Source organism: Streptomyces sp. NPDC029122, assembly GCF_055569445.1.
Genome location: NZ_JBVHWK010000022.1, coordinates 13,946 through 69,974 on the forward strand (window position 1 = coordinate 13,946; position 56,029 = coordinate 69,974).

The window sequence follows — 56,029 nt, forward strand, 5'->3', positions numbered from 1 at the left end:
GGATGGGTGGGCGAAGACGGAGCGTAACCCCCACGGGAACAACAGAGGCCCCCGCCCCCCCCCCCCCCCCCCCCCCCCCGTTCCGCGTCCCGGGCGGGCGGTTCAGACGTCGAGGCGCCGCTCCAGCAGGACCACCCCGTACACCCGCCCGTCCTTGGCCTGCTTCGAGGGGAACTCGCCGACCACCCGGTAGCCCGCACTCCGGTAGTACGCCAGCAGCCTCGGGTTGCTCGACACGCAGTCCAGGCGCGCCCGCTCCCGGCCCGTCCGGGCGATCCGGTGCTCGGCGTGCTCCAGGATCCGCATCCCCGCCCCGGCCGGCGCGGCCTTCCGCTCCACCATCAGCCGGTGCACGTATCCCGCCACGGGGGGCTGTACGCCCCAGGCCTCCTCGTCGGACCACCAGAGCTCGTAGGCGCCCACGACGCGCCCGTCGGCGTCCTCGGCGAGCCAGACCTCACCGTCGCGCATGCGCGCGCGGAAGTGTTCGGCGTCCTTCTCTCCCGGCTTCCACTGGTCGATCCCCCGCCCGAGCATCCACCGGGCGGCCTGGTCGTACAGCTTCACCAGCGTGCCGGCGTCCTTCTCCGCGGCCGCACGGAACAACATCCCGTCGTCAATGATCACGCCTGGCATTATCGCCAGCGGCGTTCACTCGCCCCGGCGGGGTCCCGGCACCAGCGCCGCCAGCCGCCCGACCAGCTCCCCGAAGGGCCCGTCGGCCGGCTCGTCCGCCAGGATCCGTACGAGGATCCCCGCCATCTCCGCGTCGTACGCGGCGCTCACCGCCGCCAGCGCGGCGAAGTCGTGCACCAGCTGGAGTTCCAGTTCGCCCCGGGGGATGCGGCGCCCGTCCAGCCACAGCAGCGCCGTGGACTCGGCCAGCGAAACCCAGGACCGCACGACGAGCTCCAGCCGGGCCGGCGGGTCCTGTACGCCGATGTGGACGAGGATCTGCTCGTACGCGGCCTGCCGCACCTCGTCGATCATCGCGTTGGCCCGGCTGCTGCCCGCCGCCGGACCGCCGCGCAGCAACGCCGAGAAGCCGGGCCCGTGTTCGTCGACGAACGCGAAGTACCGCCCCATCACCCGCAGCAGCCGCAGCCCCAGCGGGCCCTCCTGCGGTTCGACGAAACGCTGCGCCAGCTCGTCGGCGGCCCGCCGCAGGGCGGCCTCGTACAGGCTGAGCTTGCCCGGGAAGTAGTGGTAGACGAGCGGGCGGGATATCCCGGCGGCCGCCGCGATCTCGTCGATCGACACGTCGTCGGGGGAGCGGTGGCTGAACAGCTCCAGGGCCACCCCGATCAGCTGTTGCCGCCGCTCCTCGACACCCATCCTGCGTCGCACCCCGGTTGTCATGCCGACACCCTACTTCCCGTGCGGGGGTGGGCCGTACGGGTGAGGACCCCGCCGCTACAGGTCCAGCACGAGCCGGTCCGAGGCCGCGCGGGAGACGCACAGCAGCATCGAGCCGGCGCGCTCCCCGTCGGTGAGGAGTTCGTCGCGGTGGTCCACCCGGCCCGCCAGGACCCGGTGCCGGCAGGTTCCGCAGAAGCCCTGCCCGCAGGAGTACGGGGTGTCGGGCAGGACCCGGCGCACCGCCGCGAGCGTGGACTCGTCGGGGGCGACCTCGACGGTGCCGCCCGTGCGGGCGAGTTCCACCGTGAAGGGCTTCGCCGCGGCCGGGGCCGCCGCCGCGAAGCGCTCCAGCCGGACCGCGCCCGGATCCGGGACGGCCGCGGTGACGGCCCGCATCAGGGGTTCCGGGCCGCAGCAGTAGACCAGGGTGCCGGGCCGGATCCCGGCCAGCGGGCCCAGGTCGGGCAGGCCCGCCTCGTCCTCGGCGGTGACCGTCACCCGTTCCCCGTAGGCGGCGAGTTCGGGCAGGAACGGCATCGAGGCGCGCGAGCGGCCGCCGTACAGCAGGGTCCAGTCGGCGCCGGCGGCGGTCGCCGCGCGGAGCATCGGCAGGACCGGGGTGATGCCGATGCCGCCCGCGACGAAGGCGTACGAGTCCGCGGGCTCCAGCTCGAACCGGTTGCGCGGCGGCCGCAGTCGCAGCCGGGTGCCCTCCACCAGCCGGTCGTGCACCTCGCGCGAGCCGCCGCGGCCGTCCTCGACGAGCCGGACGGCGATCGTCCAGCGCCCCGCCTCGGCGGGGTCCCCGCACAGCGAGTACTGGCGCACCAGCCCCGACGGCAGGGTCAGGTCCACGTGCGCGCCCGGGGTCCAGGACGGCAGTTCCTCCGACTCCAGCACCAGCCGCAGCACCCCCTCGGCGGGCTCGGTGCGCGAGACGACCACGGCGTGCAGTGCCCGGCGCGGGGAGTATCCCGACACCGGGTTCTCCAGCGCGGGCAGGGGCCACAGGGGGGAGCGGCCGATCCGCTGGAGCAGCGCGCGCCGGGCCAGGACGGCGGCCCCCGCCACCGCCGTGACGGCCAGGGCCCGCCTCACGGCCGCACTCCGCCGTTGGCGCCGGGCGAGGAGGCCAGGTAGGCCTGCGCCTGGGCGGTCGAGCCTTCCTGCGAGGGGTGGTACGTACGGGAGAGGTAGGTCGGGATGGAGCGGGCCATCGCCCCCGCCGAGGGGAGGACGCCCTTGCGGCCGGCCCGCAGGAACTGCCCGTAGGAGGCCTTGGCGCCCGGCAGGTGGGGGTCGTTCTCCATGAAGAAGCGGGCGCCGCGCTGCCAGAGGAAGAGCAGGGCGGCGAAGCCGGTGGCCCAGGTCCGCACCCGGCGGCGGTAGTTGCCGTCGAGGTGCATGAAGAGGTCGAAGGCGACCGACCGGTGCTCGACCTCCTCCGCGCCGTGCCAGCGCAGCAGGTCCAGCATCATCGGGTCGGCGCCGCGCCGGTCCAGTTCCTTCGCGTTGAGCACCCAGTCGCCCAGGAACGCGGTGTAGTGCTCTATCGCGGCGATCATCGCGACCCGTTCCTTGAGCCACCACGTGCGCGCCCGGCCCGGGGGCAGGGTCCGGTCGCCGAGGAGCTTCTCGAAGAGCCAGTCCACCTGGGCGGTGTAGGGGGTCGGGTCGAGGCCGAGGCGCCTCAGGTGGGGGAGGACGTCGTCGTGCGCGGCGGCGTGCATCGCCTCCTGCCCGATGAAGCCGATGACGTCCGCCCGCAGCCGCTCGTCCTCGATGTGGGGGAGGGCCTGCTTGTAGACGTGTACGAACCAGCGCTCGCCGGCGGGCAGCAGCAGGTGCAGCACGTTGATGGTGTGCCCGGCGAAGGGCTCGCCGGGCAGCCAGTGCAGCGGGGTGTCCTCCCAGGAGAAGGAGACGTTGCGGGGCGCGAGGTCCGTGTGTTCCGACGCCACGGGGGCGGGGGCTGGGGCGGGCGGCCTATTAGACATGGCGTCAATGTACTGATGGGTACCCGTCAGGAAAACCCCTCTGCGTCCCCGGATCGCCCCGCCCGGTACGCCCCCGGGGCGGGTCATCCGCCCCCGGTGTCCTCGGCCTCCCAGCGCAGCAGATCGCCGGGCTGGCACTCCAGCACCTCGCACAGCGCGGCGAGCGTCGCGAAGCGCACCGCCTTGGCGCGGCCGTTCTTGAGCACCGCCAGATTGGCGGGAGTGATCCCCACCCGGTCCGCGAGCTCGCCCACGGACATCTTCCGCCGGGCCAGCATGACGTCGATGTCCACGGTGATCGGCATCAGATCACCTCGTCCAGCTCGGCCCGCAGCCGTGAGGCCTCGACGTCGCGCGCGACGGCCTGGGCGAGCAGCATCCGCAGCACGAGCACGATGAGCGCCACCCCCAGGATGGCCACCCCGACCCCGCCCATGATGACGGTGACGCCCGGGTCCTCCCGCTGGCCGGGTGCGTTGAGGGCCGTGACCGCGAACCAGAGGAGGGCGGCCGCCGCGATCGCGCCGATCACGGCGTCCACGTACCGGAAGGCGGCGTCGGAGAACACCGTCCCGCGGCGCACCATCGTCACCAGCCGCCCGACGCAGACCAGCGCGACCTGGGCCGCCACCATGCCCAGGATCGTGATCACCCGCAGCGGGGTCAGCGGGAGCGACCCGTCCTCCGGATCGGAGGCCAGCGCCCAGACCATCGACACCTGGACGAACACGGTGCCGGTGAGCACCACCGCGAGCACGGCGCGCAGCGCACCCACCGTCAGCTTTCCCACGGCATGTCCTTCCATCGAGTCACGATGGAAACCTATCGAGATTCGATAGGTCCGGCAAGGGGTGGCCGGAGAACCGGGCGGCGAGGCCCGCGCGGGACCGTGACGACGCTCTAGCGGAGCACCCCCGCCTTGCTGCCGTCCGTGAGCTTGCCCGACAGGTCCACCTGCGCGCCCTCCGGCGCCTTCAGGGCCAGCCGGTTGCCGTTCGTACTGCCGCTCACGCCGGCGCCCGAGGCCGACAGCGAGGTGAACTGCGCGCTGCCCGCCGCCAGTACGTACCACTGCCCCGCCCGGGACTTCCACAGCACGCCCGCCAGCACCCGCGGCTCCCGGGGCCCGCACGCCGGGGACCCCTCCGCCTTGGCCGCCTGGGCCGCCAGCGGTGCCCCCGGCGCCAGGAACTGGGCCTGCACCCGGTCCGCCGTGCCCTGCCAGGTCTCGGCCCGGGTGCACAGCCAGGTGGCCGTCCCGTCGCCCTCGGGCAGCGGCTGCTTCGCGTACGTCCAGGCGTTGACGGAGCGCACCCCGTGCGAGCGCACCGACGGCAGCAGGCACGCCGTCTTCGACCACTCGCCGAGCTCCGCCGCCTCCGTCACGTCCCGCGCGGCGCCCGGCGCGCCCGAGGTGAGCCGGGCCGCGGTCAGTTCGCCCAGGTCGGTCACCAGCCGGGTGGCGCCGTCGCCGGTCAGCGACAGCGCGCTCCAGCTGGTGCAGTCGCCGTTCGGGGCGGGACCCAGCACCGGCGGCGTGACCCCGTCCGGGGTGAGCTTCAGCGGGGCCGCCTGCTCCCCGGGCTTGAGCAGGTCGCGCAGGGCCGCGCCGGTCACCCAGGGGGCCGTCAGATAGCGGACGTTGCCGTCGACCCGGCTCAGGACCAGGGCGGTCGCGGTGTCCGCCGTCGCCCCGTCGGCCCGGGCGAAGTCGAGGGCGGCGCCCGCCGTCCCGTTGCGCGGCTCCGCGTACCGCACCACGCGCAGCCCGTCGTACAGCAGGACCACCACGGCCTGGTCGACCGTGCCCGCGAACAGCAGCTGCGCCGGTCCCATCGGCGGCCCCGACGGGGTGCCCGGGGTCGCCGAGACCACCACCTCCCCTCCGGGCCGGGCCCACACCGCGAGCGCCCGGCGCAGCAGCTCCGCGTCCTGGGCGCGGTCGCCGCGCGCCGGCCAGGCGGAGTAGTCCGTACGGGAGGACGTACGCCACACCGTGGGCGCGACCCGCACCAGCTGCGCCGGATCCAGGGCCTGTTCCGCCGCGGCGTTGCGCGCGTACAGCGGGGCGGAGGGGCCGTCCGAGCCCCAGCCCCCGCCCGGCAGCGCCAGCAGCGCCCCGCACACCGCGAGCGCGGCCGCGGCCGCCAGCCCGGCCCGCGCGAACCGCCGCCGCCGCAGCAGGTCGGTGGGCCGGGCCTGGAGCACGCACGGGTCGAACTCGGGGGAGGCGAACAGCCCGTCGTGCGCCGGGTCCCCGGACTCCGCGACCGCCGCCGCCGGGTCGGCGACCCCGGCCTCCGCGAGCACCCGGAGCACGTCCGGCTCGGCCAGCCCCTCCAGCGCCCGCAGCACGCAGGCGGCGCGGCCCGGCCCGTTCAGGGTGGCCAGCCACTGGTCCAGGGCCAGCTCCTCGGCCCCGCCCGCGCGCGGGAACAGCCGCAGCCCCCAGACCTGGGGCAGCAGCGCGGGCAGCTGCCCGCGCAGCGGGAGCGCCTTGAAGGTCAGCGGGATCCCCGCCTCCAGGGCGGAACGCAGCACGCGCAGCCGGACGTACGCGTAACCGGACTCGGGCCCGCCCAGCCCGCCGCGCTGCGCCGGCACCCCGCCCTGCACGGCTGCCGGGTCGGAGCCGCGCCGGCCGCGCGGCAGCGCCCGCTGGGTCAGCGAATGGGCGGTGAGCACCCGCCGGTTGCGGCCGAGCGAGGGCGGCAGCACCAGGTAGGCGAGCCGCACCAGCCGCGGATAGTGCTCGACGATCGCGGCCTCGGCCTGCTCGACGTCGGGGGTCAGGGGTCGGGTGGCGGTATCCGGCGCAGTCACGTTCAGCAGAACGAGCGAATCATCGGATGGTCACCCACCCTCGCTTGCCCGTTCGAGTGAATTCCGCGCTCCGAGGTGTACGAGGTTCCGCACCCGGAGCGGCTCAGGCCGTCAGCCTGGCGCGCAGCGCCGCGACCGTCTCCTCGGACACCCCGAGACCCTCGTGCACGTACTTCTCCATCGAGCCGTAGCGGACGCGGATCTCGTCCAGGCCGGCCTCCAGGTAGGAGGGGAACACCCCGATCAGCGCCAGCGCGATGTCCGGGTCGCCGCCCGCGGCGGTGAAGCCCTCGATCAGCGGCGCGAAGGCCTGCTTGACCGCCGGGTTCACCGACAGGTACTCGGCCATCAGGGTGTCCTCGTCGGCGCCGAGCAGCGCGAGGATCAGCGTCGCGCCCCAGCCCGTACGGTCCTTGCCCGCGGTGCAGTGGAAGAGCAGCGGGCCCGCGTCGGGGTCGGCGGCCTCGGTGAGCAGCGTGCGGTACGCGGTGTGGGCGGAGCCGGTGCTGACGAAGGAGCGGTACACGGTCCCGAACAGGGCCCGTGCCTTGCCGCCGCCCAGGTGCTCCTCGGCCACGATCGGGTCGGCGAGGAGGTCCTTGAGCTGGGTGGCGGCGGGCATCCGGTGGTCGCTCATCTTGTCGGCCAGCACGTCGCGCACCAGCAGCCGGATCCCGTCGGGTATCCGGTCGGGGTGGTCCGCCCGCTCGGCGTCGCTGCGCAGGTCGATGACGGTCCGCAGCCCCAGCGCCGCCACCGCCGGGTCGGCGTCGAGGTCGAGCCGGTCCAGTGCGCCCGAACGCAGGACGAGGCCGGGGCGGACGGTGCGGCCGCCGGCCAGCGGGGTGCCCCCGAGGTCGCGGAGGTTGGCGACGGTGGTGGAGGGGGTGGCGGTCATCGTGGCGGCTCCAGCGGGGTGGCTTGCTCGGGAAAGTGGCGTGCGCGGGACGGAGTGCTCGGGGAGGGTGGCGTGCGCGGAGGGGAGCGGGGGTGGCCGGCTCGGGGGGTGGCGTGTGCGCGTGCCGTCACGCCGCCCCTCCCGATCGGGACAATTGGGTCAGATGTGAGCGATTTTCCGATGTTTCGAACCGGAAAGACAATCGAAGGCGACCGACAGGCCTATCCCCAGGCCGAGCGCCACCAGGTGGCCCGCGTCGGTGAAGGTCCGCCCGCGCCGCAGCACCGGCTGCGCGGCGACCGCCAGCAGGCCCGCCCGGGCGCTGTTGCGCACCGCCCCGCGCGGCAGCGCCGAGGTCAGGGCGCCGAGGACGGCGTTGAAGCCGTAGCTCGTGCCCACGTCCAGGGCCCGGCGGGTCTGCCGGTCCGCGGTGCGGCGCAGGGCCCCGTAGACCAGGAGCGTCGCCGTGGCGTGCCCGAAGAGGAAGACGGCGGCCGTCCACCACGCCCCGTACGCGTACTCCGCGTAGCCCAGCACCGCGACCAGCAGCAGGGCGTACGGCAGCGGCATGGGTTCCTCGACCACGCAGGCGCTGCTCAGCAGCGTCTCCCAGCGGCCGGCGTCGAGGTTGTCGACGTTCGTCGAGCAGCCGCGCAGTACCCGTTCCCGCTCGACCGGATCCAGCCGTTCGAGGGCGTGGGCCCCGAGCTGGACCGCGCCCGCGTAGACCGCTCCCAGCGGCACTGACCATGACCATGGCGATGGATTCACCGGTCCATGATCGGGTACGGCCCTCCCTCGCGCGGCGGCGGGCCCCGTGAGACCATGACCGGAACATGACTGGATCCCCCTCCCGTGCGCCGATGCGCGGCACGCGGGCCGCGATGTTCGCGGCCGTGTGCGTGGCATTGGGTGCGATGGGGCATTCGTATATGTCCGGGATGGATGTCCCCTTCGGTAGTCTTCTGGTCGCCTTCGCCCTGACCGGGGCCCTCGCCTGGGCCGCCGCCGGACGACGCTGCGGCCCGGCCGGAATCACCGCCGCGCTGCTCGCCGTACAGGGCGTCCTCCACCTCGCCTTCACCGCCGGCCAGGCCCCGGGCCACCGGCACACCGCCCCCGCGCCGGAGCCGGCCGCCGTGCCCGAGCCGATGCCCGGTCACCACCACGTGCCCGGCATGCCGATGGACGCCCCCCTGGGCGGCGCCACGGCCACCGCCGGCACGGACCCGGTGGCGGGCGCGGCCGACCTCCCCGGCATGGGTGACATGGCCGGCATGGGTGACATGGCCGGGCACGGCGGCCTCGGGATGATCGCCGCGCACGTCCTCGCCGGGCTCTTCTGCGCCGCCTGGCTCGCCTGGGGCGAGGCCGCCGTCTTCCGGCTCGCCGGGGCCCTCGGCGCCACCGCGCTGCTGGCCGCCCGGCCGGTCGCCCGCGCGCTCGCGCTGCTGCGGACCCGGGTGGCCCCCGTACCGGTCCCGCCCGCGCACCACCCCCCGTACGAACGCCCGCGCCGGCTGCGCGGAGCCGTACACGCCCACACCGCGGTCCGCCGCGGCCCGCCCGGGTGGCGAGACACCCGCACCACGGCCCCGAGGCCGTGCCGCCAGAGCCCCGCCCGGCCGACGGCCCCCGCCGCGTACGCCCACCGCGTCGCCGCGAGCCGCCGGTGCGCCCCTTCGCGCGCGCACGCACCGGGCACCACCGGCCCCGCCCGCAGGGCGGCCGGAGGCCTTCCGGCGGCACCCGTCCCGCACCCCGCGCGCGCCTGACCGTCGCGTTCCCGGGCGGCGGACGAGACCTGGGGCCGGTCCCCCGTTTCGCCGAACCCCAGGACCGACATGTCCCTTGACGAGCTTCAAGAACACCCCGCGCAGGACTCCGGAACACCGGCCGGACCCGCCCGCCGCACCGCCGGCGGCTGGGCCGCACTGCGGCCGCTGCTGCTGCGCGTGCACTTCTACGCGGGGCTGCTGATAGCCCCGTTCCTCTTCCTCGCGGCCGCCACCGGCCTGCTGTACGCGGGCTCCTGGCAGGCCGAGCGCATCCTCTACTCCCACGAGCTGACCGTCGACAGCGTCGGCGAGCGGGCCGTGCCGCTCAGCACCCAGGTGAAGGCCGCCCAGAGCGCCGCACCCCAGGGCAAGGTGCTCGGCGTGTGGCCCGCGCCCGAGGACGACGCGACCACCCGCGTGATCATGGAGAACCCGGGCCTGGCCGAGGGCGAGACCCTCACCGTCTTCGTCGACCCCTACACCGCCGACGTGCGCGGACAGCTGACCACCTCCGGTGACGCGCTGCCCCTGCGGGCCTGGCTGAGCGAGTTCCACGCGAGCCTCCAGCTCGGGGAGTTCGGCCGCAACTACAGCGAACTCGCCGCCAGCTGGCTCTGGGTGGTCGCGCTCGGCGGCCTCGCCCTGTGGATCGGGCGCCGCCGCGGCCGCAAGGCCGACCTCGTCCTGCCCGACCGCAAGGCCACCGGCCGCCGCAAGACCCTCTCCTGGCACGGAACCGTCGGCCTGTGGGCCGCCGTCGGACTCGTCGGCCTCTCCGTGACCGGCCTGACCTGGTCGAACTACGCCGGTGAGAACATCGGACAGCTCCAGGACCGGCTCGGCGGCGCCACCCCCGCCGTCGCGGCCAAGCTCCAGCCCGGCGCGGCCGCGGGCGCCGACGGCGGCGACGAACACGCCGGGCACGTCATGACCGACGACATGGAGATGCCCCCGCCGGCCCCCGTCACCGACGTCGGCATCGACAGGGCCGTGGCCGCCGCCCGCGCCGCCGGCGTCACCGAGAGCCTGCGCGTGACCCTGCCCGCCAAGGGCAAGGGCTACGTCGTCAAGGAGAACGACAAGACGCTCCCGGTACACCTGGACTCGGTCGCCGTCGACCCCGCCGACGGCCGGATCATGGACGACCTGCGCTTCGCCGACTACCCGCTCCTCGCCCAGCTCACCCGCTTCGGCATCGACCTGCACATGGGCCTGACCTTCGGCATCGCCAACCAGCTCGCGCTGGCCGCGCTCGCCGTGGCGGTGATGTTCCTGGTCGTGTGGGGCTACCGCATGTGGTGGATGCGCCGCCCCACCAAGGAGAGCCGGCTCTCGGTGGGCCGGGCCCAGCCGCGCGGCGCCTGGCGCAGGCTGCCGGTGACCGTGCTGCTGCCGTCCGCCTGCGCGACGGCGGTCGTCGGCTGGTTCGTCCCGCTGCTGGGGATCAGCCTGCTGGCCTTCCTCGTGATCGACCTGGCCGCCGGGTTCGTCGCGCGCCGGCGCGGGGCGCGGACCGTATAAGCGGGGCGCGGAGACAGGTGGGCCCGTACGCGCTGTCCCGCGTGCGGGCCCACCGTCGTCCCGGGTGTCAGGGCGTGTACTTGTAGCCCACGCGGCGGACGGTCTGGATCGCCCCGCGGTGCGCCGCGCCCAGCTTGCGGCGCAGCCGGGCGATGTGGACGTCGACCGTGCGGCCGTCACCGACGTGCCCGTAGCCCCACACCGTGGTCACCAGCTGGTCCCGGCTGTGCACCCGGTGCGGGTGGGCCACCAGGTGGGCGAGCAGCTCGAACTCCAGGTAGGTCAAGTCCAGCTGCTCGCCGTCGACCTCGGCCGTGCGCTGCGCGGCGTCGATCCGCACGAGCGCGTCGCCGTCGGCCGGCGGGGACGCGGGCGCGGGGCGGGCGGAGTGCGGGACCGGTCCGGCGGCCGCTCCGGTGACGGGCGCGGGGACGGACTGCGGGGCGAAGGCGATCGGCTGCTGGTCGGCCGGTACGAGGACCAGGTAGCCGACCATCGGCGGCTGGCCCGGCAGCGCGGGAACGGCGTGCTGGGGCGCGGGCAGCCAGGTGGCGCCGGGCGGGAGCAGGTCCACGACCCGGGCCACCTCGTCCCGGTCCACGGCCCGCAGCCGGTGGCGCGGAGCGGAGAAGGGCAGGGGGGCGGAGGTCGCAGCGGAGGCGGCAGGAGCGAAGGAACGGGTGCTCGTCATGAGTGGTCAGCTCTTTCACGCGGAGGGGTCGGCAGAAGACGTACGTGTGCATGTGCACGTAGTCGTTGCGTACCGCGCAGACCGAAGGCCCCGGGCGGGTCTGGTGAGAGGTCCCGGAAGCTTTAGAGGGCCGGCGCGTTCTCGGCGCGGCAACACACCCGGTCGAAGTCGTGGTCCTGACGGGACGGCCAGAACGGCTCCAGGTCGCTGCGACCTGTCGGGGAGTACGGATGGCTGGCCATGGGCGCCATTGAAGCAGAAACGGGGGCCCGGGGCATGCCTCATCTCACTTGGTGGATCGATATCTCACATATTGTCGTCAACTCTTCGTCGGTCCGCCACATTCCCGACAAACCGTCAGCCGGACAGCCGCTTCCGCCAGTCGAGCCCGGTCACCCGTATCGCATCGTGGGCCGAACCGTCCCACTCCCACGACAGCCCCACGCCGTCCAGCGCCGCGGCCACCTCCCGGCCCACGGAGACGGTCAGCTCCTCGCCGGGGGCGAAACCCCCGTAGAGCAGGTACAGGTCCCCGCCCTCGGCCGCCCCCTCGGTGCACTGAGCGTGGAAGAAGACGAACCCGCGCGCGTCCTCCTCGCCGGCGGCCCGGATCTCCCCCAAACCGCAGGAGCGGCAGCAGGCGAAGTTCTCACGCGCGGTGATCCCGCCCGCGTCGAGGGCCCTGAAGGCCCGGGCCAGCCGCTCCGGATCGGTCTCACCCGCCCACCCGGCCTGCTCGGCGACCCGCTCCCGCCAGAGCCGGTCCACCAGTTGCGCGGCCTGCGCCCGGGACACCGGCCGGTCGTCGCCCTTCACCAAGTACTCCTCGGCGTTCTCCGTCAGGGCCGCCCGGTCGTCGTACCCGCAGCGCAGCCAGCCGCGCACGGCCCCGGTCAGCTCCTCCTCGACCTCCGGGTCCAGCGGCACCACCTCCTCCGCCGGGAAGTCCAGCCGCTCCCAGGCCGGTCCGCGGTCCCAGCCCGCCTCCCCGGCCGCCCAGCGGAGCATCACCTCCACCACCTCGTCCGCCGTCTCGACGAACGCCTGGAAGTGCCGGTCGGGAGTGCCCGCGCGGTGCTCCAGCTGGTAGTCGCCGCCGGTCTCGTGCCAGACCTGGACGTAGACGTCCGGATCGTCCGGGACCCGGTTCACGACGAGGAAGCGGTCACCCGCCCCGCCTATGCGGGCCACGAGCGCGGACAGCGGCTCGCGGCTCCCGGAGCCGGAGAGGTCGTGGAAGCCGCCCGGCTCGGTGTGGACTCTGACCGGCTGGATCGTGATGGGGTGCGTGGGATGCATACGGACACCGTGACAGCCGCCACTGACAACGACGGCGGCGCCCGCCCCCGGGAGAGGAGGCGGGCGCCACCGTGAGCGCTGAGCGGCCGCGGTTGGGCCGAGGCCGTCTTTGGGCCGCGGCGGCCGGGCCGTCTTCAGGCCGCGGTCAGACGAGGCCGTCCTTCTCCAGGCCCGTGCAGCAGGTGTCCGTGATCAGGCGGGTCACCACGTACGGGTCCACGTTCGCGTTCGGACGGCGGTCCTCGATGTAGCCCTTGCCGTCCTTCTCCACCTGCCACGGGATGCGGACCGACGCGCCGCGGTCGGAGACGCCGTAGCTGAACTCGTTCCACGGGGCCGTCTCGTGCAGCCCCGTCAGACGCTCGTCGATGCCCGCGCCGTAGTTCTTGACGTGGTCCAGCGGCTTGCTGCCCTCGCCCAGCGCCTCGCACGCCGAGATGATCGCGCGGTAGTCCTCGCGCATCGCCTTCGTGGAGAAGTTGGTGTGCGCGCCGGCGCCGTTCCAGTCGCCCTTCACCGGCTTCGGGTTCAGCGTCGCCGACACGTTGAAGTCCTCGGCCGTGCGGTACAGCAGCCAGCGCGCGATCCACAGCTGGTCCGAGACCTCCAGCGGGCCGAGCGGGCCGACCTGGAACTCCCACTGGCCGGGCATGACCTCGGCGTTGATGCCGGAGATCTCCAGGCCCGCCGCCAGGCAGTGGTCCAGGTGCTTCTCGACGACGTCACGGCCGAAGATCTCGTCCGCGCCGACGCCGCAGTAGTAGCCGCCCTGCGCCGCCGGGAAGCCGCCCGCCGGGAAGCCCAGCGGGCGGATGCCGTCGAAGAAGGTGTACTCCTGCTCGATGCCGAAGATGGGCGCCTGGCCGGCGAACTTCTCCGCGACCGGCCGCAGCAGCGCACGGGTGTTCGACGCGTGCGGGGTCATGTCGATGTCGAGGACCTCGCACAGCACGAGGATGTCGTTCCCGCCGCGGATCGGGTCCGGGCAGGAGAAGACCGGCTGGAGGACCCGGTCCGAGGCGTGGCCCTCGGCCTGGTTCGTGCTCGAACCGTCGAAGCCCCAGATCGGCAGCTCCGCGACGTCGGCGGGGGCGCCGCCCGTCAGGATCTTCGTCTTGGAGCGGAGCTTCGCCGTCGGCTCGGTGCCGTCGATCCAGATGTATTCAGCCTTGTAGCTCACGGGACCATCCTGACTCTGCGGGTGCTGCGGATCGCTGCGGTGTTGACGGCAGCGTGCCCCGTGGCGATTTCTCATCGGTTGCCCAGGTGTGAACCCCGTGTTACCGGCGTTTACGCCGCAGGTCGGGTGGCTTGTTCGGGTCGGTGCCTGTACATCCGTCCGAGTGGGGCACACTAAGCGGGTGAGCATTTCGTACGATTTGAACTCCTACGGTGACGGCCCGGGCGACGGCCCCGCGCGCCCCCGTCCCCGCGTCGGCCTGCTCGGTACCGGCCCCTGGGCCCGCCGCACCCACGCCCCCGCCCTCGCCGCGCACACCGGCTCCGAATTCGCCGGAGTCTGGGGCCGGCGCTCCGAAGCCGCGGCCGAGCTGGCCCAGGCGTACGGGGTGAAGGTGTACGAAGACCCCCACGCGCTGTTCGCCGACTGCGACGTCGCCGCCTTCGCCCTCCCGCCGGACGTACAGGCCCCGCTCGCCGTGCGCGCGGCCGCCGCCGGCTGCCACCTGCTGCTCGACAAGCCCGTGGCCACCACGGTGGAGGACGCCCGCGCCGTCGCCGACGCCGCCGCGGCGCACGGCGTCGCCTCCGTCGTCTTCCTCACCCTCCGCTTCGCCGAGCCCACGGCCGGGTGGGTCCTCGAACAGGCCGGACGCACCGGGTGGTTCACCGCCTCCGCGCACTGGCTCGGCGCGGTCTTCCCGCCGGCCGGCGAACCCAGCGCGTACGCCGACTCGCCCTGGCGCAAGACCAAGGGCGGGCTGTGGGACGTCGGCCCGCACGCCCTGTCCGTCCTCATCCCGGTCCTGGGCGAGGTCACCGCCGTCTCCGCCACCCGGGGCCCGTCGGACCTGGTCCAACTGGCCCTGCGGCACGCCTCCGGGGCCGTCAGCACCGCCGTACTCAGCCTGAGCGCGCCGCACGCGGCCGCCGGGGTGGGGCTGGAACTGCGCGGGGCCGAGGGCGTCTTCGCGCTGCCGGACTGGAGCGACGTACCGGGCGCCTACGGGCGCGCCCTGGACGCGCTGCTCGACGCCGCCCGCACGGGGGTGCCGGACCCGCGCGGGGCGGAGTTCGGGGCCCGGCTGACGTGGATCCTGGCCGAGGCGGAGAGGCAGCTGGCTACTTGAGGAGGGCGTTGGCCACGATGATGGCCAGCCCGATCGCGGCGTCGGCCAGGCCGATGAGCAGCGCCGAGGCGATCCGGTAGCCGACCCGGATCGCGACGAAGGCCCCCCAGGCGAACAGCAGCGCGGTGTTCAGCCCGAGCCCGGCGGCCGTCACCCCGTACGGCTCCCAGTGCGCGACCCCCGCGAGCAGGAGCAGCAGGACGGCGGGGAGGGTGGCCGCGATCATCGGCCACTCGCTCCACAGGGCCCGGCCCAGCAACCGCCACCGGTGCGCGGCGGAGCCGGCCCGGTGGTCGGCCATGTGGTGCGCGTACCCGTGCGCGAGCGCGGCGGTGACGGCGGTGACCAGGACCCAGCTGGCGTCGTAGAAGGGGGTGTACGCCTCACCCTGCTGCTCCAGCGCGGCCAGCAGCCCACTGGCCAGCACGGTCCCGTACACCCCGCCGAACATCCAGTCGGTGCCCCGGCGGGGTGGGGCGATGGGGTAGCGGGAGCTGGTGGTGGGGTTGGGGTCGGGTTGCTGCTCCGTCACGGTGCCGGTCCTTTGGTACGTTTTGTCTGCGTTTGCTCCTTTGGTCACCCTAGTGGGGCGGGGCGTGGGGGCGGCGTGAAGAGCGGGGTTGGGGGGTGCTGGGCGGCGGGGTGCGGCGAGGCCGTCTCAGGGAGGTCCGGGGGTTTCCCGTCAGTCCCATCGTCCTTCCGGTTCGTGCCGGCCCCTCAAGGGCGCTCACTTCGTTCGCGTCGCTTCGCGATGGCCTTCGGCCACCCTTGACCGACCGACCCGCCCCGGAAAGCCGAAAGACTGCCGGGAAGCCCCCGAAGGAACGGTCACGGGGCAGGAATGGAGGAATGGGTCCCTCAGTGACGAGACGAGGGGCCCACGGCCGTGTCCCGGATTCGGGCCCGTGCACTGCCCGGCCAGGCCGGGGGCCCGGCTACCCGCACCACCTGTTGACCAGGACGACATCCGGGACCGGTGGGCGCGTCAGATCGCTACGCGCTCCTCATGGCTTGGCGTCCGGCGGCCGCCCGTGGCCGATACCCGCACCACATGGTGATCAGGGCGGCATCCGGGACCGGTGGGCGCATCAGACCGCTACGGACAGCGGGGAGGGGAGTGGCTACCTTGATCAACACAGTTGATCGATTCCTGGAGAAAGCCCCATCGTGAGCGAATCGCGCCCCCACCTCCTGTTCTCCTTCGGCACGCTGATGGACCCGAAGGTGCAGAAGACCCTCTTCGGCCAGGTCGCGCCCAGCCGTCCCGCGTCGCTGGCCGGGTACGCGACCAGGCCGCTGAAGATCACCGACCCGGACGTGATCGCAGCCAGTGGCCTTGACGTACACCTGATCCTGGAGCGCAAGCTCGGCAGCGTGGTCGAGGGAGCCGTTCTCCACCTCACCGACCGGGAACTCGCCGCAGCCGACGCCTACGAGGTCGACGACTACACCCGCCGGCGCGTCGTCCTCTCGTCCGGGGAAAGCGCCTGGGCCTATCTGGACGCGAATCCGCTGCGCCCGGCGGCGCGGATCGTGATCGTGGGCGACAGCATCGCCTACGGCCGCTGCGATCCGCAGGGCGGATGGGCGGCCCGTCTGGCGGCTGCCCACATCACCGAGAACGAGACGGCCCACCGGGTCTTCAACCTCGCCATACCCGGCAGCACCCTGGCGGACGTCAGCGACCAGACACCCGCCCTGCTGGCCCCTCGACTGCCCGACACCATCCTGCTCGCCGCAGGCATCAACGACTCCGCCGTACCGCTCTCCGCCCCGGACGCCGACGGTCTCCTGCACCTCGCCGACCGTCTCGACGCGCTCGCCGCGACGGCCCACGCGCACAACGCCCGCCTCGTCGTCCTGGGCCCCATCTGGCTGGACGAAGAGCGCACCGGCGACTACGAGGGCCTGCGCTTCACGGAAAGCCGGGCGTTGACCCTGCGGGAATCCCTCCGGACGTGGTGCGAGGAGAACCACATCGACTTCGTCGACATGTGGGAGCCGCTCCGGGACAAGCCCGACCTGCTCGCCGACGGCGTACACCCCACCCCTGAAGGCCACCAGGCGCTCTACCGGCACCTGGCCGCCTGACGCCGAACCGAGGGAAGCGCGTAGCGATCTGCTGAGTCCTCCGGTCCCGGATGCTGCCCTGTGCGTCATGTGGTGCAGGTATCAGCCGAAGACGACCGTCGGACGCCAAGCCGGGAGAAGCGTTTAGCGATCCGATGCGCCCACCGGTCCCGGACAGGGCTGTGATCGTCATGTGGTGCGGGTAGCCGGGCCCCCGGTCTGGCCTGGCAGTGCACGGGCCCGGATGCGGGACACGGCCGTGGGCCCCTCGCCTCATCACTGAGGGACCCGCCCCTCCATTCCTGCCCCGTGACCGTTCTTTTGGGGGGTTCCCGGCAGTCCTTGTCTTTCCGGGGCGGGACGGTCGGTCAAGGGTGGCCGAAGGCCATCGCGAAGCGACGCGAACGAAGTGAGCGCCCTTGACGGGCCGGCACGAACCGGAAGGACGATGGGACTGACGGGAAACCCCCAAACCGTCTCTGATTCTGCTCAGGGTCAGCCGGCCGCCGTGATGCCGTGAGGAGCGGCGGCCGGGTCTCCGCCAACGCCGAGCTCGTCATCGCCGAGCTCGCCGCCAACGCCGCTCGGGCGGGGGCGGGTACGGGCTCCAGCTCGTCGGGGCCGTTGCCGCCGCCTGGGGGGGTTCGGACCGGCTGGTCGGGAAGACCGTCTGGGCCGAATGCGCCCTCAGGGGGTGAACGCCTCGCGGGCTGCCGTCAGGAAGTCGCGGATCGTGGTCCGTTCGGCGGGGGAGAGGGGGGCCAGGGCGCCGAGCAGGGTGTCGATCGCCGGCCCGAAGAACGCCTGGCCCAGTCGGACCGCCTCCGGCCGGACTCGGAGCAGGACGCGGCGGCGGTCTGCGGGATCGCGGACGCGTTCCACGTGGCCCAGGCGTTCCAGGCGGTCGATCACGCTCGTGGTGCCCGCCGAGTTGAGGCCGAGCCGGGTGCGCAGGAGGCCCGGTGTGGCGGGTTCGGCGGCGCGGGCGGCGTCGAGGAGGCAGGTCAGGGCCCGTACGTCGGTCGGGTGCATGCCGTTGGCGGCGGCGAACTCGGCCTGGCGCAGGCCGAATTCGACGGCCACCGCGCGCAGTAGGTGCACCAGTTCGAGGTTGCCGCCCGCGTTGCCGTTCACGTCATCGCCCGCGTCGCCGGACATGTCACCGTCCACATTGCCTCCCGCATCGCACCCGCCTAGGATCTCTCGCTGAGCGAGATTATCGCCCAGCGAGGCATTGGAGCCAGCCATGTCCCGGACGTCCTTCCGTGCCGCCTACGACGAGGTGCTCCGCCAGTGGCCCCGTCCCGTCGAGGCCCTCGACGTGCCCACGCCGTACGGAGTCACCCGCGTCAACAGCTGCGGTCCCGTCGGGGCGCCGCCGCTCGTGCTGCTGCCCGGGGGCGGGGCCACCTCCACCGTGTGGGGTGCCTGCGTCGCCGCCGGGCCGGCCCGGACCCGGCGGGTGCACGCCGTGGACCTGGTCGGAGAGCCCGGGCTCAGTGTCCCGGCGCCCGGGCGGGAGATGCGTACCGTCGCGGACCTGGCGGGCTGGCTCGACGCGCTCCTCGACGGCCTGCGCGACCTCGGTGGCCTCGACGGGGGGCCCGTCACGCTGGCCGGGCACTCCTACGGGGCCTGGATCGCCGCCCACGCCGCCGCCCGGGCCGCCGCGCGGCGGCCCGGGCGCCTCGGTCGGCTCGTCCTGCTCGACCCCACCCAGGTGTTCACCGGGCTGCGCCCCGGCTACGTCCTCCGCGCGCTGCCCATGCTGCTACGGCCCACCCCGGCCCGGATCCGCTCCTTCCTGGCCTGGGAGACCGGCGGGGTTCCGCTCGACCCCGCCTGGACGCGGCTCCAGGAGGAGACGGCCGCCTTCCCCACCGTGCGGCCGGTCACCGGCCCGCGCCCGGACCCGGCCGGGCTCGGCGGGCTGCCGGTGGAGGTCCTCTTCGCGGGGCGGGCCCGCTGCCACGACCCCCGCCGGGCCGCCGACGCCGCGCGCGCCGCACTGCCGGGCGCGCGGGTCGGCGTACTGCCCGGCGTCTCCCACCACGCGCTGCCACTGACGGCGCCCGCCGAGATCGCCCGGCTCCTGGCCCCGGCCTAGGAAGCCCCGCCCGTGCGGGAGAGGGCGTCGCGGACGGCTTCCTCGGAGCGGGCGACCACGGCCGTGCCGTCCTCGGCGGTGATGATCGGGCGCTGGATCAGCTTCGGGTGGGCGGCGAGGTGGGCGATCCAGCGGGCCCGTGCCTCGTCGGTCTCCTCGCGCGGCAGATCCCGTACGCCGGTCTCCTTCGCGAGGGCGTCGGAGGTGCGCGTGATGTCCCACGGCTCCAGCCCGAGCCGTCCGAGCACCTCCCGGATCTCGTCCTCGGACGGTACGTCCTCCAGGTAGCGGCGCACCGTGTAGTCGGCGCCCTCCGCGTCCAGCAGGGTCAGCGCGCTCCGGCACTTCGAACAGGCGGGATTGATCCAGATCTCCATGCCGGCCAGGGTAGTCAGACTCCGCGCGGCCAGGGCTTTTGTCAGTGCCCCCCACTAAAATCGAAGGAGCACGACAGGAAGCCAACTACCGTTTGGGAGGCTGTAGATGGCCGCTGCCGCGATCATTTCGATGCCCAAGAAGAAGCCGCTGCCGGCGGGCCTGCCCCGCGAGTGGTACGAGAACCACAACCGCCGTCTGAAGGCCATGCGCCTGGCGATCTCCCTGCTCGACACGGGGACGTACGACGCCAAGCGCGCCACCAACCGCAAGATACGCACGATGGCGGTGCGCGTGGGGATCCGCCGCCCGTCCAACGTCACCTGCAGGATGGTCCGCGCCTTCATCGTCGCCAACGGCGGCTGACGCGCCGGCCGGCCGGCCCGTGTGCCGGCCGGCCGCCCCGCTTCACTTCTCGTCGAAGGTGATCTCCTCGACCGGGCGGGTCATCCTCATGGTCTCGCCGTCGTCGTCCACCTTCACGATCCGCTGGAGGCCGGTGAGCCGGTCGGCCTTCCCCTGGAGGTAGAACCCGTCGCCGGCTCCGGCGAGGAAGGCGGGGAGGCAGGCCAGGGCCGGGCCCTTCAGGTCGAGGTCCAGGTAGTCCTTCAGCCGGCGGAACAGCTTCGGGAGGATCACGGCCCCGTTGTCGGCGGTGATCGAGTCCATGTCGGTGACCTTGAACCCGTCGGTGGTCACGTCCTGGGCCCAGACGCCCTTCTTGGGGACCGCGTTCTTCGCCGCCTTCGCGGCGACGGCCAGGGCGGTGCGCAGGTGGTCCGGGAAGCCGGTGTAGAACGTCGGATAGGCCAGCCCCTCCTTGACCAGGTGGTGGTTGGCGGTCTTCTTCAGCTGGTCGACGTCGACGTCGATCTCGTACCCGTTGAACGCCGGGGGGTTCCGGCGGCCGACCAGGGCCACGCACCGGCCGTAGACGTCGGCGCCGCCGGTGAGGACGAAGCCGGGCACCGCGTCGGGGATCGTCGAGGTGATGGTCTCCTCGTCGTCGCGGTGGAAGTCGGTGAAGCCGAGCCATTTCAGCAGTTCGTCCGCGGCCTGGTGCGCCAGCGGCAGGGGCTGGTGCCGCACCCCCGACTCGTCGTCCCCGTAGTGGGTCTCCAGCGCGTCGACGCCCTCCAACCGGATGGCGGCGCGGCCGTCGGCCTTGGGCAGGATCCGGTGGACGCCGGGCACCAGCTTCCAGTCCGCCACGTCGTCCGGGGTGAAGGAGACGGTGTCACCGTCCGGCTTGAAGCCTTTCGCCCGGAAAGTTCCCCTGATGATCAGCATGGACATGATTCCTCCCGTACCTCATGGACGATGACGCCCCGTACGGATCTCGTGGTCCGGGGACAGCAGCAGCAGCGCGACGTCGTCGCGCGGGCCGCCCCGGGTGAAGGCGGCGAGGTCCCGCCAGACGGCCGGGACCAGCCCGGCCGGATCGTTCGCCAGCACCGGCACCCGGACGGACAGCGGGTAGAAGTTCCCGGCCGCGTCCCGCGCCTCGGTGACCCCGTCGGTGTGCGCGAGCAGCCGGTCGCCCGGCAGCAGCGGGACCTCGGCCACCACCGCACCGGCCGGCCCGGCCAGCCCCAGACCGAGCGGAGGCCCCGGTTCCACGGCCACTTCCGTGACCGCGGAGCCCCGTAGCAGCAGCGCCGGCGGATGCCCGCACGACACCACCCGTACGACGGCCAGCCCGGGCGGGAACTCCAGCAGCAGCGCTGTCGCGAACAGCTCCGGATGCGCGACGGAGTCCGCGGCCGCGTCCGCCGTCAGCCGCCGGTCCAGCCGCGCCGCCACCGCCGCCAGCGCCGGGTCGTCCAGGACCGCCTCGCGGAACGCGCCGAGCAGCGACGCCACCGTCCCGACGGCCGCCAGCCCGTGCCCCTGCACGTCCGCGACCACCGCCCGCACCCCGTACGGCCCGGCACGTACGTCGACCAGGTCGCCGCCGACCAGCGTGCCCCGCTGCGCCGCCCGGTACAGCCCGGCGCAGCGCACCCGGCCGACCCGCTCCGGGACCGGCGGCAGCACCGCCAGCTGGGCGGCCTCGGCGACCGTCCGCACACTGACCAGCTGGGCGTCCCGGCGCCGCCGCACCCAGGCGATGATCACGCTGAGCAGTCCGACGGTGGCCACGGTGGCCAGGTCGCTGCCGCGGGCCTGTCCCACCCCGAGCCCGGGAATGCCCAGCAGGAGCAGCACGAGCCCGGCGAAGACGGCGGTGCCGGCGGGCCCGTACGCGAAGGCGGCCACGGCGGGCAGGGCCGCCAGGAAGTAGGCCAGCTCCGCCGTGCGGGTGGTCCACTGGGTGAGGCAGAGCGCCACCATGGCCACCGCGGGCGCGATCCGGGCCCAGCGCGGCGGCGGGGCCCCCTGCAGCCGGCCCGGCTCCTCCCGTCCGCGTCTCACCCCTCCACCCTGGTACGGCCGCCCGGGCCGCGCACGCCGGGTGGCCCCGACGGGCGCGGGCGGCGACAGTGGTCCCGTGACGGATGTGCGGAGCGCGGCGATCAGCACCCGGCTGAACTGGCTGCGGGCGGGGGTGCTCGGAGCCAACGACGGCATCATCTCCACCGCGGGCCTCGTCGTCGGCGTCGCAGGCGCCACCACCTCGCGCACCGTGATCCTCACGGCGGGCGTGGCCGGGCTGCTGGCGGGGGCGCTGTCGATGGCGGCGGGGGAGTACGTGTCGGTCAGCTCGCAGCGCGACTCCGAACGGGCGGCGCTGGAAGTGGAGCGCAAGGAGCTGGCGGAGGAGCCGGAAGCGGAGCTGGACGAGCTGACGGAGCTGCTGGGCGCGCGGGGCCTGAGCCGCGAGGTGGCCCGGGAGGCCGCCGAACAGCTGACGGAACGGGACGCGCTGCGGGCGCACGCGCGGGTGGAACTGGGGATCGAGCCGGACGAGCTGGCGAACCCGTGGCACGCGGCCTTCGCGAGCCTGGTGGCCTTCACGGCGGGGGCGGTGCTGCCGCTGCTGGCGGTCGTGCTGCCGGGGGCGTCGTGGCGGGTGCCGGTGACGGTGGTGGCGGTGCTGGGGGCGCTGGCGCTGTGCGGGGTGGTCAGCGCGCGGCTGGGCGGGGCCGCTGCGTACCGGGCGGTGCTGCGGAACGTGGTGGGCGGGGGTGTTGCCATGGGGGTCACGTACGCGGTGGGCACCTGGCTGGGCGGAGCCTGAGCCCGGCGGGGCCGCCGGTACCGGAGTCCCCTACCCGCCCTTCGCCCGTTCCCCGGGCTGTGCCCGGACCCCCTACTGGGGGCTCCGCCCCCAGACTCCCGCGCCCCAAACGCCGGCGGGGCTGGTTTTGGCTGCGCAAGGGCCCCGCCACCACCGAACCGCCCGGCCAGGGCAGAGGCCCGGTCAGGGCAACCGACGGGGAAACTGGCCCCATGCGTATCGCCCTCACCGGATCCTCCGGACTCATCGGCCAGGCCCTCGTGCGCTCCCTCCACGCCGACGGCCACCGCACCGTCCGCTTCGTGCGCCGCGCCCCCGCCGCCCCCGGTGAGGCGCGGTGGGATCCCCGGGCCGGGTACGTCGACCCCGACGGGCTGCGCGGGTGCGATGCCGTCGTGCACCTCGCCGGGGCCGGCGTCGGGGACCACCGCTGGACCGACGCGTACAAGCGCGAGATCCGCGACAGCCGGGTGCTCGGGACCGCCGCCGTCGCCCGGGCCATGGCCGCCCTCGACACCCCGCCGCCCGTGCTCGTGTGCGGCTCCGCCGTCGGGTACTACGGGGACACCGGGGAGCGGGCCGTCGACGAGAGCGCTCCCCCCGGCACCGGGTTCCTGCCCGAGGTCTGCGTCGAGTGGGAGGCCGCCGCCGCCCCCGCCCGAGAGGCCGGGATCCGGACCGTGTTCGCCCGCACCGGACTGGTGGTCGCCGCCGGGGGCGGGGCGTGGGGCCGGATGTTCCCCGTCTTCCGGGCCGGCATCGGCGGCCGGCTCGGCAGCGGCCGCCAGTACTGGTCGTTCATCTCCCTGCACGACGAGGTCGCCGCCCTGCGGTTCCTGATCGACACCCCGGGCCTCTCCGGTCCCTTCAACCTCACCGCCCCGCAGCCCCTGACCAACCGGGAGGTCACCGCCGCGATGGGACGCGTACTGCGCCGCCCGGCCGTGTTCGCCGTCCCGGCCCCCGCCCTGCGCCTCGTGCTCGGCGAGCTGTCGCAGGACGTGCTGGGCAGTCAGCGGGCGCGCCCGGCCCGGCTGACGGAGGCCGGGTTCGTGTTCGCGTACCCCGGCATCGAGGAGTCGATCAGGGCGGCGCTCAAGCCGTAGACGGCGCAGACTCACGATCGTGTGCGACCGTTCGTGACCCGTGTGCGACCGTCGTGCGACCGGAGTTGTACGGAATCCCCACCGCAAGTGGGGTTCTCCCGGAGTCCGTTGGGGGAAGGAGGATCCCCACACAGCCGCGCCGACCTCGGGGAGGGGCACGTGCTCAGCAGCTCACACCATGCCGCACATCACGCGGACGTCGTCATCGTAGGAGCCGGAGTCTCAGGACTCGCGGCCGCGCACCACCTGATCGCGGCCGGGGTCACCGTCAGCGTCCTGGAGACCGCCGACGACCCCGGCGGCCGCATGGCCACCGAATCGGCCGACGGGTTCCGGCTCGACCGGGTCGGCCAGCTCCTCAGCACCGCGTACACCGAACCGGCCCGCACCCCGGGCCTCACGGGGCTGATCCTGCGCCCCTTCGCCCCCGGGGTGCTGGTGCACGGCGCCGACGGCAGGCAGCAGCGGGCCGGGGCCCTCACCCCCGCCCGCGCGCTGGCCAGCGGCTCCCTCGACCAGGCCCGCTTCAGCGCCGCGCTCGGGCGGCTCGCGGCGCTGCCCGTGGAACGCGTCCTCGCCCGGCCCGAGCGCACCGCCCTCGCCGCCCTCGGCTCCCGCGGCCTGCCGCCGCGCACCGTGTCCGGCGTCCTGCGGCCCCTGCTGTCAGCCCTGCTCCGCGACCCGGAGCTCACCACGTCCAGCCGCGTGGCCGACCTGGCGCTGCGCACCTTCGCCAGGGGCCGCCTCGCCGTGCCCGAGGGCGGCGCCGCCACCCTGCCCGGCCTGCTCGCGGCGTCCCTGCCGCCCGGCACGGTACGCACCGGGATCCGGGTGCGGTCGGTGGCGACCAACCTCGTCACCACCGAGGAGCACGGGGAGTTCGGCTGCCGTGCCGTCCTGCTCGCCACCGGCGCCCGGGCCGCCGCCCAACTGCTCCCGGGGCTGCGCGTGCCGGCCTTCCACGAGGTCACCGTCATCCACCACGCCACCCCCGGACCCCTGCCCTGGGACGGCTCGCTGCTCCTGGACGCCGACCCGAAGTGGCCGCTGGCCCACACCACCGTGATGAGCGCGGTCGACCCCACCCGGGCCCCCGCCGCCCGCAGCCTGGTCACCACCACCGTGCACGGCCCGCCGCCGCCCCTGCGGACGGTCGCCTCCCGCCTGGCCCGGCTGTACGACACCTCGACGCGGGACTGGGAGCTGCTGACCGTCCACCACACCCCTGAGGCCGTCCCGGCGATGCCCCCGCCGCACGACCGGCAGCGGCCGGTACGGGTCCTGGCCGGGCTCTACGTGTGCGGGGACCACCGCGACTCCAACACCGTCGAGGGGGCCCTGCACTCCGCCCGCCGCGCCGCCACCTCCCTGCTGCGCGACTTCGGCATCCCGCTGCCGGCCCAGCGGGAGCCCGCGCTGCCGGCGGCGGCCTGACGGCACGACGCCCGAGGACCGGGCCCGGTCCCCGCGAGGGGCCGGGCCCAACCGGTCGGCGCCGACACCCGGTCAGGACAGCGCAGACACCCGGTCCCTGTACGTCCGCACCGCAGAGGCGTCCCGGTACGGCTCCAGCCGCCGCTCGAAGTCCCGTACGTACTCCACCGCGCGCACCGACCGCATCTCCATCGCCTGCTGCGCCGCCTCCGCCCCCAGCGCGCACGCCTGGTCCAGCTCGCCGAGCCCCAGCCGCGCCGTGGCCAGCACCACCCGGCAGAACAGCCGCGAGCGCGCGAAGCCCGGCGCCCGCAGCTGAAGCGAGCGCTCCGCGTGCTGGGCGGAGGCACGGTACTGCTGGAGGTCGCGGTGGCAGTGCCCGAACTCGTCCGCCAGCTGCCCTTCGTCGAACAGCCGGGCCCAGTGCGGTACGTCGTCCCCCGGCCGGGCCGCGCCCAGCGCCCGCTCGGCCCGCACCAGCGAGGCCGTCGCCGCCCGCACCTCGCCGAGCACCGCGTGCCCCCGCGCCTCCGAGGCGTGCAGCAGCGACTGCACCACCGGCGGCGGACCCGAGCCCACGCCCTGCTGCGCGACCCGGGCCAGCTGAACCGCCTCCCGGCCGTGCCCGAGGTAGACCGCCTGACGGCTCATGGTGATCAGCACGTAGGACCCGTACTGCCGGTCCCCGGCGGCCTGCGCCAGCCGCAGTGCCTGGACGAAGTACCGCTGGGCGAGGCCGTGCGCGGCGATGTCGTACGAGGTCCAGCCCGCGAGCCGGGTCAGGTCGGCGGCGGCGGCGAACAGGCGGCGCCCGGTGGTCTCGCCGTAGGTGCCGCGCAGCATCGGCTCGGCCTCGTGCTCCAGGTACCGCACCAGGGCCTGCCGGGCGTGCCCGCCGCCGTAGGTGTGGTCCAGGGTCCGGAAGAGCTCGCTCACCGACCGCAGCGCCGCGATGTCCCCGCTGGTCACCCGCTGTCCGGGCCCCCGGTCGATCTGGCGCTGCCGGGGCACCGTGGTGCGGCCCTGGGCCGGGACCCGGTGCGCGGCGGGGTCGGCGCCGCGGGCGACGCGTTCGTCGGCGCGTCCGATGAGCCAGTCCCGGCTGGGCACCACCAGCCCGGCCGGGGTGAAGGCGATCTTGCGCAGCTCGGCGTGGGAGCCGGAGTCCTTGCGCCACAGCCCGCTCGCGATGTCCACGGCCTCCTCCGGGGTGGCCGCGAACTCCAGCCCGGCGTACACGGGGGCGCACGCGTCCAGGCCCAGATCCTGTGCCGACAGCCGCCGCCCCAGGCGCCGGGTGAAGACCTCCGCGATCAGCGCCGGGGTGGTGCCGCGGGGCTGCTGGCCGCGTAGCCAGCGGGTCACGGACGTCTTGTCGTACCGCAGGTCCAGACCGTGTTCCAGACCGAGCTGGTCGACACGGCGGGCGAGCCCGGCGTTGGAGAAGCCGGCTTCCGCGATCAGTGCCGCGAGCTGCCGGTTGGGGACACGCTGGGCAGGTCGTTCGGTCATCGGCTCCACGGTTTCCGTACGTGACGGACCGGGGTCCCGGCCCTGTGAACGGCGTGAATGTAGCGGCGAACTCTCCTCAGACCGCCCTCTCTGCCCCACATTCATCCGATCGTGTGCAGAATGGGTAGGGCTCTTTACGGACCGGTCCACTCGGTCCGCGTACGCTGCGCCACATGACCCGTCGGCCCCACGAGGCACACCGCCCCGATCCGTACGCGGAATCCACCGCCCCGCTGCCCGCCCCCGAGATCACCGAGGCGGAGTGCCGCCGCTGCGGCACCTACATCGCGGGCCTGGACGGGCGCTACGCGTGCGGGGTCTGCGGCTGGGTCAACGACCACTCCGAGGGCCACCGCAGGCTGCCGAGGGCCGACGAGGACCCCGACCGGCCGCCCGCGGGCCGCAGGCGGCCCCGCCGGCTGCCGGCCCTCCGGCCGAGGGACACCGACGCGGAGCCCACCGCCGGGACCGCCGCCGGAACCACTGAGGAACCCGCCGCCGGGCCCGCCCCGGAGCCCGCCGCCGGGCCCGCGGGACGGTCCGCGCCGGGGGCCTGAGGGGCCGCGCGCGGGCCGCCGTACTCTTGACCGGGGTGCGATGCGTGCACACAGCAGGTTCCACACACAGCAGGTTCAACGAGGAGGCGCTGCGGTGACTGAGCTTCGGTTTGTCCATCTGGGCTTCGGGCCGGAATCCGTCGAGTACACCGCGGCCTGGGAAGAGCAGCGCCGGGTGCACGCGGCCCGCTTCGCCGACGAGATCGACGACACCTGCCTGATGGTGGAGCACGAGCCGGTCTACACCGCCGGCCGGCGCACGGACCCCAGCGAGCGCCCCCTCGACGGGACCCCGGTCATCGACGTGGACCGCGGCGGCAAGATCACCTGGCACGGCCCGGGCCAGCTGGTCGGCTACCCGATCATGAAGCTGCCGCGTCCCGTCGACGTGGTCGCCCACGTGCGCCGCCTCGAGGACGCCCTCATCCGCACCGCCGCCGACTTCGGCCTGGAGACCACCCGGATCGAGGGCCGTTCCGGCGTCTGGGTGCTCGGCGACCCCGTGGAGCAGCGCCCGTCGATCGGCGGGCTCTCCCTCGACTTCACGGTGCCCGCCACGGACCCGCGTACGGGCGACGACGAGTTCGACGCACGCCTCCACGGCCCCGAGTACGCCCCGTCCAACGCCGGCCAGCGCCGCGAGGACCGCAAGCTCGCCGCCATCGGCATCCGCGTCGCCAAGGGCGTCACGATGCACGGCTTCTCCCTGAACGTGAACCCGGACAGCACCTGGTTCGACCGGATCATCCCCTGCGGGATCCGGGACGCCGGTGTGACCTCGCTCTCGTACGAACTGGGCCGGGAGATCACCATCGCCGAGGTTTTGCCGGTCGTCGAACGGCACCTGAGGGACGTGCTGGAGAACGCCGAGCTGCGGCCCCGCGAGATCGAAGCCGCCGGGGCCTGACCCGGCGGGGGAATGCGTCCGGCCGGCCCCCGGTTGGCGGACGTAAGAGCGTACGAATTTACGGGCGTACCCTGGTGGGCGCCGAAGAATCGAAGTCACAGGGAGCCGGTCGTGTCCGCAGTCGCACCCGACGGACGCAAGATGCTGCGCCTGGAGGTCCGTAACAGTCAGACCCCCATCGAGCGCAAGCCCGAGTGGATCAAGACCCGGGCGAAGATGGGTCCCGAGTACACCAAGATGCAGGCCCTGGTGAAGGGCGAAGGACTGCACACGGTGTGCCAGGAAGCCGGCTGTCCGAACATCTACGAATGCTGGGAGGACCGCGAGGCCACCTTCCTCATCGGTGGCGACCAGTGCACCCGGCGCTGTGACTTCTGCCAGATCGACACGGGCAAGCCCGAGGCCCTCGACCGGGACGAGCCGCGCCGCGTCGGCGAGTCCGTGGTCACCATGGACCTGAACTACGCCACCATCACCGGCGTCGCCCGCGACGACCTGGCGGACGGCGGAGCGTGGCTGTACGCGGAGACCGTGCGCCAGATCCACCAGCAGACGGCCGGCCGCGAGGCCGGGCACACCAAGGTCGAGCTGCTGGCCCCCGACTTCAACGCGGTCCCGGAGCTGCTGGAGGAGGTCTTCGCCTCCCGCCCCGAGGTCTTCGCGCACAACGTCGAGACGGTGCCGCGGATCTTCAAGCGGATCCGCCCCGGCTTCCGCTACGAGCGCTCCCTCGAGGTGATCACCAAGGCTCGCGCGTACGGCCTGGTCACCAAGTCGAACCTGATCCTCGGCATGGGCGAGGAGCGCGAGGAGGTCAGCCAGGCGCTGAAGGACCTCCACGAGGCCGGCTGCGAGCTCATCACCATCACCCAGTACCTGCGGCCCTCGCCGCGGCACCACCCCGTGGAGCGCTGGGTGAAGCCGGCGGAGTTCGTGGAGCTGGCGAAGGAGGCCGAGGAGATCGGCTACTCCGGCGTCATGTCCGGCCCGCTGGTCCGCTCCTCGTACCGCGCCGGACGCCTGTACAACCAGGCGATGGAGAAGCGCGCCCGGAGCGGAGCGCAGTCGGCCTGACTCCGTGTGCGTGTGAACTCACGCACAATGCTTACCAATCGGTAACACCGCATCGGCGCGGCCCCTAGGCTTCTTTCGTGTGAGAAGCCCGGCGGGCCGCGTCTTTGTTTGCAACGTGTCCATCACATTTGACCGACCGGCCATGCCCTGGTAACACCAGTGGGTGACGCTGGATCCACGCACCGCACACGCCACAGAGCGAGCAGCGAGAGTAGGGGTCGACATCATGCAGGCCGCGCCAGTCCGCGCCATCGCCATCCCGTCCTTCAGCGAGGCCTTCCGCGGCCTGGAATCGCTGCTCATGAGCGGTGCCCGGCGCAATGCCTGGGCGGCCGTCCTGGAGGACCGCCGCCGGGCGAAGGACCGGGTGGAAACCGAGCACGTACTCGAGGCCGCGGCGACCCGGACCCCGCAGGGCACGTAAACTCGCCTCATGGCGAGGAAGTCAAACGCAGAGACTGCTGCGAACCCCGGGCGACTGAAGCAGATCGCCCTGACGTACAAGATGACGCGCAAGGCCGACCCCAAGGTCGGTCTCATCGTCGCGGGCGTGGGAATCGTCACCTTCGGTGTCTTCCTTGCGATCGGCTTCCTGATCGGCCACCCGGTCTACCTGGGCATCCTGGGCTTCCTGGTGGCGTTCCTCGCGATGGCGATCGTCTTCGGGCGTCGGGCCGAGCGGGCTGCCTTCGGGCAGATGGAGGGGCAGCCGGGCGCTGCCGCGGCCGTACTGGACAACGTGGGGCGGGGCTGGACCACCACCCCGGCCGTCGCGATGAACCGGAACCAGGACATCGTCCACCGGGCCGTCGGCAAGGCGGGCGTGGTCCTGATCGCCGAGGGCAACCCGAACCGGGTCAAGACCCTGCTCGCGGCCGAGAAGAAGAAGCTGGCCCGGATCATGCCCGACATTCCGGTCCACGACTTCATCGTGGGCACCGGCGAGGGCGAGGTGCCGCTCAAGAAGGTCCGTACGACGCTGCTGAAGCTGCCGCGCGTCCTGTCCGGCCCGCAGATCACGCAGGTCAACGACAAGCTCCGGGCCATGGGTGACCTCATGAGCAACATGCCGGTCCCGAAGGGGCCGATGCCCAAGGGCATGCGCATGCCGCGCGGCGGAAAGATGCGCTGACCGTCTCCTCGTACACACGGAGGGACGCGGAGAGACATGAAGGGGCGCCCCCCGGCCGGATGGCCGGGGGGCGCCCCTTTGTGTATACGAGCGGCGTATATGAGCCAGCGCTCCCGCGCGGAAACGCCTCTACGCGAAGGCGGTGGTGTACCGCTAGATCCTGACCTGGACGGCGCCCGCGAGGCGGTCGTGCAGTCCGCGCCCGTCACGGTCCCAGACCAGCGCCGGGACGACGAGGGCCAGCAGCAGGGTGCGCAGCACCACGCGGGGGATGCCGAGGCGGCCGCCGTCCTGCCCGATCACCCGGAGCCCGAGGATCCGCTTGCCGGGGGTGAATCCCACGGTGGCCACGGTCAGCAGGGTCAGGGACAAGAAGAGCGCGAGCGTCCAGTTGCCCGCGGCGGCCAGGTCTCCGTGGGTGATGAGCCCGTACGCGATCAGCTGGCAGCCGATCCAGTCGATGGCGACGGCCCCGAGCCGGCGTCCGAAGCGGGCCGCGGAGCCCGGGCCCGACCGGGGCAGACCGAGCCGCTGGCCCGGATAGCCGAAGTCGACGCCCATCTCCTCGGCGGCCGCGCGCGGGCCGGAGAGCCAGGAACCGATTGCTTGCCTGTTGTCCACTCCACCACGGTACCGGTGCTCCTCCAGGGGACCTGGACCGGACCCTGGTTAACTTGTGCGAAACAAATGGGTCATGCTTGGGAAATCCCGTCTGCTTATGGTCGGGTCAGCGTGCGGCACCGCACTGACGCGCCACGAGCTATAAAGCCCGTCCCTGCCCCGGGACCGGGAGTAGGAGGAGTTGGATGTTCAAGAACGCCGACGAAGTGAAGCAGTACATCGAGGAGAACGACGTCAAGTTCGTCGACGTCCGCTTCTGCGACCTGCCTGGTGTGATGCAGCACTTCACCATCCCGGCGCGAGCGTTCGACCCGGCGGAGGAGCTTGCCTTCGACGGTTCCTCGATCCGCGGTTTCCAGGCGATCCACGAGTCCGACATGGCGCTGCGTGCCGACATCAGCACCGCGCGTCTGGACCCGTTCCGCAAGGACAAGACGCTCAACATCAACTTCTTCATCCACGACCCGATCACGGGTGAGGCCTACAGCCGCGACCCGCGCAACATCGCCAAGAAGGCCGAGGCCTACCTCGCCTCCACCGGCATCGCCGACACCGCGTTCTTCGGCCCCGAGGCCGAGTTCTACGTGTTCGACAGCGTGCGCTTCGCGACCTCCGCGAACGAGGGCTTCTACCACATCGACTCCGAGGCCGGCGCCTGGAACACCGGTTCCGAGGAGAACAACCGCGGCTACAAGGTCCGCTACAAGGGCGGTTACTTCCCGGTCGCCCCGGTCGACCACTTCGCCGACCTGCGCGCCGAGATCTCCCTCGAGCTGGACGCCCAGGGCCTCCAGGTCGAGCGCCAGCACCACGAGGTCGGCACCGGCGGCCAGGCCGAGATCAACTACAAGTTCAACACGCTGCTGGCCGCGGCCGACGACCTGATGCTCTTCAAGTACATCGTGAAGAACGTCGCCTGGAAGAACGGCAAGACCGCGACCTTCATGCCGAAGCCGATCTTCGGTGACAACGGCTCGGGCATGCACGTGCACCAGTCGCTGTGGGCCGGCGGCGAGCCGCTCTTCTACGACGAGGCCGGCTACGCGGGCCTGTCGGACACCGCCCGCTACTACATCGGCGGCATCCTCAAGCACGCCCCGTCGCTGCTCGCCTTCACCAACCCGACGGTGAACTCGTACCACCGCCTGGTGCCGGGCTTCGAGGCGCCGGTCAACATGGTGTACTCGCAGCGCAACCGCTCCGCCGCCATGCGCATCCCGATCACGGGCTCGAACCCGAAGGCCAAGCGCGTCGAGTTCCGCGCGCCGGACCCGTCCTCGAACCCGTACCTGGCCTTCTCGGCCCTGCTCCTCGCGGGCCTCGACGGCATCAAGAACAAGATCGAGCCGATGGAGCCGATCGACAAGGACCTCTACGAGCTCTCGCCCGACGAGCACGCGAGCGTCCCGCAGGTCCCGACCAGCCTCGAGGACGTCCTCAAGGCCCTGGAGGAGGACCACGAGTACCTCCTCGCCGGCGGTGTCTTCACCCCGGACCTGATCGAGACCTGGATCGACTACAAGCGCACGCACGAGATCGCCCCGATCGCGCAGCGCCCGCACCCGCACGAGTTCGAGCTCTACTTCGACCTCTAAAAAACGGGATCGTGCCTGATGGAAGGCCCCCCGCCGCTCTCAGTGGAGAGCGGCGGGGGGCCTTCTGCTTTTGACAGGCCGCTCCGCCCGCGCAACGGTTGATAGGAAGTAAAAGCCCGATAAACCCGACATGTTCGGAGGTGCATGAAGATGCGCCGTAGGATCGTTGGAGCCGTTGTCGCCGGAGCCGCCGGACTCGCCATGGGTCTGCTGCCCGTCACCAATGCCTCCGCCCACGACGGCGGCTGGGACTCCCGCTCCGACCACCGTCACTCCGGCCACCACTGGGATGACGGCTGTGGCGGGAACGGCCACTGGAACGACCACGACCGCGGCTGGGACGACGACCGGGGTCGTTGGGACCACGCCGGCTGGCACCACCACGGCGACTGGCACGACGACTGGGGCGGGTGGCGCTGACCCGCACACCTGACTGTCCTCACGATGCCCCTGCTCCGCGGCTCAGCGGAGCAGGGGCATCGCGCCGGTGAGCTCGCGCAGGGCGCGGACGGCGAGGTCCGCCGGGGAGCCGGGGCCCGAGACCGGGCCGTCGCCGGCGGACCAGAGCTCCAGTGAGACGCGGATCGCGTCCGTGGCGGCCGCCGCGAGGAGGCGTACCGACATCTCGTCCGCCTCCGGACCGGCCAGCCGGGCCACCACGGGGACCAGGCGCTCCTCGGAGTCCTGGTTGACCCGGTACCAGACCGCCCGCAGGGCCGCGTCCGAGGCGGCCGCGCGCAGCAGGCCGCGGGTGACCCGGAGCCCCTCCTCGACGGACGGGGAGTCGCTCAGGGAGCGGGTCACCGCACGCTCCAGGGCCTCCGCGAGGGGGGTGCCCGGGTGCTCCTCGGCGAGCAGCGCGCGCCAGGCGTCCCCGCCGCCCGCGAGCAGCGGGGCCACGGCCTCCTGCTTGTTGCGGAAGTAGCGGTAGAAGGTGCGCAGGGCGACCCCGGCCCGGTGGGCGATGTCCTCCGCGGTGGTGCCGTCGGGGCCGTGCGCGGCGAAGAGCTCGCAGGCGGCGCGGGCGATGTCCAGCTGGGTGGCGGCCTTGCGGCGCTCGGTCAGCGACTGGGCTCCGGGGCCGCTCTGGGGGGAGTACGGGCGGGGAGATCTCACGGGTGCAGCCTACGCCAGGAGTAGCACGCCCATGCATTTCATGCCAGTCTGGCAAATCGTGTCACGCACTCGGTACGCTCCCCCCATGAACCGTTACGAAGGACGCCGCGTCCTCATCACCGGCGGCGGCTCGGGCATCGGCCGGGCCACCGTCCACCGCATTCTCACCGAGGGCGGCCGCGTCCACGCCGTCGACGTGAACGAGGCCGGACTGAAGGCCACCGCCGAGCAGGCCGCCACCGACGGCCGGGCCGCCCGGCTCACCACCGCGGTCCTGGACATATCCGACGAGGCCGCGGTCCGGGCGGGCGTCGCCGCCGCGGTCGACGCCCTCACCGGCATCGACGTACTGGTCAACGCGGCGGGCATCCTGCGCTCCGCGCACACCCACCGCACCACGCTCGACCTCTGGAACCAGGTGATCTCGGTCAACCTGACCGGCACCTTCCTGATGATCCGCGAATCGCTCCCCGCACTGCTCGCGGGCGAGCAGCCCGTCGTGGTCAACTTCAGCTCCACCTCGGCGAGCTTCGCCCACCCCTACATGTCGGCCTACGCGGCCAGCAAGGGCGGCATCCAGTCCATGACCCACGCGCTGGCCGCCGAGTACAGCAAGCAGGGCCTGCGCTTCGTCTCCGTGGCCCCCGGCTCCATCGAGAGCGGCATGACCACCGGCACCGGCCCCGGCCTGCCCGAGGACACCGACTGGAGCCTGTTCACCAAGCTCGCCCCCGCCCTCGGCCAGGGCTTCGCCGGCCCGGAGACCGTCGCCGGGGTGGTCGCCATGCTGGGGTCCGAGGACGGCGCCTTCATCACCGGCACCGAGATCCGCATCGACGGCGGCACGCACTACTGACCGCCGAACCGCTCCCAGAGCCGGGGGAAGCGCTCCGCCAGCAAGGCTTCGTTCTCGAAGTCCAGCGGGGTGCCCTCCGGCTCCTCCGCCTGCAACGGGACGCCCAGATCCGGGGCCACCGCCCCGGTGAGCTGCTCGTACGCCTCGTCGGCCGCGTACCCGAGCTCCTCGCCGTCCCCGTCGACCTCCTCGTCGAAATCGTCCAGCAGCTCCGCCAGCCGGTCCGGATCGTGCACCGCGCCCTCGAAGACCTCCCGGCCCTGCCCGATCAGCCAGCACCGGAAGTAGTCGAACGCGTCGTCGCTCGCCCCGCCGAGCAGCACCCAGGCCGCGCCCCACAGGTCCCAGGTGTACGCCCGGTTGTACCGGGACTCGAAGTGCCGCGCGAAGTCCAGCACGGAGTCGGGATCGAGCTGCGCCAGCCGTTCCACGAGCAGCTCGGCGTGTTCCTCGGGGTCGCCCTCGGCGGCCTCGCGGGTACGGTCGACGATCTCCCAGAACTCCGTCTCGTCCATCACCGCTCCAGCATCACGGGTGCGCCCCCGCGCCGCCACCGCTCATACGGCCAAAGGCCGGTGCCCGACCCCCTTGGGGGTGGACACCGGCCTCCGGTACGTCAGCGGCACACGGCTCAGAGGCCGTAGCGCTCCCGGGCCTCCTTGACGGCGGACGCCGGGACCTCGCCGCGGCGGGCGAGCTGGGCCAGCGCGGCCACCGCGATCGACTGGGCGTCGACGCCGAAGTGGCGGCGCGCGCCCTCACGGGTGTCGGACAGACCGAAGCCGTCCGTGCCCAGCGAGGTGTAGTCCTGCGGCACCCACTGGCTGATCTGGTCCGGGACCTGGCGCATCCAGTCGGAGACGGCCAGGACCGGGCCCGGGGCGCCCTCCAGCACGCGGGTCACGTACGGGGTGCGCTCCTCGCCGCGCAGCAGCGCCTCGTCGCACTCCAGCGCGTCCCGCCGCAGCTCGCCCCACGAGGTGGCGGACCAGACGTCGGCGGCCACGTTCCAGTCGGCGGCGAGCAGGCGCTGCGCCTCCAGGACCCAGTGGATCGCGGTGCCCGAGGCCATGAGCTGGATCTTCGGGGCGTCGGCGGCCGGGGCGGCCTCGCCCAGGTCCGAGGCCTGGTTGAAGCGGTACAGGCCCTTGAGGATGCCCTCCTCCACGCCCTCGGGCATGGCCGGCTGCACCTTCGGCTCGTTGTAGACCGTCAGGTAGTAGAAGACGTCTTCCGGCTGCTCGCCGTACATCCGGCGCAGGCCGTCCTTGACGATCACCGCGATCTCGTACGCGAAGGCCGGGTCGTAGTTGAGCGACGCCGGGTTCGTGGACGCGATCAGGTGCGAGTGGCCGTCCGCGTGCTGGAGGCCCTCACCGGTCAGCGTGGTGCGGCCGGCGGTGGCGCCGACGATGAAGCCCTTGCCGAGCTGGTCGGCGAGCTGCCACATCTGGTCGGCGGTGCGCTGCCAGCCGAACATCGAGTAGAAGATGTAGAAGGGGATCATCGGCTCGCCGTGCGTCGCGTACGACGTGCAGGCGGCGATGAAGTCGGCCATGGCGCCGGCCTCGGTGATCCCCTCGTTGAGGATCTGGCCGTCCTTGGCCTCCTTGTAGTACATCAGCTGGTCGCGGTCGACCGGCTCGTACGTCTGGCCGAGCGGCGAGTAGATGCCGGCCGACGGGAAGAGGGACTCCATACCGAAGGTACGGGCCTCGTCGGGGACGATCGGCACCCAGCGCTTGCCGGTCTCCTTGTCCCGCATCAGGTCCTTGACGAGGCGGACGAAGGCCATGGTGGTGGCCATCTCCTGCTTGCCGGAACCCTTGATCAGCGGGGCGAAGGAGCGCTCGGCCGGCGCCGGCAGGGCCACGTGGTGGACCTTGCGGGCCGGGGCCGGACCGCCGAGGGCCGCGCGGCGCTCGTTGAGGTACCGCACCTCGGGGCTGTCCGCGCCCGGGTGGCCGTACGGGACCTGGCCGTCGGCGAAGGCGCTGTCCGGGATCGGGAGGCCGAGGAGGTCGCGCATGTCCTTGAACTCGTCGGTCGTCAGCTTCTTCATCTGGTGGTTCGCGTTCTTCGACTCGAACCCGGCACCCAGCGTGTAGCCCTTGACGGTCTGCGCGAGGATGACCGTCGGCGCGCCCTTGTGCTCCAGGGCGGCCTTGTACGCGGCGTAGACCTTGCGGGGCTCGTGGCCGCCGCGGGAGGTGTGGAAGCACTCGGCGATCTTCGCGTCGGACAGCACGCCGGCCAGCTGCACGAGCTCGGCGTTGACGCCGAAGAAGTGCTGGCGGATGTAGGCCACGTCGCGGGTCGCGTACGTCTGGAACTGGGCGTCCGGTACCTCGCGCAGGCGGCGTACCAGGGCGCCCGTGGTGTCGAGCTGGAACAGCTCGTCCCAGGCGGTGCCCCACAGGGTCTTGATGACGTTCCAGCCGGCGCCGCGGAACTGCGCCTCCAGCTCCTGGACCACGCGGAAGTTGGCGCGGACCGGGCCGTCGAGGCGCTGCAGGTTGCAGTTGATGACGAACGTCAGGTTGTCGAGCTGCTCGCGGGAGGCCAGGGCCAGGGCGGCGGTCGACTCGGGCTCGTCCATCTCGCCGTCGCCGAGGAAGGCCCAGACGTGCGAGTTGGAGGTGTCCTTGATCCGGCGGTTCTCCAGGTAGCGGTTGAAGCGCGCCTGGTAGATCGCGGAGAGCGGGCCGAGACCCATGGAGACCGTGGGGAACTCCCACAGCCACGGCAGGCGCCGCGGGTGCGGGTAGGACGGCAGGCCGTTGCCGCCGGACTCCTGGCGGAAGTTGTCGAGCTGCTGCTCGGAGACGCGCCCGTCGAGGAAGGCGCGGGCGTAGATGCCGGGGGAGGCGTGGCCCTGGATGTAGAGCTGGTCGCCCGATCCGTCGGCCTCCTTCCCGCGGAAGAAGTGCTGGAAGCCGGTCTCGTACAGCCACGCGGCGGAGGCGAAGGTGGCGATGTGGCCGCCGACGCCGTACTTGGAGCCGCGGGTCACCATGGCGGCCGCGTTCCAGCGGTTCCAGGCGGTGATCCTGGCCTCCATCTCCTCGTCACCGGGGAAGGCCGGCTCGGCGGAGGTGGGGATGGTGTTGACGTAGTCCGTCTCCAGCAGCTTCGGCAGGGCGAGGCCGGCGGCCTCGGCGTGCTGGAGGGTGCGGCGGAGCAGGTATTCGGCGCGGCGCGTACCGGCGGCCTTGGCGACGGCGTCGAGGGAGGCCGCCCATTCGGCGGTCTCTTCGGTGTCGCGGTCCGGGAGCTGGTCGAGCTCGCTCGGAAGCTTTCCTACGGGGTCGGACATCGGTGTGCGCCGCCTTCCGGACAAAGGAGAGGAGGTGGTGAAGAAAACCCTGACGGGCAGGACAGGGTCGATGGGCCCGGGTGGGGCCCGCAGTGACTGTAAGTCCCTGATCGATGATCGATCAAATAAAAGTGACGAATATTCGACGATGAGACGAAAGTCGGCACCCCGTGCCATGAACGCAGGCACGCCGTGCCGGTTTCATGAGTACACGACAAGGAGCTGGCGATCCCCTGGAGGATCGCTCAAAACCGCAGGTCAGGCACTACGCGGGGCGCAGCCCAGAACATGCCGCTTCACCAGAACCCCGATGTCCGGGTCCTGACTGCGGAACGCCGCGACGAGCGCCTCGTGCTCCTCCGCGTAGGACTTCTGGACCGTTCCCAGCCACCGGATGGACAGGGCCGTGAACACCTCGATCCCCAGGCTCTCCCAGGTGTGCAGCAGCACGCTGTTCCCGGCCGCCCGCACCATCTCCCGGTGGAAGCCCACCGTGTGCCGCACCTGCGCCGTGCCGTCCTGGGCGCGGTCGGCCTCCCACAGGGCCGCCACGTGCGGCTCCAGCGCCGAGCAGTCGGTGGCCAGCTTCGGCGCGGCCAGCTCGGCCGCGATCTGCTCCAGGCCGGCCCGGACCGGGTAGATCTCCTCCAGGTCGGCCGCCGAGAGGTTCCGCACCCGCACGCCCTTGTTCGGCGCCGACTCGATCAGCCGCAGCGTCTCCAGCTCGCGCAGGGCCTCGCGCACGGGCGTCTGGCTGACCTCCAGCTCCACGGCGATCCGCCGCTCGACGATCCGCTCACCCGGCTTCCAGCGGCCGCTGACGATCCCCTCCACGATGTGCTCGCGGATCTGCTCGCGCAGCGAGTGCACGACGGGTGGGGTGATCATCGGGGTTCAACTCCTGTGTGTGCGGACACGCGGGGCCTGATGCCTAGACAATAAGGCCGCCGTGGCCTGCTGCGATGCGTTCGTGGTCAGGGACGCAGGGTGAGGCTCGTTACAACGACGGCGCCCCCGACCGGAAAGATCCCGGTCGGGGGCGCCGCGGTGCGACAGACGATGCTGCGCGGGGGCCTTACAGGCCGAGCTCGACCTCGAACTCGCCGGCCTCGAGGATCGCCTTGACGGCGGTCAGGTACCGGGCCGCGTCCGCGCCGTCCACCAGACGGTGGTCGTAGGACAGGGTCAGGTACGTCATGTCCCGGATGCCGATGTTGGTGCCCTCGGCGGTCTCGATGACCACCGGGCGCTTGACCGTGGCACCGATGCCCAGGATCGCGACCTGGTTCGGCGGGACGATCACCGTGTCGAACAGCGCACCGCGCGAGCCGGTGTTGCTGATGGTGAAGGTCGCGCCGGACAGCTCGTCCGGGGTGATCTTGTTGCCGCGGACCTTGGCGGCCAGGTCGGCGGTCGCCTTGGAGATGCCCGCCAGGTTGAGGTCACCGGCACCCTTGATGACCGGGGTCATCAGGCCCTTCTCGGAGTCCACGGCGATGCCGATGTTCTCCGAGTCGAAGTAGGTGATGGTGCCCTCGTCGTCGTTGATCCGGGCGTTGACGACCGCGTGGGCCTTCAGCGCCTGGGCGGCGGCCTTGACGAAGAACGGCATCGGGGACAGCTTGACGCCCTCGCGGGCGAGGAAGCCGGCCTTGGCCTTCTCGCGCAGCTTCATGATCTTGGTGATGTCCACCTCGACCACGGAGCTGAGCTGCGCCTGCGAGTGCAGGGCCTTCATCATGTTGTCGCCGATGACCTTGCGCATGCGGGTCATCTTGACGGTCTGGCCACGCAGCTCGGACACCGCGGCCGGGGCCTTGGCGGCGGCCGGAGCGGCGGCGGCCGGAGCCGGGGCGGCAGCGGCGGCCTTGGCGGCCTCGGCGGCGGCCAGGACGTCCTGCTTGCGGATACGGCCACCGACGCCGGTGCCCGTGACCGCCGACAGGTCGACGCCGGACTCCGAGGCGAGCTTGCGCACCAGCGGGGTCACGTACGCGCCCTCGTCGCCGGAGACGGCAGCGGGAGCGGCCGGGGCCGCGACCGGAGCGGCCGGAGCCGGGGCGGCGACCGGAGCGGCCGGAGCCGGAGCGGCGACCGGGGCCGGAGCAGCCGGGGCGGCGACCGGAGCCGGGGCGGCCGGAGCCGGAGCCGGGGCGGCCGGAGCAGCCGGGGCGGCGGCCGGGGCCGGAGCGGCGGCGGCGGGAGCGGCGCCCGCGACGCCGATGACGGCCAGACGGGCGCCGACCTCGGCGGTCTCGTCCTCGCCGACCAGGATCTCCAGCAGGGTGCCGGAGACCGGCGCGGGGATCTCGGTGTCGACCTTGTCCGTGGAGACCTCGAGCAGCGGCTCGTCGGCCTCGACGGACTCGCCGACCTCCTTCAGCCAGCGGGTGACGGTGCCCTCGGTCACGGACTCGCCCAGCGCGGGCAGCACGACGTCGGTGCCGGAGGCGGCCTGGGCCGGAGCGGCGGCAGCCGGGGTCTCGGCCGGTGCGGGGGCGGCCGGGGCCTCGGCGGCGGGTGCCTCGGCGGCGGGGGCCGCAGCCGCGGCGGGCTCGGCGGCCGGGGCGGCGGCAGCGGCCGGAGCGCTGGAGCCGTCGTCGATGACGGCCAGCTCGGCGCCGACCTCGACGGTCTCGTCCTCGGCGACCTTGATGGAGGCCAGGATGCCGGAGACGGGGGAGGGGATCTCGGTGTCGACCTTGTCGGTCGAGACCTCGAGCAGCGGCTCGTCGGCCTCGACGCGTTCGCCCTCGGCCTTGAGCCAACGGGTGACAGTGCCCTCGGTGACGCTCTCGCCGAGCGCCGGAAGGGTTACGGAAACCGGCATGGTTTCAGTTGCTCCTAACGAAAGTGCGGAAGTGGTCGTCGCGCCCGTGACGATTAGTCGTGTGCGTGAAGCGGCTTGCCGGCCAGGGCCAGGTGGGCCTCGCCGAGGGCCTCGTTCTGGGTCGGGTGCGCGTGGATGAGCTGCGCGACCTCGGCCGGCAGGGCCTCCCAGTTGTAGATCAGCTGGGCTTCGCCCACCTGCTCGCCCATGCGGTCACCGACCATGTGGACGCCGACCACGGCACCGTCCTTGACCTGGACGAGCTTGATCTCGCCCGCGGTCTTGAGGATCTTGCTCTTGCCGTTGCCCGCCAGGTTGTACTTCAGGGCGACGACCTTGTCCGCGCCGTAGATCTCCTTGGCCTTGGCCTCGGTGATGCCGACCGAGGCGACCTCGGGGTGGCAGTACGTGACGCGCGGGACACCGTCGTAGTCGATCGGGACGGTCTTGAGACCGGCCAGGCGCTCCGCGACGAGGATGCCCTCCGCGAAGCCGACGTGCGCGAGCTGCAGGGTGGGGACCAGGTCGCCCACCGCGGAGATCGTCGGCACGTTGGTCTGCATGTACTCGTCGACCAGGACGTAGCCGCGGTCCATGGCGACGCCCTGCTCCTCGTAACCCAGGCCCTGGGACACCGGACCGCGGCCGATGGCGACCAGCAGCACCTCGGCCTCGAAGGTCTTGCCGTCGGCCAGCGTCACGCGGACGCCGGTCTCCGTGTACTCGGCCTTGTCGAAGAAGGTGCCGAGGTTGAACTTGATGCCGCGCTTGCGGAAGGCACGCTCGAGGATCTTCGAGCTGTTCTCGTCCTCGACCGGGACGAGGTGCTTGAGGCCCTCGATGACGGTGACGTCGGTGCCGAAGGACTTCCACGCCGAGGCGAACTCGACGCCGATGACGCCGCCGCCCAGGATGATCGCGGACTGGGGCACGCGGTCCAGGACCAGAGCGTGGTCCGAGGAGATGATGCGGTTGCCGTCGATGTTCAGGCCCGGCAGCGACTTCGGCACGGAGCCGGTCGCCAGCAGGACGTGGCGGCCCTGGACGCGCTGGCCGTTGACGTCGACGGACGTCGGGGAGGAGAGGCGGCCCTCACCCTCGATGTAGGTCACCTTGCGGGAGGCGACCAGCCCCTGCAGGCCCTTGTACAGGCCGGAGATGACCTCGTCCTTGTACTTGTGCACCCCGGCGATGTCAACGCCCTCGAAGGAGGCCTTGATGCCGAACTGTCCGGCTTCGCGCGCCTGGTCCGCGATCTCACCGGCGTGCAGCAGAGCCTTCGTGGGGATGCAGCCGTTGTGCAGGCAGGTGCCGCCGAGCTTGTTCTTCTCGATCAGCGCAACGTCGAGACCCAGCTGGGATGCGCGGAGCGCCGCGGCGTAACCGCCACTGCCACCGCCGAGGATCACTAGGTCGAAAACGGTGCTGGCGTCGTTCGCCACGTCACGTCCTCCATGCATGTGCGCCGGGCACCGGTCCTCTGTGACCGGGCGGCGGCTGGTAATCGGCCGCTTGTTTCTTCGGCCCTGTGGTGGGGGCCCTGTCCTGCCGAGAACCCATCTTCGCATTTGTCGGGGGGACGCGGGACGCCGGGCCCCGGGTGTGGACCGTGGTTCTGCCCGAGATCCGGGTTACCGCTGCGTAGAAACCTACTGATTCCCTAGGTTTCTTCCAGGGCGAACGCGCCCCGGGACCGTGATCGCGGTCCCGGGGCGCGGTGTGCGTCACAAGGGCGTCTCACGGGGTGGTACGTGGGCGCCGGTGCGACGGGGGCGGTACGTCAGCCCAGGTCGCCGGTGGCGGTGCGCTCGGCCAGGCGCACCAGGGTGCGCACGGCGGAGCCGGTGCCGCCCTTCGGGGTGTAGCCGTACGGGGAGCCCTCGTGGAAGGCCGGGCCGGCGATGTCCAGGTGGGCCCAGGTGATGCCCTCGCCGACGAACTCCTGGAGGAAGAGGCCGGCCACCAGACCGCCGCCCATCCGCACGCCCATGTTGGCGATGTCGGCGGTGGGGGAGTCCATGGTCTTGCGCAGGTCCTCGGGGAGCGGCATCGGCCAGGAGGCCTCGCCGACCTCCTCCGCGATCTCGTGGATCGAGGTGCGGAAGGCGTCGTCGTTGGCCATGATCCCGAAGGTGCGGTCGCCCAGCGCCAGCACCATCGCGCCCGTCAGGGTGGCGACGTCGACGATCGCGTCCGGGTTGTCCTCGGAGGCCTTGGTCAGGGCGTCGCCCAGGACCAGGCGGCCCTCGGCGTCCGTGTTCAGGACCTCGACGGTCTTGCCGCTGTACATGCGCAGCACGTCGCCCGGCTTGGTGGCGGAGCCCGAGGGCATGTTCTCGGCGAGCGCGAGCCAGCCGGTGACGTTGACCTGGAGGCCCAGCTTGGCGGCGGCGATGACGGCGGCGAAGACGGCGGCGGCGCCGGCCATGTCGCACTTCATCGTCTCGTTGTGGCCGGCCGGCTTCAGGGAGATGCCGCCCGAGTCGTAGGTGATGCCCTTGCCGACGAAGGCGAGGGTCTTCTCCGCCTTGGCGTGGGTGTAGGAAAGCTTCACCAGGCGCGGCGGGTTCTCGGAGCCCTTGCCGACGCCCATGATGCCGCCGTAGCCGCCCTTGACCAGGGCCTTCTCGTCGAGGATCTGGACCTTGACGCCGTTCTCCTTCGCGGTCGCGGAGGCGACGGCGGCGAAGGCCTCGGGGGTGAGGTCGTTCGGCGGGGTGTTGATCAGGTCGCGGGCGACGTTGACCTCGGTGGCGACGACGACGGCGCGCTCGGCCGCGGCCTTGTGCTCCTTGTCGCGCGGCTTGGCGCCGAGCAGGGCCACCTCGGCCAGCGGCTGCTTGGGGCCGCCGTTCTTGGAGGCCTTCTTCTCGCCGCCCTGGTAGGCGGTGAAGGCGTACGCGCCGAGCAGCGCGCCCTCGGCCACGGCGGTGACGGCGGAGGCGTCGTCCAGGGGGAGGGCGAAGGCGGCCTTCTTCGAGCCGTGCAGGGCGCGGGCGGCGGAGCCGGCGGCGCGGCGCAGGGCCTCCTCGTCGAAGGGCTCGTCCTGCTCCGGGGCCGTACCGAGGCCGACCGCCAGCACGACCGGGGTCTTGAGGCCGGCCGGGGCGGGCAGCTTGGTGGTCTCGCCCTCGGCGCCCGTGGCGCCCAGCGAGTCGAGCACGGCGGCGAGCTTTCCGTCGAACGCCTTGTCCACGGCCTCGGCGCCGGCGGCCACGACGAGCCCCTTCGGGCCCTTCGCCACGCCGACGACGAGGGCGTCGGCGCGCAGCGTCGCGGCGCCGGCAGTGCTGAGAGTCAGAGCAGTCACGGTGGTGAGGTCTCGCTTCCGTTTGTGTAAGTGGGCGCTTGGGTCGCGTCGGGGTCACCGGCCGCTCCGCAGCGATCGTATGAGGGCCCGGCGGCCGCCGGAAATGAGCCTACGCGTACGTACTCGCCCGTACGTCACTCCAGGGTTTGTCAAGTTGTTCGATCAATACGGCGTCAGGTTCACCCATCTGTGGACTCTGCTCCAGGTTTGCCCCTTAGACCTGACGAGGTCCAGGAGACTCGGGTCACTCTCGCAAGGGGACGTGGGGTCCTTTTGCATGATTTCCACAGTGCCTCCCCGGCCCGGCCTTCCGCCACGGGCCGACGTCGAGGGATGCCTGCGGGGGGAAGGCCGAAATGGTCAACAAGAACCGGATGAACAGGGTCGCCGCGGCGATGGCCGCGGCAGCCCTGATGTCCGTGGCAGTACCCGCCGCGACCGCCCGGGCGGCGGTCGTGACACCGCGCATCGACCTGAAGGTGCTCGTCGTCGACGACGGCGGCAGCTCGGTGGGGGCCATCACCGCGCAGCTCAAGGACACCGGGGTCCCCTACACCCGGGTCGATCTGGCCAGTGCCGGCCGCCCCGTCATCAACGCGGCGTTCCTCGCCGACACCGTCGACGGCCGGCCCCGGGCCAAGTACCAGGGGGTCGTCCTGCCCAACGAGAACCCCTTCGGCGAGGGCTCCGCCGAGATGGCGGCGCTCACCGCGTACGAGACGACGTACGGGATCCGCCAGGTCGACGCCTACACCTGGGCCCATCCGGGGGTCGGGCTCGAGTACACGGACAACGGGGGGTACAGCGGGCAGCTCGACGGCACCCAGGCCGCCGTCACCGCGGCCGGCAAGGCGGGCCCCTTCGGCTACCTCGGGGGACAGGTCACCTTCGAGGACAACTCCGCCGTGGTTCCGGAGAGCTTCGGGTTCATGGGCAGGCCCCGCGCCGGCTACACCAGCTACCTCGACGCCCCCGTCAGCGGCGGACGGGCCTCGCTGGTCGGCGAGTACACCCACGACGGCCGCAGCGAACTGGTGGTCACCTTCGGCTACAACCAGCACCAGCGGCAGTTCCGGCTGCTGGCGCGGGGCATCGTCGACTGGCTCACCCAGGGCGTCCACCTCGGTCAGGAGCGCAGCTACTTCGCGGTCCACGTCGACGACGTGTTCGCCCCGGACGCCCGCTGGAGCACGGAGCTCAACTGTACGCCCGGCGACTACGCCTGCGCCGGCGGCCAGGGCAAGGAGAGCACGATCCGGATGACGGCCGCCGACGCCCAGTACGCGGCGCAGTGGCAGACGTCCAAGAACTTCAAGCTGGACATGCTCTTCAACGCGGGCGCCGGCGAGGAGTGGAAGGCCGAGAACGGCGGCACCGACGCGCTGACCGCCCAGCTCGTCGCCGACCGGGCCAAGTACCGCTGGATGAACCACACCTACACGCACCCCTTCCTCGGCTGCGTCCAGGACACCAGCATCAACCCCTGGACCTGCACGAAGGACGCCCAGGGCGCCGTCAAATGGATGAGCCGCGCCGAGATCTCCGCGCAGATCCGCGACAACAACAACTGGGCCCTCGCCAAGGGCATCACCACCGACCGCTCCGAACTCGTCACCGGCGAGCACTCCGGCCTCAAGACCCTCCCGCAGCAGCCGCAGGACAACCCCAACCTGGCCGGCGCCCTCGCGGACAACGGCGTCAAATGGGCCGGCAGCGACAACTCCCGGGAGCCCGACCAGCGGGCGCTCGGCGCCGCCCTCACCGTCCCCCGCCACCCGATGAACGTGTACTACAACACGGGCACCAACGCGGAGATGGCCGACGAGTACAACTGGATCTACACCAGCCGCGCCCACGGCGGCAGCGGCATCTGCGAGGACAACCCGGACACCTCCACCTGCCTGCCGGCCCCGCTCGACACCGACACCGGCTACCTGGACCACATCGTCCCGGCCGAGGCGCGCACCGCCCTGCGCCACGTACTGGCCAACGACCCGCGTCCGCACTACGTCCACCAGTCCAACCTCGCCGAGGACCGCACCCTCTACCCGGTGCTCAACCAGGTCCTCGACACCTACCGCTCGCTCTACGCGCCCAGCGCGCCGATCGTCAACCAGAGCATGAAGGACACCGGGATCGAGCTCCGGCGCCGCGCGGCCTGGAACCAGGCGATCGCCGCGGGCAAGGTGAGCGCCTACAAGATCGGCAAGGACGTCGTGGTGAAGGCGCCGTCCGGCGTCGTCGCCCCGGTCACCGCGCCCAACGGGACGAAGAAGCAGATGCTGCTCGGCACCACCGACTTCGGCACCGCCTACGCCGGAACCCGTTCCGCCTGGACGGCTCCCGAGCCGCTCCAGTCGGCGGTCACGCTCAGGCTCCTCTGACCCGCCGGCACCGCCGGCACGACCGGCGGTACCCGTACCGCGCGTACTGCCCGTACCGGCGGCACGACCCGCACCGCCCGTGCCGCCGGTACCTCCGGCACGATCCGCACCGCCCGTACCACCCGCACGACGCGTACCGGCCGCACCGCCCGTACGACTCGCAGCACGCGTAACACCGAGAGCCGGCGCTCCGCGAACCACCCACGGGCGCCGGCCCCTTTTCCGTCCTGGGGGGACACACCGCATGAGCCATGGGCGTCATGTCACCATGCTCACCGAAGGCACCTACCCGCACGTCCACGGGGGCGTCAGCACCTGGTGCGACCAACTGGTACGCGGCATGCCGGAGGTCGACTTCAACGTCATAGCCCTGACCGGCTCCGGACGCGAGCCGGTCACCTGGGAACTGCCGCGCAACGTCTACCGGCACACCGCCGTCCCGCTCTGGGGCCCGACCCCCGCCCGGACCCGCCGCTCGGCCCTGCGGGGCAGGGCCCGCCGCCGCTTTACCGAAACCTACGAGAACCTCCTGCTCTCCCTGCTCGACCCCAGGCACGGCGGCTTCTCCGAGGCCCTGGGCGAACTGGCCCGCCTCGCCCGCGCCGGCCGCCTCGCCCCGGCCCTGCGCTCCGAATCGGTACTGCGCCTGCTGATGACCGTATGGACCCGCCCCGGCCTGGCCACCGCCGCCGCCGAACCCACCATCCACGACGCGCTCACCGCCACCGACCTGCTGGAACACGCCCTGCGCCCGCTGTCGGTGCGGATCCCGCCCGACTCCGTCGCCCACGCCGTCAGCAGCGGCCTCGCCACCCTCCCCGCCCTCGCCGCCAAACGCCTGGACGGAGTCCCCTTCCTCCTCACCGAGCACGGCATCTACCTGCGCGAGCGCTACCTCGGCTACCGCAGCGCCGCCCAGCGCTGGCCCGTCAAGGCCCTGATGCTGGGCTTCTACCGCGAGCTGAACTCCGAGGGCTACCGGCAGGCCGACCTGATCACCCCGTGCAACCAGTACAACCGCCGCTGGGAGGAACGCGGAGGCGCCGACTCCGAGCGCATCCGCACCGTCTACAACGGCGTCGACCCGCACGCCTTCCCCGAGGCCGGCCCCGAACCGGAGGTGCCCACCCTCAGCTGGTGCGGCCGCATCGACCCGATCAAGGACCTCGAAACCCTGATCCGTGCCTACGCGTTCATGCGCGAGGAGCTGCCCGCCCTGCGCCTGCGCCTCTTCGGCCCGGTCCCGGCCGGCTGCGAGGACTACCGGCTGCGCCTGGAGAAGCTCGCCGCCGAACTCGGCGTCGGCGACGGCATCACGTACGAGGGCCGCATCGACCAGGTCGCCAAGGCCTACGCGGCCGGCTCCGTCGTCATGCTCTCCAGCATCAGCGAGGGCTTCCCCTTCAGCATCATCGAGGCCATGTCCTGCGGCCGCACCACCGTCTCCACCGACGTCGGAGGCGTCCGCGAGGCCGTCGGCGACACCGGCCTGGTCGTCCCGCCCCGCGAGCCCGAGACCATGGCCCGCGCCACCCTCGCCCTGCTCCGCGACGACGAACGCCGCGCCGAGCTGGGCCGGATGTCCCGCAAAAGGGTCGTCGAGAAGTTCACCCTCCACCAGTCCGTGGACGGCTTCCGGCACATCTACCGCGAGCTCGCGGGCCAGCCCGTGCCGCCCGTCCGCGCGGGCGACGACTGGACGCAGCGGCTCGCCGACCCCTGGTGCAACGACCCCTGGAACAAGGAGCTGGCAGCCGACGGGAGCACCTGGTGAGCGGATCCCTCTGGCTCAAGCCGCCCGGACCGGAAGGCTCCTGGGTCCACGTCGGCCGCCCGGCCCCCGCCGGCCGCACCGACACCCTGCCCGACCTGCCCCGGCCCCGCTCCGACGGGCCCGGGCTGCCAGCAGCCGACCCCATGGACGAACTCGCCCGGCGCATCGGCGTGTTCGCCGCCGCGGCCGTCCACCCCGACGAGATCGCCGCCATCCTCGAATCCGACGGGATGACCGACGAGCACATCCGGCTCACCTACGGCCGCCAGGACTCCTTCGCCCTCGCCGAGGAGCTCTACGCCCGCGTCCCCCGCTCCTTCCCCGAGCCCGACCGGCTCCCCGACCCCTGGAAGGTCCCCCTCACCGCCTGCCTGCTGCGCGGGCTGATCTTCGCCCTGCCCGGCCTCGCCTACGTCCTCGGCGCACCCCTGCTGGAAGGCCCGCCCGACCGGCTCGGACTGCCCGCCGGCACCCTGACCCTGCTCGCCGGAGCCCTCATCGGCTGGGTCTGGGACCAGAGCCTGTCCCACCGCGCCTACTCCTGGCTCGGCCTCGGCGACCGCGCCGCCGCCGGCCGGACCCTCCTCGTCGGAGCCCCCGCCGGGGCGCTGCTCGGCACCGCCGCCGCCTTCGCCGTCCCCGGCGGGCCGCCGTTCTCGTACGCCTTCGCCGCCGGACAGGCCGTGTACGTCGGCGCCGCCACCGTGCTGCTGGTGCTGGGCCGGGAGCAGGTCCTGCTGGCGGCGCTCGCCCCCATGGCCGCCGGGGCGGTCCTCGCGCTCTCCACCGGCCTGCCCGTACCGGTACGCGTCACCCTGCTCGCGGTGTCCCTGCTGGCCGCGTGCACCCTCGCCCTGCGGGAACTGCCGCTGGCCCGGGGCGTACGGGCCGGCGTGCGCAGGATCCACCGCTGGGCGGAGCGCCGCCCCGGCGAACGCGGCCCCGTGCGCTGGCGGATGCTGCGCGGCGCCGAGGAGGACCACGCCCGCCGCGGACCCCGCTTCGGGGACTCGGTGCCCTACGGGGTCTTCGGCCTCGGCACCGGCCTGCTGGTGCTGTACGCCGCGCTGGGGGAGGTGCTCAGCGGGGGCCCCGCCGAGGCGGTCGCGGCCCCCTCCGCGGTGGCCCTCACCCTCAGCATGGGCCCCGCCGAATGGCTGCTCCACCGCTTCCGCAGCGGCAGCCTCGCCGGGCTGCGGGCGGCCCGCTCGCCGCGGGCGTTCCGGCGTCGCATGCTCCTCACCCTGGCCCGGTGCCTCGCCCTGTACCTGGCGGTGCTGCTCGCCCTGGGCGTCACCGGAACCTTGCTGTGGCCGCACGCCCCCGGCCTGACCGGGCTCCGCGTCGCCACCCTGCTGCTGCTCGGCGCCGTGATGTGGACCGGGCTGCTCCTGCAGTCCTTCGGCGCGGTCCGGCCCGCCGCCGTGGTCTGCGCCGGGGCGGCCTTCGCCCAGAGCCTGGCCCTGCTCGCCGGGACGGGACAGCCCCGCCTGGTCCAGGTCGTGGTCGCGGGCACCGCCGCGGCGGCCCTGGCCGTGCTGGTCTGCCTGCTCCTCGGCCGGGCGACGGCACACCGCTGAGCCCCGTCCATCCGCCCGCCCGTACGAGAAGACGAAGGACCCCATGCTGCTGGTGCCGCTCTACGAGCACCCCGCCGACCGGCCCGAGGACTGGGAGCGGCTCATCCGCTCCGCCGGGCAGCTGCACTCGGTGGTGCTCAACCCCGACAGCGGGCCCGGCGAGGCCCCCGACGAACGGTTCGCCGCCGTCTCCGCCCGGCTCCGGGACGCCGGCGTGCCCGTCCTCGGCTACACCGACACCGACTACGGGAGGCGCCCGCACGCCGCCGTCGTCCGGGACCTGCTGCGCCACCGCGACTGGTACGGGGCCGACGGCGTCTTCCTCGACCAGGCCGCCTCCGACCCGGAATCACTGCCGCACTACGGGCGGCTCGCCGTCGCGGCGCGGGCGGCGGGGGCCCGTACCCTCGTCCTGAACCACGGCGTCCACCCGCACCCCGGGTACGCCCGGCTCGCCGACCTGCTCGTCACCTTCGAGGGCCCCTGGGACGCCTACCGCGACCCGGCCGCGACCCCGCCGTCGTGGACCGCCGACCACCCCGCCCAGCGGTTCTGCCACCTCGTGTACGCGGTGCCGCCGGACGCGCCCGCCGCCCAGCTCGCGGCCGAGCGCCACGCGGGGGTGCACTGCGCGGTCCCCGGCACCGGAGCGCACCCGTGGGGCACCCTCCCGCACGCCCTGGAGGCCGCCGGATGAAGCGTTTCGGCACCGCCCTGGCCGCGGCCTGCACGGCCGCGCTGCTGCTGCTCACCGCCTGCACCGCCGAACCGGACGACGACCAGGGCCCCGACGCCTGGCCCTCCCAGGCACCGGGCGAGCGCTGGCAGCCCCGCCCCGGCACGCCGTGGCAGTGGCAGCTCAGCGGCGAGCTGGACACCTCGGTGGACGTGCCGGTGTACGACATCGACGGGTTCAACACCACCAAGGAGCAGGTGGCGGCCCTGAAGGCCGAAGGCCGCCGCACCATCTGCTACATCTCCGCCGGAGCGTGGGAGGACTTCCGCCCGGACAAGGACGACTTCCCGGAATCGATGCTCGGCAAGGGCAACGGCTGGAAGGGCGAGCGCTGGCTCGACATCCGCCGCACCGCCGAACTGGAACCGCTGATGGCCAAGCGCTTCGACATGTGCCGCGACAAGGGCTTCGACGCGGTGGAGCCCGACAACATGGACGCCTACCGCAACGATTCCGGCTTCCCCGTCACGGCCGAGGACCAACTGGAGTTCAACCGCCTCATCGCGAAGCTCGCCCACGACCGGGGCCTGGCGGCGGGACTGAAGAACGACCTCGACCAGATCCCGGAGCTCGTCGGCGTCTACGACTTCGCGGTCAACGAGCAGTGCGCCCAGTACGACGAGTGCGAGGCGCTGACCCCCTTCATCGAAGCGGGCAAGGCCGTCTTCCACGCGGAGTACGAACTCCCCACGTCCCGCTTCTGCAAGCAGTCCCGCCGCCTGAAGCTCAGCTCCCTGCAGAAGAAGTACGAACTGGGGCCGTGGCGCAAATCGTGCTGAGAGGGGCGGGACTTGCGGTGCGGGGCGGGTGGGCAAACACCGACCGAGCCCCACCCCTCGAGGGGGAGATGGCGGGCCCGGGCTGCGCAAGCCCCCCACCCCTCACACCGGCAGGATCGCGTGGACGCGGAAGCCGCCGCCGTAGCGGGGGCCCGCGTAGCAGGAGCCGCCCAGGGCGCCGGTGCGTTCGCGCATGCCGAGCAGGCCGTGGCCGCCGCCCGGGTCGCTCTGCGCCGGCGCCGAGTCCGCCGAGTCGCCCCCGTCGTCCAGTACCGTCACCTCCACCGAGTCCCCGACCTGCACCACGCTGACCTCGGCCCGTGCGCCCGGGCCCGCGTGCTTGCGTACGTTGGTCAGCGCCTCCTGGATCACCCGGTACGCCGCCAGGTCCGCCGCCGCCGGCAGTGGCCCGGTGCCGGTTCCGAGCTGGACGGTCGCCGTCACCGGCAGCCCCGCGTGCCGGAAGGTGTCCAGCAGTTCGTCCAGTACGGCCAGCCCCGGCGCGGGTTCCGTCGGCGCCTCCGGGTCGCCGGACTGCCGCAGCAGCCCCACGGTGGCGCGGAGCTCGTTCAGCGCCGAGCGGCTGGCGTCCCGTACGTGGGCCAGGGCTTCCTTCGCCTGGTCGGGCCGCTTGTCCATGACGTGCGCGGCCACCCCCGCCTGGACGTTGACCAGGGCGATGTGGTGGGCCACCACGTCGTGCAGGTCCCGGGCGATCCGCAGCCGCTCCTCGGCGACCCGCCGCCGGGCCTCCTCCTCGCGGGTTCGCTCGGCCCGTTCGGCCCGCTCCCGGATGGCGTCGACGAAGGCCCGCCGGCTGCGCACCGCGTCCCCGGCGGCCGCGGCCATCCCGGTCCAGGCGAAGATCCCGAGGTTCTCCTGCGCGTACCAGGGCATCGGCCCGGCCAGCATCGCCACCGCCGTGAGGCCGGCCATCGTCAGCAGCCCGATCCGCCAGGTGGTGGGCCGGTCGGTGAGCGCGGCGACCGTGTACAGGGCGATCACCGCGCTCATGGCGACGGGTGCCCGGGGGTCGCCGCTGATCAGCTCCAGCAGCGCCAGTCCGCAGGTGACGGCCAGTACCGTACGGGGCCGTCGGCGCCGCAGTACGAGGGCGGCCGCGCCGAGGAGCATCAGCAGCAGGGAGAACGGCTCGGGCGTGCGGGTGCCGAAGGTGGGCCCGTGCGGCCCGTGCGGGTCGGCGAAGGAGCCGACGACCATGGAGACCAGCGCCCCGAAGGCGAGCAGGCCATCAGTGGCGAGGGGGTACGCCCGCATCCACTGCCGGGTGGGGGCGAGGGGCCCGAGGTCTGTCGTCACCCGGACACGGTACGGGCTCGTACTAGAGCCGCGCGGGTCCAGGGGGACGCGGCGAGGACGGCGGCGACGGGCGCCGCCGGCCCAGCGGGGCCCGGGAGCGGGCCGGCCCCCGCGCGGCGCGGACCACGCACCCCGTCATGACGGCGGCGATGGCCGCCAGTGCTCCTTGCCCGCCAGGTTGTTCTCGACCAGCACCTCGCCGGTCACCGCGAGGATCACCAGGGGCCGCGGTGAGGTACGCCAGATAGCGCCGGCAGACGTAGATCACGGGGCCGACCACCTGGACCGGGTGCAAACCCCAGGGGTGTTCTGGACGATCTGGAAGACGGAGGTCAGGCAGACCGCCCCGAGGGTCATCGGGGCGGCTCGCCACCTGTCGCGGACGAGTGCGTGCCGCACGGTCCGCAGCAGGGCCCCCGCTCGCGGCGGGCGAACTGCCGGACCTCCGTCTTCCGCGACGTCAGCGAATCGTCTCCAGGTGTTTGCGGTGCAGCCACTTGGGCAGACCGGGTGCCTCCAGGAAGCCCTCGGCCCGACCCGCCGCGATACCGATCCGCAGGAGGTCCGAACTCTTCTCGAAGAGCATGAACCTCGGCTCCCAGATCGGGCGGTACTTCGCGTTGGCCCGGTAGAGGGACTCGATCTGCCACCAGCGGGAGAAGAAGCTCAGCAGCGAGCGCCACATGCGCAGCACCGGACCCGCGCCGAGCCGGGACCCCCGCTCGAAGACGGAACGGAACATCGCGAAGTTGAGCGAGACCTGTGTGACGCCGATCTCCTTCGAGCGTTCCAGCAGCTCGATGACCATGAACTCCATCAGGCCGTTCTCGGAGTCCCGGTCACGGCGCATCAGGTCCAGGGACAGGCCCTTGGGGCCCCACGGCACGAAGGACAGCACGGCGCGCAGGTCGCCGTTTCCGTCGGTGCACTCCAGCATCACGCACTGGCCGTCGTCCGGGTCGCCCAGTCGGCCGAGCGCCATGGAGAAGCCGCGTTCGGTCGCGCCGTCGCGCCAGTCGTCGGCCCGCTCCAGGAGCACGGCCATCTCATCGGCCGGGATGTCGGCGTGGCGGCGGATGCGGACGGTGTAGCCGGCCCGCTTGACCCGGTTGTAGGCCTGGCGGACGGTGCGCATGGCGCGGCCCTCCAGTGTGAACTCGTCGGTCTCCACGATGGCCTCGTCGCCCAGTTCCAGGGCGTCCAGGCCGTGCCGGGCGTAGATCTGCCCGGCCTCCTCGCTGGCGCCCATCACGGCCGGCACCCAGCCGTGCTCGCGGGCCTCGGCCAGCCACGGCTCGATCGCGCCGGGCCAGGCCTCGGGGTCGCCGATGGGGTCGCCGGAGGCCAGCGAGACCCCGCCGACGACGCGGTAGGTGACGGCGGCCTTGCCGGTCGGGGACCAGATCACGGACTTCTCGCGGCGCAGGGCGAAGTAGCCGAGCGAGTCGCGGTCGCCCTGCTTGGCGAGCAGCGCCCGCAGCCGCTCCTCGTCCTCGGGGGTGAGGGGGTCGACGGCGCGCCGCGAGCGGAAGGCCGCGAACAGCACGGCGAGCAGCAGCAGCATCGACATCACGTTGATGAACACGTCCACCCAGGCGGGCGTGGTGATCGCGCGGTAGGCCTTGTCGTCGGGCGCCAGCGTGATCAGCCGCATCACGCCGTACCGCCAGCGCGCGAGGAAGGTGGCGTCGGCCCGTTCGGCGGCGGTGTTGGTGGCGCCGACCAGCAGGGCGGCGATCAGCGAGGTGACCAGCAGGCCGACGGCGGCCACGGCGGTGGCGAGCTTCGGGTTGGAGCGGTCGCCCTTCGCGTAGAACTCGTGGCGGCCCAGCAGCAGGGCGACGACGAAGGCCGCGGTGAGGGCGAGCGACACCCAGTTCTGCGCGTGCTGGCGGAACTCCGGGTAGCACATGTTCAGTTCGCCGCCCGTGCAGGGCGCGAAGGCGGCGACCGCGAAGGCCAGCAGCAGCATGCCGCTGACCACCAGGTTCAGGATCCACGCGGCCCGCTTGCGGCGGCCCATGGTGACCGCGAGCAGCAGGGAGAACAGGCCGGAGGCGAAGCCGGCCGTCAGCAGGTACGGGGTGTAGAAATCGGCGGTGTTGTGCCGGCGCAGGTCCTGGCCGAGCGAGAGCCACACCGCGCTGAGGAAGTTCACGAAGGTGACGGCCCGCAGGTACCAGACCGCGAAGGCGGCACCGCGCCGCGACCCGGGAGTGCCCCTGCGGCTCTCCGGCTTCGCGGCCGTTTCCCCTCCTTGCTCCTTCTTGTTGTTGGAACCCTTGCCGGAAGCCTGAAGCGGGCTCCGGTCGGTTTCTGCGCTGGTCAAGCGGACCTCTCCCATGAAAAGCGATGATATGGGGCGTCACCGGTCCGCAGTGCAGTGCGAGCACTGCGGACTGATCAGGCCCGTAGTGCCCGGTGTCTCAGTCCGTCGGCTGTTCCGCGGCGGCCCTCTCCGGGAGTTCCGCCGCGAGCGCGGCGGCCGCCTGGACCAGGGGGAGCGCCAGCAGCGCCCCGGTTCCTTCCCCTACTGTGACGCCGTGGTCGAGCACCGGGTTGAGTGCCATCCGGTCCAGGGCCTTCGCCTGGCCCGGCTCCCCGCTGGACTGGCCGGCCAGCCACCAGTCGGGGGCGCGGAAGGCGGCCCGCTGGGCCACCAGGCCGCAGGCCGCCGAGACGACCCCGTCGAGGATGACCGGCGTACGGCGCACCGCGCTCTGGAGCAGGAAGCCGGTGATCGCGGCGACGTCGGCGCCGCCCACCGCGGCCAGCAGCGCCAGCTGGTCGCCGAGCACCGGGCGGGCCCGGCGCAGGGAGTCGCGGATGGCGGCGCACTTGCGCATCCAGGCCAGGTCGTCGATCGGCAGGCCGCCGCGGCCGGTGACCACGGACGCGTCCGTCCCGCAGAGCGCGGCCACCAGGGTGGCCGCCACCGTCGTTCCGCCCACGCTCAGGTCGCCGAGGACGACGAGGTCCGTACCGGAGTCGGCCTCCTCGTCGGCGATCTGGATCCCGAGGCGCAGCGCGTCCTCGGCCTCCTCGGCCGTCAGCGCGTCCTCGATGTCGATGCGGCCGCTGCCGCGCCGTACGCGGTGCCGTACCACGTCCTCGGGCAGCAGCCCGGGGTCGCAGTCCAGGCCCGCGTCCACGACGCGCACGCCCGCGCCGAACCGGCCGGCCAGGACGGACACCGGGCTGGTGCCGTCGAGGACCGCGCGCACCAGCTCGTGGGCGCTGCCCGCGGGCCGGGCGGAGACGCCCTGGGCGGCGATCCCGTGGTCGGCGGCGAACAGGAGGACGCGCGGCCGCTCGATCGGCCTGACCGGTACCCGGCCCTGCGCGGCGGCCAGCCATTCGGCGAGCTCGTCGAGCCGGCCCAGGGCGCCGGGCGGCACGGCCAGCCGCTCACGGCGCTCCTCGGCGTCACGTCGGACGCCCCCGTCGGGGCGTTCGATCAGATCGGAGAAGTCGTCGAGATTCAGCGTGGTCATCTGCCAGAGATTACAGCGGTCCAGACCCTCCCCCGGGGGGTGTACCGGCTCCGCTTCACCCCGGTTGTTCCTTGAGGACGAGCGCCTGCCCCGCGACCACCAGCAGGACGTGTTCGCACTCGCCCGCCACCGCGCTGTTGAGGCGGCCCAGCTCGTCGCGGAACCGCCGCCCCGACGCGGTCGCCGGG

The 56,029-nt window shown here is 72.8% G+C and carries 52 protein-coding genes (1 of these 52 only partly in view); 22 read left to right on the top strand and 30 right to left on the bottom strand.

The window, feature by feature from the left end; genetic code table 11:
* Positions 1-102 precede the first annotated feature (102 nt).
* From ACZ4WZ_RS23710 to ACZ4WZ_RS23750, 9 genes are all read right to left on the bottom strand, one after another.
* Positions 103-627: a GNAT family N-acetyltransferase gene (locus ACZ4WZ_RS23710; protein ID WP_467893202.1), complete on the bottom strand. Its 525-nt coding sequence runs from the start codon at positions 625-627 to the stop codon at positions 103-105.
* A gap of 24 nt (positions 628-651) precedes the next feature.
* On the bottom strand, positions 652-1,359 hold the full coding sequence (locus tag ACZ4WZ_RS23715; RefSeq protein WP_467893204.1) for a TetR/AcrR family transcriptional regulator: 708 nt from the start codon (positions 1,357-1,359) through the stop codon (positions 652-654).
* Positions 1,360-1,413: 54 nt separating this feature from the next.
* The gene (locus tag ACZ4WZ_RS23720; protein WP_467893206.1) at positions 1,414-2,457 is read right to left on the bottom strand and encodes a PDR/VanB family oxidoreductase; all 1,044 of its coding nucleotides are present in this window, start codon (positions 2,455-2,457) and stop codon (positions 1,414-1,416) included.
* On the bottom strand, positions 2,454-3,356 hold the full coding sequence (locus ACZ4WZ_RS23725) for a metal-dependent hydrolase (RefSeq protein ID WP_467893208.1): 903 nt from the start codon (positions 3,354-3,356) through the stop codon (positions 2,454-2,456). Before ACZ4WZ_RS23725 ends, ACZ4WZ_RS23720 begins: the two co-directional genes overlap by 4 nt.
* Before the next feature lie 83 nt (positions 3,357-3,439).
* The gene (locus ACZ4WZ_RS23730) at positions 3,440-3,661 is read right to left on the bottom strand and encodes a helix-turn-helix domain-containing protein (RefSeq protein ID WP_467893210.1); all 222 of its coding nucleotides are present in this window, start codon (positions 3,659-3,661) and stop codon (positions 3,440-3,442) included.
* Positions 3,661-4,146 carry a DUF2975 domain-containing protein gene (locus tag ACZ4WZ_RS23735; protein ID WP_467893212.1) on the bottom strand — a complete coding sequence of 162 codons (486 nt, stop codon included), beginning with the start codon at positions 4,144-4,146 and terminating at the stop codon, positions 3,661-3,663. The genes ACZ4WZ_RS23730 and ACZ4WZ_RS23735 overlap by 1 nt, the downstream gene beginning before the upstream one ends.
* Positions 4,147-4,256: 110 nt before the next feature.
* Positions 4,257-6,179 carry a hypothetical protein gene (locus ACZ4WZ_RS23740; protein ID WP_467893214.1) on the bottom strand — a complete coding sequence of 641 codons (1,923 nt, stop codon included), beginning with the start codon at positions 6,177-6,179 and terminating at the stop codon, positions 4,257-4,259.
* Positions 6,180-6,282: 103 nt separating this feature from the next.
* Entirely contained in the window at positions 6,283-7,077 is a 795-nt protein-coding gene (locus tag ACZ4WZ_RS23745) for a tyrosine-protein phosphatase (protein WP_467893216.1), read from the bottom strand.
* A gap of 159 nt (positions 7,078-7,236) precedes the next feature.
* Positions 7,237-7,821 (bottom strand): rhomboid-like protein, encoded by a 585-nt coding sequence (locus ACZ4WZ_RS23750; protein WP_467893218.1) that lies wholly within the window; start codon positions 7,819-7,821, stop codon positions 7,237-7,239.
* A 188-nt stretch (positions 7,822-8,009) separates the two neighbouring features.
* Between ACZ4WZ_RS23750 and ACZ4WZ_RS23755 the strand changes: the two genes are divergently transcribed.
* Together ACZ4WZ_RS23755 and ACZ4WZ_RS23760 are read left to right on the top strand one after the other, a co-directional pair.
* Positions 8,010-8,852, top strand: coding sequence for a hypothetical protein (locus ACZ4WZ_RS23755; RefSeq protein ID WP_467893219.1), 843 nt, complete (start codon positions 8,010-8,012; stop codon positions 8,850-8,852).
* A 69-nt stretch (positions 8,853-8,921) separates the two neighbouring features.
* Positions 8,922-10,376: a PepSY-associated TM helix domain-containing protein gene (locus tag ACZ4WZ_RS23760; RefSeq protein WP_467893221.1), complete on the top strand. Its 1,455-nt coding sequence runs from the start codon at positions 8,922-8,924 to the stop codon at positions 10,374-10,376.
* A gap of 67 nt (positions 10,377-10,443) precedes the next feature.
* On the opposite strand, the gene ACZ4WZ_RS23765 is transcribed toward ACZ4WZ_RS23760, so the two are convergent.
* The 3 genes from ACZ4WZ_RS23765 to glnII form a co-directional block, all read right to left on the bottom strand.
* Positions 10,444-11,067, bottom strand: a complete 624-nt coding sequence (locus tag ACZ4WZ_RS23765) for a winged helix-turn-helix domain-containing protein (RefSeq protein WP_467893223.1) — start codon at positions 11,065-11,067, stop codon at positions 10,444-10,446.
* Positions 11,068-11,424: 357 nt separating this feature from the next.
* Positions 11,425-12,366: a DUF6891 domain-containing protein gene (locus tag ACZ4WZ_RS23770; RefSeq protein WP_467893224.1), complete on the bottom strand. Its 942-nt coding sequence runs from the start codon at positions 12,364-12,366 to the stop codon at positions 11,425-11,427.
* 145 nt (positions 12,367-12,511) lie between these two features.
* Positions 12,512-13,546 carry a glutamine synthetase gene (gene glnII, locus ACZ4WZ_RS23775; protein ID WP_467893225.1) on the bottom strand — a complete coding sequence of 345 codons (1,035 nt, stop codon included), beginning with the start codon at positions 13,544-13,546 and terminating at the stop codon, positions 12,512-12,514.
* A gap of 187 nt (positions 13,547-13,733) precedes the next feature.
* On the opposite strand from glnII, the gene ACZ4WZ_RS23780 reads away from it, so the two are divergent.
* Positions 13,734-14,675: a Gfo/Idh/MocA family protein gene (locus ACZ4WZ_RS23780; protein ID WP_467893339.1), complete on the top strand. Its 942-nt coding sequence runs from the start codon at positions 13,734-13,736 to the stop codon at positions 14,673-14,675.
* On the opposite strand, the gene ACZ4WZ_RS23785 is transcribed toward ACZ4WZ_RS23780, so the two are convergent.
* Positions 14,668-15,207, bottom strand: a complete 540-nt coding sequence (locus tag ACZ4WZ_RS23785; protein ID WP_467893227.1) for a hypothetical protein — start codon at positions 15,205-15,207, stop codon at positions 14,668-14,670. The genes ACZ4WZ_RS23780 and ACZ4WZ_RS23785 overlap by 8 nt on opposite strands.
* 635 nt (positions 15,208-15,842) lie before the next feature.
* Here ACZ4WZ_RS23785 and ACZ4WZ_RS23790 point away from each other — a divergent pair.
* The gene (locus tag ACZ4WZ_RS23790) at positions 15,843-16,766 is read left to right on the top strand and encodes a GDSL-type esterase/lipase family protein (RefSeq protein WP_467893228.1); all 924 of its coding nucleotides are present in this window, start codon (positions 15,843-15,845) and stop codon (positions 16,764-16,766) included.
* 666 nt (positions 16,767-17,432) lie between these two features.
* On the opposite strand, the gene ACZ4WZ_RS23795 is transcribed toward ACZ4WZ_RS23790, so the two are convergent.
* Positions 17,433-17,903 (bottom strand): MarR family winged helix-turn-helix transcriptional regulator, encoded by a 471-nt coding sequence (locus ACZ4WZ_RS23795; protein ID WP_467893229.1) that lies wholly within the window; start codon positions 17,901-17,903, stop codon positions 17,433-17,435.
* A gap of 88 nt (positions 17,904-17,991) precedes the next feature.
* Here ACZ4WZ_RS23795 and ACZ4WZ_RS23800 point away from each other — a divergent pair, with 88 nt between their 5' ends.
* On the top strand, positions 17,992-18,852 hold the full coding sequence (locus tag ACZ4WZ_RS23800) for an alpha/beta fold hydrolase (protein ID WP_467893230.1): 861 nt from the start codon (positions 17,992-17,994) through the stop codon (positions 18,850-18,852).
* On the opposite strand, the gene ACZ4WZ_RS23805 is transcribed toward ACZ4WZ_RS23800, so the two are convergent.
* The gene (locus tag ACZ4WZ_RS23805) at positions 18,849-19,229 is read right to left on the bottom strand and encodes an ArsC/Spx/MgsR family protein (RefSeq protein ID WP_467893232.1); all 381 of its coding nucleotides are present in this window, start codon (positions 19,227-19,229) and stop codon (positions 18,849-18,851) included. The two genes, ACZ4WZ_RS23800 and ACZ4WZ_RS23805, sit on opposite strands and share 4 nt — an antisense overlap.
* Before the next feature lie 106 nt (positions 19,230-19,335).
* On the opposite strand from ACZ4WZ_RS23805, the gene ACZ4WZ_RS23810 reads away from it, so the two are divergent.
* Positions 19,336-19,593, top strand: a complete 258-nt coding sequence (locus ACZ4WZ_RS23810; protein ID WP_125820930.1) for a hypothetical protein — start codon at positions 19,336-19,338, stop codon at positions 19,591-19,593.
* A 42-nt stretch (positions 19,594-19,635) separates the two neighbouring features.
* Here ACZ4WZ_RS23810 and ACZ4WZ_RS23815 read toward each other — a convergent pair whose 3' ends face one another.
* Both ACZ4WZ_RS23815 and ACZ4WZ_RS23820 read right to left on the bottom strand, forming a co-directional pair.
* On the bottom strand, positions 19,636-20,523 hold the full coding sequence (locus ACZ4WZ_RS23815; protein ID WP_467893233.1) for a nuclease: 888 nt from the start codon (positions 20,521-20,523) through the stop codon (positions 19,636-19,638).
* A gap of 15 nt (positions 20,524-20,538) precedes the next feature.
* Positions 20,539-21,642, bottom strand: a complete 1,104-nt coding sequence (locus tag ACZ4WZ_RS23820; protein ID WP_467893235.1) for a PP2C family protein-serine/threonine phosphatase — start codon at positions 21,640-21,642, stop codon at positions 20,539-20,541.
* A gap of 76 nt (positions 21,643-21,718) precedes the next feature.
* On the opposite strand from ACZ4WZ_RS23820, the gene ACZ4WZ_RS23825 reads away from it, so the two are divergent.
* From ACZ4WZ_RS23825 to ACZ4WZ_RS23835, 3 genes are all read left to right on the top strand, one after another.
* Positions 21,719-22,408: a VIT1/CCC1 transporter family protein gene (locus ACZ4WZ_RS23825; RefSeq protein WP_467893236.1), complete on the top strand. Its 690-nt coding sequence runs from the start codon at positions 21,719-21,721 to the stop codon at positions 22,406-22,408.
* A gap of 212 nt (positions 22,409-22,620) precedes the next feature.
* Positions 22,621-23,514, top strand: coding sequence for a TIGR01777 family oxidoreductase (locus tag ACZ4WZ_RS23830; RefSeq protein WP_467893237.1), 894 nt, complete (start codon positions 22,621-22,623; stop codon positions 23,512-23,514).
* Between the two features lie 159 nt (positions 23,515-23,673).
* The gene (locus ACZ4WZ_RS23835) at positions 23,674-24,948 is read left to right on the top strand and encodes an FAD-dependent oxidoreductase (protein ID WP_467893238.1); all 1,275 of its coding nucleotides are present in this window, start codon (positions 23,674-23,676) and stop codon (positions 24,946-24,948) included.
* 72 nt (positions 24,949-25,020) lie between these two features.
* On the opposite strand, the gene ACZ4WZ_RS23840 is transcribed toward ACZ4WZ_RS23835, so the two are convergent.
* Positions 25,021-26,460 (bottom strand): regulator, encoded by a 1,440-nt coding sequence (locus ACZ4WZ_RS23840; RefSeq protein WP_388935742.1) that lies wholly within the window; start codon positions 26,458-26,460, stop codon positions 25,021-25,023.
* 173 nt (positions 26,461-26,633) lie between these two features.
* On the opposite strand from ACZ4WZ_RS23840, the gene ACZ4WZ_RS23845 reads away from it, so the two are divergent.
* The 5 genes from ACZ4WZ_RS23845 to ACZ4WZ_RS23865 all read left to right on the top strand — a co-directional run bounded on the left by ACZ4WZ_RS23845 (position 26,634) and on the right by ACZ4WZ_RS23865 (position 30,130).
* Positions 26,634-27,017, top strand: coding sequence for a hypothetical protein (locus ACZ4WZ_RS23845; RefSeq protein ID WP_467893240.1), 384 nt, complete (start codon positions 26,634-26,636; stop codon positions 27,015-27,017).
* Positions 27,018-27,111: 94 nt separating this feature from the next.
* The gene (gene lipB / locus ACZ4WZ_RS23850; protein ID WP_467893242.1) at positions 27,112-27,924 is read left to right on the top strand and encodes a lipoyl(octanoyl) transferase LipB; all 813 of its coding nucleotides are present in this window, start codon (positions 27,112-27,114) and stop codon (positions 27,922-27,924) included.
* A 111-nt stretch (positions 27,925-28,035) separates the two neighbouring features.
* On the top strand, positions 28,036-28,998 hold the full coding sequence (lipA, locus tag ACZ4WZ_RS23855; protein WP_467893244.1) for a lipoyl synthase: 963 nt from the start codon (positions 28,036-28,038) through the stop codon (positions 28,996-28,998).
* A gap of 226 nt (positions 28,999-29,224) precedes the next feature.
* Positions 29,225-29,422: an SCO2195 family GlnR-regulated protein gene (locus ACZ4WZ_RS23860; RefSeq protein WP_467893246.1), complete on the top strand. Its 198-nt coding sequence runs from the start codon at positions 29,225-29,227 to the stop codon at positions 29,420-29,422.
* A 9-nt stretch (positions 29,423-29,431) separates the two neighbouring features.
* On the top strand, positions 29,432-30,130 hold the full coding sequence (locus ACZ4WZ_RS23865) for a DUF4191 domain-containing protein (RefSeq protein WP_388935728.1): 699 nt from the start codon (positions 29,432-29,434) through the stop codon (positions 30,128-30,130).
* 153 nt (positions 30,131-30,283) lie between these two features.
* Here ACZ4WZ_RS23865 and ACZ4WZ_RS23870 read toward each other — a convergent pair whose 3' ends face one another.
* The gene (locus ACZ4WZ_RS23870) at positions 30,284-30,751 is read right to left on the bottom strand and encodes an RDD family protein (protein ID WP_467893247.1); all 468 of its coding nucleotides are present in this window, start codon (positions 30,749-30,751) and stop codon (positions 30,284-30,286) included.
* Between the two features lie 185 nt (positions 30,752-30,936).
* Between ACZ4WZ_RS23870 and glnA the strand changes: the two genes are divergently transcribed.
* Both glnA and ACZ4WZ_RS23880 read left to right on the top strand, forming a co-directional pair.
* Positions 30,937-32,346 carry a type I glutamate--ammonia ligase gene (gene glnA / locus ACZ4WZ_RS23875; protein WP_388935722.1) on the top strand — a complete coding sequence of 470 codons (1,410 nt, stop codon included), beginning with the start codon at positions 30,937-30,939 and terminating at the stop codon, positions 32,344-32,346.
* Positions 32,347-32,496: 150 nt separating this feature from the next.
* Complete coding sequence (locus ACZ4WZ_RS23880) at positions 32,497-32,766, top strand: hypothetical protein (protein ID WP_467893249.1); 270 nt, start codon at positions 32,497-32,499, stop codon at positions 32,764-32,766.
* A 42-nt stretch (positions 32,767-32,808) separates the two neighbouring features.
* Here ACZ4WZ_RS23880 and ACZ4WZ_RS23885 read toward each other — a convergent pair whose 3' ends face one another.
* A complete protein-coding gene (locus ACZ4WZ_RS23885) occupies positions 32,809-33,462 on the bottom strand; it encodes a TetR family transcriptional regulator (protein WP_467893250.1) in 654 nt (217 codons plus the stop codon).
* An 85-nt stretch (positions 33,463-33,547) separates the two neighbouring features.
* Here ACZ4WZ_RS23885 and ACZ4WZ_RS23890 point away from each other — a divergent pair, with 85 nt between their 5' ends.
* Complete coding sequence (locus ACZ4WZ_RS23890) at positions 33,548-34,318, top strand: SDR family NAD(P)-dependent oxidoreductase (RefSeq protein WP_467893252.1); 771 nt, start codon at positions 33,548-33,550, stop codon at positions 34,316-34,318.
* On the opposite strand, the gene ACZ4WZ_RS23895 is transcribed toward ACZ4WZ_RS23890, so the two are convergent.
* The 6 genes from ACZ4WZ_RS23895 to ACZ4WZ_RS23920 form a co-directional block, all read right to left on the bottom strand.
* A complete protein-coding gene (locus ACZ4WZ_RS23895) occupies positions 34,312-34,833 on the bottom strand; it encodes a DUF4240 domain-containing protein (RefSeq protein WP_467893253.1) in 522 nt (173 codons plus the stop codon). The two genes, ACZ4WZ_RS23890 and ACZ4WZ_RS23895, sit on opposite strands and share 7 nt — an antisense overlap.
* A 116-nt stretch (positions 34,834-34,949) precedes the next feature.
* The gene (aceE, locus tag ACZ4WZ_RS23900; protein WP_467893254.1) at positions 34,950-37,634 is read right to left on the bottom strand and encodes a pyruvate dehydrogenase (acetyl-transferring), homodimeric type; all 2,685 of its coding nucleotides are present in this window, start codon (positions 37,632-37,634) and stop codon (positions 34,950-34,952) included.
* 258 nt (positions 37,635-37,892) lie between these two features.
* Positions 37,893-38,519: a GntR family transcriptional regulator gene (locus ACZ4WZ_RS23905; RefSeq protein ID WP_467893340.1), complete on the bottom strand. Its 627-nt coding sequence runs from the start codon at positions 38,517-38,519 to the stop codon at positions 37,893-37,895.
* A gap of 190 nt (positions 38,520-38,709) precedes the next feature.
* Complete coding sequence (sucB, locus tag ACZ4WZ_RS23910; protein WP_467893256.1) at positions 38,710-40,464, bottom strand: 2-oxoglutarate dehydrogenase, E2 component, dihydrolipoamide succinyltransferase; 1,755 nt, start codon at positions 40,462-40,464, stop codon at positions 38,710-38,712.
* Between the two features lie 53 nt (positions 40,465-40,517).
* Entirely contained in the window at positions 40,518-41,906 is a 1,389-nt protein-coding gene (gene lpdA / locus ACZ4WZ_RS23915; protein WP_467893258.1) for a dihydrolipoyl dehydrogenase, read from the bottom strand.
* 338 nt (positions 41,907-42,244) lie between these two features.
* On the bottom strand, positions 42,245-43,774 hold the full coding sequence (locus ACZ4WZ_RS23920; protein ID WP_467893259.1) for a leucyl aminopeptidase: 1,530 nt from the start codon (positions 43,772-43,774) through the stop codon (positions 42,245-42,247).
* A gap of 356 nt (positions 43,775-44,130) precedes the next feature.
* On the opposite strand from ACZ4WZ_RS23920, the gene ACZ4WZ_RS23925 reads away from it, so the two are divergent.
* From ACZ4WZ_RS23925 to ACZ4WZ_RS23945, 5 genes are all read left to right on the top strand, one after another.
* Positions 44,131-46,158: a hypothetical protein gene (locus ACZ4WZ_RS23925; protein ID WP_467893260.1), complete on the top strand. Its 2,028-nt coding sequence runs from the start codon at positions 44,131-44,133 to the stop codon at positions 46,156-46,158.
* A 244-nt stretch (positions 46,159-46,402) separates the two neighbouring features.
* Positions 46,403-47,932, top strand: a complete 1,530-nt coding sequence (pelF, locus tag ACZ4WZ_RS23930) for a GT4 family glycosyltransferase PelF (RefSeq protein ID WP_467893262.1) — start codon at positions 46,403-46,405, stop codon at positions 47,930-47,932.
* Positions 47,929-49,512, top strand: coding sequence for a hypothetical protein (locus ACZ4WZ_RS23935; protein ID WP_467893263.1), 1,584 nt, complete (start codon positions 47,929-47,931; stop codon positions 49,510-49,512). Before pelF ends, ACZ4WZ_RS23935 begins: the two co-directional genes overlap by 4 nt.
* 43 nt (positions 49,513-49,555) lie before the next feature.
* On the top strand, positions 49,556-50,209 hold the full coding sequence (locus ACZ4WZ_RS23940) for a spherulation-specific family 4 protein (protein ID WP_467893265.1): 654 nt from the start codon (positions 49,556-49,558) through the stop codon (positions 50,207-50,209).
* Positions 50,206-51,027 carry an endo alpha-1,4 polygalactosaminidase gene (locus tag ACZ4WZ_RS23945; RefSeq protein WP_467893267.1) on the top strand — a complete coding sequence of 274 codons (822 nt, stop codon included), beginning with the start codon at positions 50,206-50,208 and terminating at the stop codon, positions 51,025-51,027. The genes ACZ4WZ_RS23940 and ACZ4WZ_RS23945 overlap by 4 nt, the downstream gene beginning before the upstream one ends.
* 102 nt (positions 51,028-51,129) lie before the next feature.
* On the opposite strand, the gene ACZ4WZ_RS23950 is transcribed toward ACZ4WZ_RS23945, so the two are convergent.
* The 4 genes from ACZ4WZ_RS23950 to ACZ4WZ_RS23965 form a co-directional block, all read right to left on the bottom strand.
* On the bottom strand, positions 51,130-52,305 hold the full coding sequence (locus ACZ4WZ_RS23950) for a sensor histidine kinase (RefSeq protein WP_467893342.1): 1,176 nt from the start codon (positions 52,303-52,305) through the stop codon (positions 51,130-51,132).
* Positions 52,306-52,807: 502 nt separating this feature from the next.
* Complete coding sequence (locus ACZ4WZ_RS23955) at positions 52,808-54,691, bottom strand: phosphatidylglycerol lysyltransferase domain-containing protein (RefSeq protein ID WP_467893268.1); 1,884 nt, start codon at positions 54,689-54,691, stop codon at positions 52,808-52,810.
* Between the two features lie 82 nt (positions 54,692-54,773).
* Positions 54,774-55,841, bottom strand: coding sequence for a nicotinate-nucleotide--dimethylbenzimidazole phosphoribosyltransferase (gene cobT, locus ACZ4WZ_RS23960; protein ID WP_467893269.1), 1,068 nt, complete (start codon positions 55,839-55,841; stop codon positions 54,774-54,776).
* 55 nt (positions 55,842-55,896) lie between these two features.
* A protein-coding gene (locus ACZ4WZ_RS23965) for a bifunctional adenosylcobinamide kinase/adenosylcobinamide-phosphate guanylyltransferase (RefSeq protein WP_467893270.1) crosses the window boundary here: on the bottom strand, positions 55,897-56,029 show its 3' end. It continues 1,082 nt past the right edge of the window; only the last 133 of its 1,215 coding nucleotides appear in the window; the start codon falls outside the window, past its right edge; its stop codon occupies positions 55,897-55,899.

Excerpts from the sequence above, each read along its gene's own strand:
- ACZ4WZ_RS23715 (WP_467893204.1), bottom strand. The coding sequence starts at position 1,359 with ATGACAACCGGGGTGCGACGCAGGATGGGTGTCGAGGAGCGGCGGCAA.
- ACZ4WZ_RS23725 (WP_467893208.1), bottom strand. The coding sequence starts at position 3,356 with ATGTCTAATAGGCCGCCCGCCCCAGCCCCCGCCCCCGTGGCGTCGGAA.
- ACZ4WZ_RS23730 (WP_467893210.1), bottom strand. The coding sequence starts at position 3,661 with ATGCCGATCACCGTGGACATCGACGTCATGCTGGCCCGGCGGAAGATG.
- ACZ4WZ_RS23745 (WP_467893216.1), bottom strand. The coding sequence starts at position 7,077 with ATGACCGCCACCCCCTCCACCACCGTCGCCAACCTCCGCGACCTCGGG.
- ACZ4WZ_RS23755 (WP_467893219.1), top strand. The coding sequence starts at position 8,010 with ATGTCCGGGATGGATGTCCCCTTCGGTAGTCTTCTGGTCGCCTTCGCC.
- ACZ4WZ_RS23760 (WP_467893221.1), top strand. The coding sequence starts at position 8,922 with ATGTCCCTTGACGAGCTTCAAGAACACCCCGCGCAGGACTCCGGAACA.
- ACZ4WZ_RS23765 (WP_467893223.1), bottom strand. The coding sequence starts at position 11,067 with ATGACGAGCACCCGTTCCTTCGCTCCTGCCGCCTCCGCTGCGACCTCC.
- ACZ4WZ_RS23770 (WP_467893224.1), bottom strand. The coding sequence starts at position 12,366 with ATGCATCCCACGCACCCCATCACGATCCAGCCGGTCAGAGTCCACACC.
- ACZ4WZ_RS23795 (WP_467893229.1), bottom strand. The coding sequence starts at position 17,903 with ATGTCCGGCGACGCGGGCGATGACGTGAACGGCAACGCGGGCGGCAAC.
- ACZ4WZ_RS23800 (WP_467893230.1), top strand. The coding sequence starts at position 17,992 with ATGTCCCGGACGTCCTTCCGTGCCGCCTACGACGAGGTGCTCCGCCAG.
- ACZ4WZ_RS23805 (WP_467893232.1), bottom strand. The coding sequence starts at position 19,229 with ATGGAGATCTGGATCAATCCCGCCTGTTCGAAGTGCCGGAGCGCGCTG.
- ACZ4WZ_RS23810 (WP_125820930.1), top strand. The coding sequence starts at position 19,336 with ATGGCCGCTGCCGCGATCATTTCGATGCCCAAGAAGAAGCCGCTGCCG.
- ACZ4WZ_RS23815 (WP_467893233.1), bottom strand. The coding sequence starts at position 20,523 with ATGTCCATGCTGATCATCAGGGGAACTTTCCGGGCGAAAGGCTTCAAG.
- ACZ4WZ_RS23830 (WP_467893237.1), top strand. The coding sequence starts at position 22,621 with ATGCGTATCGCCCTCACCGGATCCTCCGGACTCATCGGCCAGGCCCTC.
- ACZ4WZ_RS23840 (WP_388935742.1), bottom strand. The coding sequence starts at position 26,460 with ATGACCGAACGACCTGCCCAGCGTGTCCCCAACCGGCAGCTCGCGGCA.
- ACZ4WZ_RS23845 (WP_467893240.1), top strand. The coding sequence starts at position 26,634 with ATGACCCGTCGGCCCCACGAGGCACACCGCCCCGATCCGTACGCGGAA.
- ACZ4WZ_RS23860 (WP_467893246.1), top strand. The coding sequence starts at position 29,225 with ATGCAGGCCGCGCCAGTCCGCGCCATCGCCATCCCGTCCTTCAGCGAG.
- ACZ4WZ_RS23865 (WP_388935728.1), top strand. The coding sequence starts at position 29,432 with ATGGCGAGGAAGTCAAACGCAGAGACTGCTGCGAACCCCGGGCGACTG.
- glnA (WP_388935722.1), top strand. The coding sequence starts at position 30,937 with ATGTTCAAGAACGCCGACGAAGTGAAGCAGTACATCGAGGAGAACGAC.
- ACZ4WZ_RS23880 (WP_467893249.1), top strand. The coding sequence starts at position 32,497 with ATGCGCCGTAGGATCGTTGGAGCCGTTGTCGCCGGAGCCGCCGGACTC.
- ACZ4WZ_RS23890 (WP_467893252.1), top strand. The coding sequence starts at position 33,548 with ATGAACCGTTACGAAGGACGCCGCGTCCTCATCACCGGCGGCGGCTCG.
- ACZ4WZ_RS23895 (WP_467893253.1), bottom strand. The coding sequence starts at position 34,833 with ATGGACGAGACGGAGTTCTGGGAGATCGTCGACCGTACCCGCGAGGCC.
- aceE (WP_467893254.1), bottom strand. The coding sequence starts at position 37,634 with ATGTCCGACCCCGTAGGAAAGCTTCCGAGCGAGCTCGACCAGCTCCCG.
- sucB (WP_467893256.1), bottom strand. The coding sequence starts at position 40,464 with ATGCCGGTTTCCGTAACCCTTCCGGCGCTCGGCGAGAGCGTCACCGAG.
- ACZ4WZ_RS23925 (WP_467893260.1), top strand. The coding sequence starts at position 44,131 with ATGGTCAACAAGAACCGGATGAACAGGGTCGCCGCGGCGATGGCCGCG.
- pelF (WP_467893262.1), top strand. The coding sequence starts at position 46,403 with ATGAGCCATGGGCGTCATGTCACCATGCTCACCGAAGGCACCTACCCG.
- ACZ4WZ_RS23940 (WP_467893265.1), top strand. The coding sequence starts at position 49,556 with ATGCTGCTGGTGCCGCTCTACGAGCACCCCGCCGACCGGCCCGAGGAC.
- ACZ4WZ_RS23945 (WP_467893267.1), top strand. The coding sequence starts at position 50,206 with ATGAAGCGTTTCGGCACCGCCCTGGCCGCGGCCTGCACGGCCGCGCTG.
- ACZ4WZ_RS23950 (WP_467893342.1), bottom strand. The coding sequence starts at position 52,305 with ATGCGGGCGTACCCCCTCGCCACTGATGGCCTGCTCGCCTTCGGGGCG.
- ACZ4WZ_RS23955 (WP_467893268.1), bottom strand. The coding sequence starts at position 54,691 with ATGGGAGAGGTCCGCTTGACCAGCGCAGAAACCGACCGGAGCCCGCTT.
- cobT (WP_467893269.1), bottom strand. The coding sequence starts at position 55,841 with ATGACCACGCTGAATCTCGACGACTTCTCCGATCTGATCGAACGCCCC.